General features: G+C 41.0%; 58 protein-coding genes, 1 tRNA gene and 1 pseudogene (1 of these 60 cut by a window edge). 13 read left to right on the top strand and 47 right to left on the bottom strand.

Annotation, left to right across the window (positions count from 1 at the left end):
* Nucleotides 1-37: 37 nt before the first annotated feature.
* From EHS13_RS10965 to EHS13_RS10940, 6 genes are all read right to left on the bottom strand, one after another.
* Nucleotides 38-1,081, bottom strand: a complete 1,044-nt coding sequence (locus EHS13_RS10965) for an oxidoreductase (RefSeq protein WP_155700374.1) — start codon at nucleotides 1,079-1,081, stop codon at nucleotides 38-40.
* Between the two features lie 67 nt (nucleotides 1,082-1,148).
* The gene (ispG, locus tag EHS13_RS10960; RefSeq protein WP_155700373.1) at nucleotides 1,149-2,246 is read right to left on the bottom strand and encodes a flavodoxin-dependent (E)-4-hydroxy-3-methylbut-2-enyl-diphosphate synthase; all 1,098 of its coding nucleotides are present in this window, start codon (nucleotides 2,244-2,246) and stop codon (nucleotides 1,149-1,151) included.
* An 84-nt stretch (nucleotides 2,247-2,330) separates the two neighbouring features.
* Nucleotides 2,331-3,623, bottom strand: a complete 1,293-nt coding sequence (gene clpX, locus EHS13_RS10955; RefSeq protein ID WP_155700372.1) for an ATP-dependent protease ATP-binding subunit ClpX — start codon at nucleotides 3,621-3,623, stop codon at nucleotides 2,331-2,333.
* Between the two features lie 4 nt (nucleotides 3,624-3,627).
* A complete protein-coding gene (gene clpP / locus EHS13_RS10950) occupies nucleotides 3,628-4,227 on the bottom strand; it encodes an ATP-dependent Clp endopeptidase proteolytic subunit ClpP (protein ID WP_155700370.1) in 600 nt (199 codons plus the stop codon).
* Between the two features lie 135 nt (nucleotides 4,228-4,362).
* Entirely contained in the window at nucleotides 4,363-5,664 is a 1,302-nt protein-coding gene (gene tig, locus EHS13_RS10945; protein ID WP_155700369.1) for a trigger factor, read from the bottom strand.
* Between the two features lie 81 nt (nucleotides 5,665-5,745).
* A complete protein-coding gene (locus tag EHS13_RS10940; RefSeq protein ID WP_155700368.1) occupies nucleotides 5,746-6,681 on the bottom strand; it encodes a hypothetical protein in 936 nt (311 codons plus the stop codon).
* Nucleotides 6,682-6,869: 188 nt separating this feature from the next.
* Here EHS13_RS10940 and EHS13_RS10935 point away from each other — a divergent pair.
* Together EHS13_RS10935 and EHS13_RS10930 are read left to right on the top strand one after the other, a co-directional pair.
* Nucleotides 6,870-6,946: transfer RNA gene (locus EHS13_RS10935), tRNA-Arg, on the top strand.
* A gap of 136 nt (nucleotides 6,947-7,082) precedes the next feature.
* The gene (locus EHS13_RS10930) at nucleotides 7,083-7,559 is read left to right on the top strand and encodes a DL-endopeptidase inhibitor IseA family protein (protein ID WP_162463063.1); all 477 of its coding nucleotides are present in this window, start codon (nucleotides 7,083-7,085) and stop codon (nucleotides 7,557-7,559) included.
* A 100-nt stretch (nucleotides 7,560-7,659) separates the two neighbouring features.
* Here the strand turns inward: EHS13_RS10930 and EHS13_RS10925 are convergent, their stop codons facing one another.
* The 3 genes from EHS13_RS10925 to EHS13_RS10915 all read right to left on the bottom strand — a co-directional run bounded on the left by EHS13_RS10925 (nucleotide 7,660) and on the right by EHS13_RS10915 (nucleotide 10,058).
* Nucleotides 7,660-9,234, bottom strand: a complete 1,575-nt coding sequence (locus EHS13_RS10925; protein ID WP_155700366.1) for a copper amine oxidase N-terminal domain-containing protein — start codon at nucleotides 9,232-9,234, stop codon at nucleotides 7,660-7,662.
* A gap of 99 nt (nucleotides 9,235-9,333) precedes the next feature.
* Nucleotides 9,334-9,636 (bottom strand): response regulator transcription factor, encoded by a 303-nt coding sequence (locus EHS13_RS10920; RefSeq protein WP_162463062.1) that lies wholly within the window; start codon nucleotides 9,634-9,636, stop codon nucleotides 9,334-9,336.
* Nucleotides 9,637-9,824: 188 nt separating this feature from the next.
* A complete protein-coding gene (locus EHS13_RS10915; RefSeq protein ID WP_227013887.1) occupies nucleotides 9,825-10,058 on the bottom strand; it encodes a hypothetical protein in 234 nt (77 codons plus the stop codon).
* A 155-nt stretch (nucleotides 10,059-10,213) separates the two neighbouring features.
* Between EHS13_RS10915 and EHS13_RS10910 the strand changes: the two genes are divergently transcribed.
* Nucleotides 10,214-10,594 (top strand): helix-turn-helix domain-containing protein, encoded by a 381-nt coding sequence (locus tag EHS13_RS10910; RefSeq protein ID WP_162463061.1) that lies wholly within the window; start codon nucleotides 10,214-10,216, stop codon nucleotides 10,592-10,594.
* Nucleotides 10,595-10,750: 156 nt separating this feature from the next.
* Here the strand turns inward: EHS13_RS10910 and EHS13_RS10905 are convergent, their stop codons facing one another.
* A complete protein-coding gene (locus tag EHS13_RS10905) occupies nucleotides 10,751-11,671 on the bottom strand; it encodes an aldo/keto reductase (protein ID WP_155700363.1) in 921 nt (306 codons plus the stop codon).
* A gap of 136 nt (nucleotides 11,672-11,807) precedes the next feature.
* On the opposite strand from EHS13_RS10905, the gene EHS13_RS10900 reads away from it, so the two are divergent.
* From EHS13_RS10900 to EHS13_RS10890, 3 genes are all read left to right on the top strand, one after another.
* Nucleotides 11,808-13,052, top strand: coding sequence for a glycosyltransferase family 2 protein (locus EHS13_RS10900; protein ID WP_155700362.1), 1,245 nt, complete (start codon nucleotides 11,808-11,810; stop codon nucleotides 13,050-13,052).
* A 105-nt stretch (nucleotides 13,053-13,157) separates the two neighbouring features.
* Nucleotides 13,158-13,586 (top strand): GNAT family N-acetyltransferase, encoded by a 429-nt coding sequence (locus EHS13_RS10895; protein WP_155700361.1) that lies wholly within the window; start codon nucleotides 13,158-13,160, stop codon nucleotides 13,584-13,586.
* Between the two features lie 7 nt (nucleotides 13,587-13,593).
* A complete protein-coding gene (locus EHS13_RS10890; RefSeq protein WP_155700360.1) occupies nucleotides 13,594-14,121 on the top strand; it encodes a YfiT family bacillithiol transferase in 528 nt (175 codons plus the stop codon).
* 6 nt (nucleotides 14,122-14,127) lie between these two features.
* On the opposite strand, the gene EHS13_RS10885 is transcribed toward EHS13_RS10890, so the two are convergent.
* The 7 genes from EHS13_RS10885 to EHS13_RS10855 all read right to left on the bottom strand — a co-directional run bounded on the left by EHS13_RS10885 (nucleotide 14,128) and on the right by EHS13_RS10855 (nucleotide 20,255).
* Nucleotides 14,128-14,787, bottom strand: coding sequence for an HAD family hydrolase (locus EHS13_RS10885; RefSeq protein ID WP_155700359.1), 660 nt, complete (start codon nucleotides 14,785-14,787; stop codon nucleotides 14,128-14,130).
* Nucleotides 14,788-14,794: 7 nt separating this feature from the next.
* Complete coding sequence (locus EHS13_RS10880; RefSeq protein ID WP_155700358.1) at nucleotides 14,795-15,604, bottom strand: N-acetylmuramoyl-L-alanine amidase family protein; 810 nt, start codon at nucleotides 15,602-15,604, stop codon at nucleotides 14,795-14,797.
* Nucleotides 15,601-16,590, bottom strand: coding sequence for a glycosyltransferase family 2 protein (locus EHS13_RS10875; protein ID WP_155700357.1), 990 nt, complete (start codon nucleotides 16,588-16,590; stop codon nucleotides 15,601-15,603). Before EHS13_RS10875 ends, EHS13_RS10880 begins: the two co-directional genes overlap by 4 nt.
* A gap of 208 nt (nucleotides 16,591-16,798) precedes the next feature.
* Nucleotides 16,799-17,371, bottom strand: a complete 573-nt coding sequence (locus EHS13_RS10870) for a nucleotidyltransferase domain-containing protein (RefSeq protein WP_162463060.1) — start codon at nucleotides 17,369-17,371, stop codon at nucleotides 16,799-16,801.
* A gap of 13 nt (nucleotides 17,372-17,384) precedes the next feature.
* Nucleotides 17,385-18,320 carry a phosphatase PAP2 family protein gene (locus EHS13_RS10865; RefSeq protein ID WP_155700355.1) on the bottom strand — a complete coding sequence of 312 codons (936 nt, stop codon included), beginning with the start codon at nucleotides 18,318-18,320 and terminating at the stop codon, nucleotides 17,385-17,387.
* Entirely contained in the window at nucleotides 18,310-19,821 is a 1,512-nt protein-coding gene (locus tag EHS13_RS10860; RefSeq protein WP_155700354.1) for a DUF4153 domain-containing protein, read from the bottom strand. The genes EHS13_RS10865 and EHS13_RS10860 overlap by 11 nt, the downstream gene beginning before the upstream one ends.
* 5 nt (nucleotides 19,822-19,826) lie before the next feature.
* Nucleotides 19,827-20,255 (bottom strand): NUDIX hydrolase, encoded by a 429-nt coding sequence (locus EHS13_RS10855; protein WP_162463059.1) that lies wholly within the window; start codon nucleotides 20,253-20,255, stop codon nucleotides 19,827-19,829.
* A gap of 163 nt (nucleotides 20,256-20,418) precedes the next feature.
* Here EHS13_RS10855 and EHS13_RS10850 point away from each other — a divergent pair, with 163 nt between their 5' ends.
* A complete protein-coding gene (locus EHS13_RS10850; protein ID WP_155700352.1) occupies nucleotides 20,419-22,212 on the top strand; it encodes an ABC transporter substrate-binding protein in 1,794 nt (597 codons plus the stop codon).
* Here EHS13_RS10850 and EHS13_RS10845 read toward each other — a convergent pair.
* On the bottom strand, nucleotides 22,154-22,540 hold the full coding sequence (locus EHS13_RS10845) for a GtrA family protein (protein WP_155700351.1): 387 nt from the start codon (nucleotides 22,538-22,540) through the stop codon (nucleotides 22,154-22,156). The two genes, EHS13_RS10850 and EHS13_RS10845, sit on opposite strands and share 59 nt — an antisense overlap.
* 21 nt (nucleotides 22,541-22,561) lie before the next feature.
* The gene (locus EHS13_RS10840) at nucleotides 22,562-25,528 is read right to left on the bottom strand and encodes a glycosyltransferase family 39 protein (RefSeq protein ID WP_155700350.1); all 2,967 of its coding nucleotides are present in this window, start codon (nucleotides 25,526-25,528) and stop codon (nucleotides 22,562-22,564) included.
* 133 nt (nucleotides 25,529-25,661) lie between these two features.
* Here EHS13_RS10840 and EHS13_RS10835 point away from each other — a divergent pair, with 133 nt between their 5' ends.
* Nucleotides 25,662-26,666 (top strand): M15 family metallopeptidase, encoded by a 1,005-nt coding sequence (locus EHS13_RS10835; RefSeq protein WP_155700349.1) that lies wholly within the window; start codon nucleotides 25,662-25,664, stop codon nucleotides 26,664-26,666.
* Here EHS13_RS10835 and EHS13_RS10830 read toward each other — a convergent pair.
* Entirely contained in the window at nucleotides 26,661-27,377 is a 717-nt protein-coding gene (locus EHS13_RS10830; protein WP_155700348.1) for a response regulator transcription factor, read from the bottom strand. The two genes, EHS13_RS10835 and EHS13_RS10830, sit on opposite strands and share 6 nt — an antisense overlap.
* A gap of 368 nt (nucleotides 27,378-27,745) precedes the next feature.
* On the bottom strand, nucleotides 27,746-28,678 hold the full coding sequence (locus EHS13_RS10825) for a manganese-dependent inorganic pyrophosphatase (protein ID WP_155700347.1): 933 nt from the start codon (nucleotides 28,676-28,678) through the stop codon (nucleotides 27,746-27,748).
* Nucleotides 28,679-28,808: 130 nt separating this feature from the next.
* Here EHS13_RS10825 and EHS13_RS10820 point away from each other — a divergent pair, with 130 nt between their 5' ends.
* Nucleotides 28,809-29,882 (top strand): hypothetical protein, encoded by a 1,074-nt coding sequence (locus EHS13_RS10820; RefSeq protein WP_155700346.1) that lies wholly within the window; start codon nucleotides 28,809-28,811, stop codon nucleotides 29,880-29,882.
* Between the two features lie 58 nt (nucleotides 29,883-29,940).
* On the opposite strand, the gene EHS13_RS10815 is transcribed toward EHS13_RS10820, so the two are convergent.
* Complete coding sequence (locus EHS13_RS10815; protein ID WP_155700345.1) at nucleotides 29,941-30,540, bottom strand: nitroreductase family protein; 600 nt, start codon at nucleotides 30,538-30,540, stop codon at nucleotides 29,941-29,943.
* A 187-nt stretch (nucleotides 30,541-30,727) separates the two neighbouring features.
* Between EHS13_RS10815 and EHS13_RS10810 the strand changes: the two genes are divergently transcribed.
* On the top strand, nucleotides 30,728-31,459 hold the full coding sequence (locus EHS13_RS10810) for a hypothetical protein (RefSeq protein WP_155700344.1): 732 nt from the start codon (nucleotides 30,728-30,730) through the stop codon (nucleotides 31,457-31,459).
* Nucleotides 31,460-31,525: 66 nt separating this feature from the next.
* Here the strand turns inward: EHS13_RS10810 and EHS13_RS36385 are convergent, their stop codons facing one another.
* The 6 genes from EHS13_RS36385 to EHS13_RS10785 form a co-directional block, all read right to left on the bottom strand.
* Nucleotides 31,526-31,699, bottom strand: a complete 174-nt coding sequence (locus EHS13_RS36385) for a hypothetical protein (protein WP_193571492.1) — start codon at nucleotides 31,697-31,699, stop codon at nucleotides 31,526-31,528.
* Nucleotides 31,700-31,775: 76 nt separating this feature from the next.
* On the bottom strand, nucleotides 31,776-32,513 hold the full coding sequence (locus tag EHS13_RS10805; protein ID WP_155700343.1) for a sugar phosphate nucleotidyltransferase: 738 nt from the start codon (nucleotides 32,511-32,513) through the stop codon (nucleotides 31,776-31,778).
* Nucleotides 32,513-32,971 (bottom strand): hypothetical protein, encoded by a 459-nt coding sequence (locus EHS13_RS10800; protein WP_155700342.1) that lies wholly within the window; start codon nucleotides 32,969-32,971, stop codon nucleotides 32,513-32,515. The genes EHS13_RS10805 and EHS13_RS10800 overlap by 1 nt, the downstream gene beginning before the upstream one ends.
* A complete protein-coding gene (locus EHS13_RS10795) occupies nucleotides 32,946-33,131 on the bottom strand; it encodes a hypothetical protein (protein WP_155700341.1) in 186 nt (61 codons plus the stop codon). Before EHS13_RS10795 ends, EHS13_RS10800 begins: the two co-directional genes overlap by 26 nt.
* Before the next feature lie 22 nt (nucleotides 33,132-33,153).
* Nucleotides 33,154-34,212 (bottom strand): undecaprenyldiphospho-muramoylpentapeptide beta-N-acetylglucosaminyltransferase, encoded by a 1,059-nt coding sequence (locus tag EHS13_RS10790; protein ID WP_155705302.1) that lies wholly within the window; start codon nucleotides 34,210-34,212, stop codon nucleotides 33,154-33,156.
* A gap of 46 nt (nucleotides 34,213-34,258) precedes the next feature.
* Nucleotides 34,259-35,401, bottom strand: coding sequence for a GntR family transcriptional regulator (locus EHS13_RS10785; protein ID WP_155700340.1), 1,143 nt, complete (start codon nucleotides 35,399-35,401; stop codon nucleotides 34,259-34,261).
* A 163-nt stretch (nucleotides 35,402-35,564) separates the two neighbouring features.
* On the opposite strand from EHS13_RS10785, the gene EHS13_RS10780 reads away from it, so the two are divergent.
* Nucleotides 35,565-36,383 carry a GNAT family N-acetyltransferase gene (locus EHS13_RS10780; protein ID WP_155700339.1) on the top strand — a complete coding sequence of 273 codons (819 nt, stop codon included), beginning with the start codon at nucleotides 35,565-35,567 and terminating at the stop codon, nucleotides 36,381-36,383.
* Here the strand turns inward: EHS13_RS10780 and EHS13_RS10775 are convergent.
* From EHS13_RS10775 to kduI, 5 genes are all read right to left on the bottom strand, one after another.
* Complete coding sequence (locus tag EHS13_RS10775; RefSeq protein WP_155700338.1) at nucleotides 36,378-37,100, bottom strand: metallophosphoesterase family protein; 723 nt, start codon at nucleotides 37,098-37,100, stop codon at nucleotides 36,378-36,380. The genes EHS13_RS10780 and EHS13_RS10775 overlap by 6 nt on opposite strands.
* Before the next feature lie 18 nt (nucleotides 37,101-37,118).
* The gene (locus EHS13_RS10770) at nucleotides 37,119-37,790 is read right to left on the bottom strand and encodes a bifunctional 2-keto-4-hydroxyglutarate aldolase/2-keto-3-deoxy-6-phosphogluconate aldolase (protein WP_155700337.1); all 672 of its coding nucleotides are present in this window, start codon (nucleotides 37,788-37,790) and stop codon (nucleotides 37,119-37,121) included.
* Between the two features lie 32 nt (nucleotides 37,791-37,822).
* Complete coding sequence (gene kduD, locus EHS13_RS10765; protein ID WP_155700336.1) at nucleotides 37,823-38,575, bottom strand: 2-dehydro-3-deoxy-D-gluconate 5-dehydrogenase KduD; 753 nt, start codon at nucleotides 38,573-38,575, stop codon at nucleotides 37,823-37,825.
* Nucleotides 38,572-39,345 (bottom strand): DeoR/GlpR family DNA-binding transcription regulator, encoded by a 774-nt coding sequence (locus EHS13_RS10760; RefSeq protein ID WP_155700335.1) that lies wholly within the window; start codon nucleotides 39,343-39,345, stop codon nucleotides 38,572-38,574. Before EHS13_RS10760 ends, kduD begins: the two co-directional genes overlap by 4 nt.
* A gap of 77 nt (nucleotides 39,346-39,422) precedes the next feature.
* A complete protein-coding gene (kduI, locus tag EHS13_RS10755; RefSeq protein WP_155700334.1) occupies nucleotides 39,423-40,256 on the bottom strand; it encodes a 5-dehydro-4-deoxy-D-glucuronate isomerase in 834 nt (277 codons plus the stop codon).
* A gap of 180 nt (nucleotides 40,257-40,436) precedes the next feature.
* Here kduI and EHS13_RS10750 point away from each other — a divergent pair, with 180 nt between their 5' ends.
* Nucleotides 40,437-40,859 (top strand): VOC family protein, encoded by a 423-nt coding sequence (locus tag EHS13_RS10750; RefSeq protein ID WP_155700333.1) that lies wholly within the window; start codon nucleotides 40,437-40,439, stop codon nucleotides 40,857-40,859.
* 137 nt (nucleotides 40,860-40,996) lie between these two features.
* The gene (locus EHS13_RS10745; protein WP_155700332.1) at nucleotides 40,997-41,578 is read left to right on the top strand and encodes a thioredoxin family protein; all 582 of its coding nucleotides are present in this window, start codon (nucleotides 40,997-40,999) and stop codon (nucleotides 41,576-41,578) included.
* A gap of 91 nt (nucleotides 41,579-41,669) precedes the next feature.
* Here EHS13_RS10745 and EHS13_RS10740 read toward each other — a convergent pair whose 3' ends face one another.
* The 14 genes and pseudogenes from EHS13_RS10740 to EHS13_RS10675 all read right to left on the bottom strand — a co-directional run.
* Complete coding sequence (locus EHS13_RS10740; protein WP_155705301.1) at nucleotides 41,670-42,218, bottom strand: GNAT family N-acetyltransferase; 549 nt, start codon at nucleotides 42,216-42,218, stop codon at nucleotides 41,670-41,672.
* Between the two features lie 510 nt (nucleotides 42,219-42,728).
* Nucleotides 42,729-43,658: a peptidoglycan-binding domain-containing protein gene (locus tag EHS13_RS10735; protein ID WP_227013886.1), complete on the bottom strand. Its 930-nt coding sequence runs from the start codon at nucleotides 43,656-43,658 to the stop codon at nucleotides 42,729-42,731.
* A gap of 621 nt (nucleotides 43,659-44,279) precedes the next feature.
* Nucleotides 44,280-44,918, bottom strand: coding sequence for an HD domain-containing protein (locus EHS13_RS10730; protein WP_155700331.1), 639 nt, complete (start codon nucleotides 44,916-44,918; stop codon nucleotides 44,280-44,282).
* A gap of 100 nt (nucleotides 44,919-45,018) precedes the next feature.
* Nucleotides 45,019-45,660, bottom strand: a complete 642-nt coding sequence (locus EHS13_RS10725) for an FMN-dependent NADH-azoreductase (protein WP_155700330.1) — start codon at nucleotides 45,658-45,660, stop codon at nucleotides 45,019-45,021.
* 162 nt (nucleotides 45,661-45,822) lie between these two features.
* A pseudogene (locus EHS13_RS10720) lies at nucleotides 45,823-46,161 on the bottom strand (winged helix-turn-helix transcriptional regulator).
* Nucleotides 46,162-46,272: 111 nt separating this feature from the next.
* A complete protein-coding gene (locus tag EHS13_RS10715) occupies nucleotides 46,273-46,563 on the bottom strand; it encodes an ArsR/SmtB family transcription factor (protein ID WP_155700329.1) in 291 nt (96 codons plus the stop codon).
* A 94-nt stretch (nucleotides 46,564-46,657) separates the two neighbouring features.
* Nucleotides 46,658-47,113 (bottom strand): SRPBCC family protein, encoded by a 456-nt coding sequence (locus EHS13_RS10710; RefSeq protein ID WP_155700328.1) that lies wholly within the window; start codon nucleotides 47,111-47,113, stop codon nucleotides 46,658-46,660.
* Between the two features lie 66 nt (nucleotides 47,114-47,179).
* On the bottom strand, nucleotides 47,180-47,641 hold the full coding sequence (locus EHS13_RS10705; protein WP_227013884.1) for a putative immunity protein: 462 nt from the start codon (nucleotides 47,639-47,641) through the stop codon (nucleotides 47,180-47,182).
* Between the two features lie 278 nt (nucleotides 47,642-47,919).
* Nucleotides 47,920-50,103, bottom strand: coding sequence for a hypothetical protein (locus tag EHS13_RS10700; RefSeq protein WP_155700327.1), 2,184 nt, complete (start codon nucleotides 50,101-50,103; stop codon nucleotides 47,920-47,922).
* A 14-nt stretch (nucleotides 50,104-50,117) separates the two neighbouring features.
* A complete protein-coding gene (locus EHS13_RS10695) occupies nucleotides 50,118-51,812 on the bottom strand; it encodes an extracellular solute-binding protein (protein WP_155700326.1) in 1,695 nt (564 codons plus the stop codon).
* A 61-nt stretch (nucleotides 51,813-51,873) separates the two neighbouring features.
* Complete coding sequence (locus EHS13_RS10690) at nucleotides 51,874-52,767, bottom strand: carbohydrate ABC transporter permease (RefSeq protein WP_155700325.1); 894 nt, start codon at nucleotides 52,765-52,767, stop codon at nucleotides 51,874-51,876.
* Nucleotides 52,768-52,780: 13 nt separating this feature from the next.
* The gene (locus EHS13_RS10685; RefSeq protein ID WP_227013883.1) at nucleotides 52,781-53,695 is read right to left on the bottom strand and encodes an ABC transporter permease; all 915 of its coding nucleotides are present in this window, start codon (nucleotides 53,693-53,695) and stop codon (nucleotides 52,781-52,783) included.
* Between the two features lie 582 nt (nucleotides 53,696-54,277).
* The gene (locus tag EHS13_RS10680) at nucleotides 54,278-57,283 is read right to left on the bottom strand and encodes an alpha-mannosidase (protein WP_155700323.1); all 3,006 of its coding nucleotides are present in this window, start codon (nucleotides 57,281-57,283) and stop codon (nucleotides 54,278-54,280) included.
* Nucleotides 57,284-57,500: 217 nt separating this feature from the next.
* Nucleotides 57,501-57,671 carry the 3' portion of a GntR family transcriptional regulator gene (locus tag EHS13_RS10675; protein WP_155700322.1) on the bottom strand. It continues 1,014 nt past the right edge of the window, so 171 of the gene's 1,185 nt are visible here — the last part of the coding sequence; its start codon lies beyond the right edge, outside the window; it ends in the stop codon at nucleotides 57,501-57,503.

Below are 57,671 nucleotides of genomic sequence, written 5' to 3'. Positions count from 1 at the left end.
CATAAAAGTAATGTTATCTCGAGAGGATTGGTTTATTTTAAGTAAATAGTAATGTTCTTTTCTCCAAACTGCTTGCCTTCACAGCTTCAATCACTTTTATTGTATTCATCGCATCCACAGCATCAACAGGCACAGCTCCAGCATCAACTATGCTATGATAAAGCTCTTGATAAAACGATTGATACGATCCCGGAATCGTCTCAACCTTACTTAACACATCTATCTCATCCTTGCGGATATTAAGCGCCCCATAGCTATCTTCGCTATCCCAGCCCCATTCTAACGTTCCTGGAATTTTTCCGGTTTTTAAGGCTGCTTCTTGCGAATCCATGCCATATTTAACAAAGCTGCCCTTATTCCCATGCACCTGAAAGCGTGGTCCCACACTCATAACTATACAGCTTGAATGCAGAATCACACGTAATTTCCCATACCCCAAAACAATATGAAAATAATCGTCTACCAGTCCATCATTTCTTTGAACCTGTACATCGCCTTGTATCGTTTCCGGCAATCCAAATAACTGAAGCGCTTGATCAATTAAATGCGCACCTAAATCATAGAGAATACCTGAGCCTTCAAGATCCTGTTCTCTCCAGCGCTCCGTAACCTGAGGTCGAAAACGATCAAAGTGAGATTCAAATGTAAAAATTTCACCCAATGCTCCCGATTCTATACATTGCTTGACTGTTAAAAAATCGTTATCCCAACGTCTGTTTTGAAAAACAGTTATGATTTTCTGCGAGTTTGCAGCTAGCTCAATTAACTCTTCTGCATCCTTAGCTTGATTAACAAAAGGCTTTTCCACAACAACATGCTTTCCAGCTAACAATGCCTTTTTGGCGATAGAATGATGGGTAGTGTTAGGTGTAGTAATGATGACAAGATCAATAAGCTCATCAGCCAAAAGCTCATCGACGCTCTCGATCACCTCCACCTCTGGAAAATGATTATGCACTTTAGTGGGATTCGATGAAACTACTTTACTTAGTTCGTAGCCTTCCAAAGCTTTTATAAAAGGTGCATGAAAAATTTCCCCAGAGAAACCATAGCCAATTAAGCCCGCTCTTAAAATTTTCAAATGAAGACCTCCTATATTTTAGATGAAAAAACCGCCAAACCAGATCAGTCAGCGGCCATAAATTATATTAGTGCTTTCTCCCAGGTATCGTTCCGGTCAGCTCATAATGCTTGACAATAATATCGATTTCTTTTTTCAATTCACTTAGAAGCTCCGCTTCAGGGACCTTGCGAATCATTTCCCCATATCGGAACAACATGCCTTCGCCTCTTGCTCCAGCGATACCAATATCCGCTTCACGCGCTTCCCCTGGGCCATTAACAGCACAGCCTAAAACGGAAACTTTAATGGGCACTTTAATTTTGGCAATATAGTCTTCTACTTCGTTAGCAATCGTAAAAAGGTCAATATCCAAACGACCGCAGGTTGGGCATGAAATCAAAGTAGCTGCATTAGAAATAAGTCCAAATACTTTCAAGAGCTCGCGAGCGGCTTTCACTTCTTCCACAGGGTCGGCGCTTAATGAAATGCGCACTGTAGAGCCAATCCCTTGAGCTAGAAGTGCACCTAAGCCTGCAGAGCTTTTAATCGTTCCCGAATAAAGCGTCCCGGATTCTGTAATCCCTAAATGCAAAGGGTACTTAAAGCTTGCAGCAGCTTTCGTATAAGCTTGAATCGCCATTGGCACATCTGATGCTTTTAACGAAACTATGATATCTCTAAAATCCAGCTCTTCCAAAATGCCAATATGAAAAAGTGCGCTTTCTACCATTGCTTCTGGAGTAGGATACCCATATTTGTCCAAAAGATGTTTTTCTAATGAACCCGCATTAACCCCAATACGAATCGGAATGCCGCGTTCTTTACAAGCTCTTACAACAGCTTCCACTTTATCGCGTTTTCCAATATTGCCGGGATTAATTCTTACTTTATCTATACCGTTCTTGATAGCGGTCAGAGCAAGTCGATGATCAAAGTGAATATCCGCAACAAGCGGAATTGAAATCTGTCTTTTAATTTCTTTAATTGCATCCGCTGCTTCATTATTATTCACCGTAACACGAACCAGCTGGCAGCCCGCTTCTTCTAGTCTAAGAATCTCAGCAACCGTTGCTTTCACATCTGCTGTTTTGGTTGTGCACATGCTTTGAATCAGCACTTCATTATTACCGCCAATGGTTAAATCGCCAACTCTAACCGGCACTGTATCCGTACGAAGGAACATATAATTCTCTCTCCCATGACACCAAACATCCTCCGCTCCGGAGATAAACCGAATTGGAGGAGTCGTTTGGAAAGTATAGTGTAATTAGGCGCTTTCTTCTTTCTTCTTAGCGCTTTCCTTAGGTTCTTTAGCTTCTTTAATATCCTTGCCTTCTTTAAGCGTAAGTGTAGGATGAACTTTGTCCAAGACAACTTCTTTAGTTACGAGGCAGCTAGTGACATCGGTACGTGAAGGAATATCAAACATCACATCCAGCATAATAGCTTCGATGATCGCTCTAAGTCCACGCGCTCCTGTATTACGTTTAATCGCTTCTTTGGCAATGGCTTCAAGTGATTCTTGGTTGAACTCCAAAGCTACATTATCCATTTCAAGAAGCTTCTGGTATTGCTTCACTAAAGCATTCTTTGGCTCTGTCAGAATACGCATTAACGCATTCTCATCCAAAGGCTCTAGGGATGAAATAACCGGCAGACGACCAACAAACTCTGGAATCAAGCCGAATTTCAATAAATCCTCTGGTAAAACCATGGATAGATATTCGCCTGGCTTAAGATCAATTTTGTGCCCTTCGTTGCTAAAGCCGATAACTTTTTTACCAATCCGACGTTTGATGATGGATTCTAAGCCGTCAAAAGCTCCGCCACAAAGAAACAAAATGTTCGTGGTATCAATTTGAATGAATTCCTGATGTGGATGCTTACGCCCGCCTTGGGGTGGTACAGAAGCAACTGTGCCTTCAAGAATTTTTAATAATGCTTGTTGTACGCCTTCGCCTGAAACATCACGTGTAATCGATGGATTCTCCGATTTACGGGCAACCTTATCGATTTCATCAATATAGATAATGCCGCGTTCTGCTTTCTCCACGTCATAATCGGCAGCTTGAATCAATTTAAGCAGAATGTTCTCGACATCCTCACCTACATAACCCGCTTCGGTCAATGAAGTTGCATCTGCTATAGCAAATGGAACATTCAAAATCTTGGCTAAGGTTTGAGCAAGCAAGGTTTTACCGCTACCTGTTGGACCCAACAGCAAAATATTACTCTTTTGCAATTCTACGTCCTCAAGCTTATTCTGTGAATTGATCCGTTTATAATGGTTGTATACAGCAACAGCTAGAGATTTCTTAGCTTGATCCTGTCCAATTACATATTGATCTAGAATGGAATTGATTTCTTTAGGCTTAGGAACATCCTTAAGATCTAAATCTTCCTCATGCCCTAGTTCTTCTTCCACTATCTCCGTACAAAGCTCAATACATTCATCACAAATATAAACACCTGGACCTGCAACTAGCTTGCGAACTTGATCCTGTGATTTACCGCAAAAGGAACATTTCAATTGGCCTTTTTCTTCATTAAATTTAAACATCGGATCACTCCTTTTTATTCGAATCGATGCGAGTGATAACCTGATCAATCAAACCGTAGTCTTTCGCTTCCTCGGCGCTCATGAAATTATCTCTGTCCGTATCGCGTTCGATCTTTTCAATCGGTTGGCCAGTACGTTCAACATAAATCAAATTCAGTTTATGCTTAGTCTTCTGGATCCAATCGGCATGAATTTTAATATCTGTTGCTTGACCACTTATACCACCAAGCGGCTGGTGAATCATCACTTCACTATTGGGTAGTGAGAAACGTTTCCCTTTCGCTCCTGCAGTTAGCAGAATCGAACCCATACTAGCTGCCATACCTACACAAATCGTAGATACATCTGGCTTAATAAATTGCATCGTATCATAAATCCCCATACCAGCCGTAACAGAACCACCTGGAGAATTAATGTACAAGTGAATATCTTTCTCGGCATCTTGAGCTGAAAGAAACAGAAGCTGTGCGATGACCAGATTGGCTACATCGTCGTCAATCGCACTCCCGATAAAGATGATGCGGTCCTTGAGCAATCGCGAGTAAATGTCGTAAGACCTTTCTCCGCGCGCCTCTTGTTCCACAACCATAGGTATTAGATTCATATAGCCAACCCCTTTACCTCTAAATTTTAAAGCTTCTTAATTTTATCATGTTTACGAAGCAATGTCATTTTTCAGGGATCCTGATATTTTCCGTAGACGAAAGGCACGTTTAATAACGTGCCTCCCTATCTTGTCTTATGCTGAAGCTGGAACAACTTTACTGTTAGCAAGCAAGAAATCAATGGTTTTTTTGACAACCAGCTCTAACTTCATGCTCTCTAGATTGCCGTTAGCCTCTAATATAGAACGGATATCTTCAATCGTTCTTTTGTAGGTTTGCGCCATTTTATCTAATTCTTCCGTTAATTCTTCATCGGTAACTTCGATGCCTTCTGCTTTAGCAACTGCTTCAAGCACGAGGTTATTGCGTACACGTTTTTCAGCATCGCCAGACATTTGAGCTTTAAGAACGGACTCATCTTGACCAGAGAATTGGAAATACATTTCTAAAGTCATTCCTTGTGACTTAAGACGATTAGCGAAATCATTCAGCATCAATTCAACTTCCGCGTCCACCATAACCTGTGGAATCGCAACATCTGCTGATGCAGCAACTAGTTCAACGAGTTGATTTTCTTGATCGCGTTTAGCTGTTTGGTCATTCTTCTCTGCTAAGCGTTTAGACAAATCTACTTTGAATTCCTCCAAAGTATCGAATTCACTAACATCCTTAGCAAACTCATCGTCTAGAGCCGGCAAATTTTTGCGTTTAATTTCATGAAGCTTTACCTTAAAGACTACTGCTTTACCTTTAAGCTCTTCAGCTTGATAGTCCTCAGGGAAAGTAACTTCAATATCCTTATCATCGCCAATACCCATTCCAACAACTTGATCTTCGAATCCAGGAATGAAGCTGTTTGATCCTAGCTCTAGGGCATGTCTTTCACCTTTGCCGCCTTCGAAAGCAACTCCATCCAAGTAGCCATCAAAATCAATGATTGTGGAATCGCCGTTTTCAGCTTGTCCTTCTTCAACAACAATAAGCTCGGCGTGTCTTTGTTGAAGCTTAGTCAATTCAGCTTCTAACTCTTCTGTAGTAACTTCTTTAGCTGTATCCGCGATTTCTAATCCTTTATATTCACCTAACTGCACTTCCGGTTTAACTTCAACCTTAGCAGTGAATTTAAGCGGTTGGCCTTTTTCCATTTGCTGTACATCTACTTCTGGACGGTCAATCGGATTAATACCCGTTTCTTTAACCGCTTGCGAATATGCTTCAGGAAGTAAAATATCCAATGCATCCTGGTATAAGCTTTCAACGCCAAACTTAGCTTCAAAAATGGAGCGTGGCACTTTCCCTTTACGGAATCCAGGGATGTTGGCTTTCGCCGATACTTTCTTAAATGCTTTGTCCAATCCTACAGATACTTGATCTGCTTCAACCTCAATCGTAAGAACCCCATGGTTCTTCTCTATTTTTTCCCAGCTTGCTTTCATTTTATGCCTTCCCCTCCAAAAATGTACCGAGCTATTTTCACGGTTCTAATTATAACCATTCTATTATATCACATCAAATTATCATTTCAAGGTGATCGGAAATTGTGCAGCAAAGTTATTTAAAGTTTGAAAGGCTCGTTTCCATAAAAGCTGAGATTCTTCCGGTATTTCATACAACCTTTGAATCTCCAACTCCCTGAAAGTTCCCGTCATTAGCTCGCCAATTAAACTATGTAAAGCGGATGCCCATACGCCAATGGATTGCTCATCTCCATGCACTAACTGTTCATATGCTGGTGTAGCATAAATATATGCTAAGAATTGCTCCCATATTTCCTCTGCAAAATAAGATAACGATGGCTCATCCATTTCTGCAACCTTTTGAAGTCTACTTAAAACCATGCCGATTTTCTCAGGATACCCCTCTAGCTCCAATGGAACCTCACTAATATCCAATGTTATCGGGATTCCCCCTTTCGATATTTGAATTTCTCCCTGAAAGCTGCGGATCTTCAATACCTGTAAAGCTTTGAATTGGATCCATGGTGAAATGGTGTTTGCTTCTAACCAGGATATTAAGGCTTGCGTAATGCTGGTCTTGGCGCTTGCAGCCTCTTCCATGTAGGCAAGCTGATCCAAGGCAAGTATTTGTTTGCCAGCGGCGATATGTGGCTGCAGCATCTCTATAAGCTCATTTATATAGTTGGGATCTTGCTCTGTCTTCAATTGCAAATGCTGACGCAGTAAATCCTTTTCCGTTTCTTCCGGCTCCTCATCCAACTCATCATCCTGAGCCTCACTCAAGCTCATAGATTCGAGCCAATCCAACAAAGATAACCACTCTTCATTCGTACGTGGATCTCCACTATCACATTTCCCCAAAAAACGCAGCAACGTTATCGCTTCTTCATATCGCTCTGTTTCCAACATACGCGTAATTTCGATTTGATAGAAATCGATGGTTTTTGGCAAAAGCACCACATTGTCCTTCGACTGATTTGTTATATTAATCTCCACCTTTAAAGTAGGATAAACCTTACCGTTCTTTCCGATGGTATCTCTTTAAGCATTAAATTGCAAAATACATGTTAAAAACAATCTTAAAAATAAGCGGTTGATTTTCTGTTTTCCCTGTGATATTATTACTCAGGCGGTTATGACACAATGCTAAAATGATTACTTGGTAAGCTTAAATCTTATACTGTGTCTCAGTAGCTCAGCTGGATAGAGCAGCGCTCTTCTAAGGCGCTTGTCGGGAGTTCGAATCTCTCCTGGGACGCCATTACTTAAAATCAAATTATGTTTAATAGATCAATAAAAACCCCTCAATCCCTGTTCAATCAAGGATTGAGGGGTTTTTATTTTAATTGAACCTTTTCAATCAAATTCCATACCTTATATTCAGGAGGTGGTATTTGTTGCTAAAAGAAAAATTAGTCTCAAGGTTGCCTAATATAGCTTTATTTATCGATCAAGCGGAGCTTGCATGGGGTAATATTGTGAATTCCGCCGAGGGTGGAAGGGAAATTAAAATTGGCGGTTTTATCTATAGAAAATTACCAATTAGATTTAACACAAGGCTAAAGATTTTTGATTATTTCAGACGTTTTTGGAGTATTGAATTCAGTAGACGTATGCTTTGCAACCTAAAAACAATTTTTTTCAAGGGACATCTTTATGTCCGCGTTGGTGATATAGGCGCAGTCCCAATCAAAGTAGTATCCTTTCGTATTTTGACGCGAACCGATAGACTTCTGCGAATTAGGGCTATTTTATCTGGATCCGATAAAGGAAACACTGTCATTTTTTATTCCATCAAACGCAGCCCGAATAACTTAACAATCATTTTACGATCCAAGAGCCTAACTGACGTTAGGTATCGGCCTTGTAGATGAAATTTAAGGTGTTGATCACTTTGTTCAACACCTTTTTTCGCTATACCAAGATACAACTAAAAGAAACGACAAGAGAAATCTCCTGTCGCCTCTTCCATATTTACATCATCATTTTGGTTAAAGTAATCGTGGAATCATCGTTCCATTTAACATCCCAGCCAAGTAATTCAGCAATGAAACGAAGTGGGGCCTGAGTACGATCCTGAGTAATAAAGACTTTTGCGCCAATTGGTTTGGACATGCCGTTTAGTTCCATTGTCGATTTGCCAATCCAAAACTTAGCTACGTCTTTCCCTACCGTTACTGTTACCATTCGAGCAGCAGCATCCCATTCAACATCAGCGCCCACAGCTTCTGCTAATGCACGTAAGGAGATGTATGTGTTGCCTTCAGATAACATTGGGGCTACATCAAGCATTGTTTTGGTGTCATTGATCCACAAATCCTTGCTGCCAATTTTCAAGGTTACAGTAGTCATCATGTTAGATCCACCATTGCCTGTATCAGGATTGCCTAGATCTACAATCGCACTGGCAAGCAAATCGCCTGTCATTCCCATATGGCTATATGCTTCACGCAAGCTAGTATAAGTTGTCGGATAATCCTTAGCTACATAGCTGTCAAAAGCAGAAACCAATTGATTGACATGCATTTGTAAACCAGATGCAAGATCGCCTTCAGGAAGCTTAGTAGCACCTGCCAAGAACTTCGCAAAATCCATTTTATAATTGCTTAGTTTATCTAACGCTGCTTTACGGCCCTCTTCATTTTTGCCTGCAGTTGCTTTCACATAATCAACGAAGAATCCAATATGTGCGGTCCATAGGCCATTAAATGCTTTTCCGGCATCGGCACCAAATACGGAAGTAATCGATGCTGTTAAATCGTCTGTGTTTTTACCAAGTGCTCCTGCCACATCACCGAAATCCGCTGCGCCCATTACACCTTTTTGCATGGCATAAGCCGCTAAGAAAGCATGCTCGGAAAGCTGGCTATTCAAGGTAATGCGTAAGTTAGCTGCGTCGGAATTAGGATCACCTGTGAATTTATCCGGCATATTCTTCGCAATAGCACCTGCTAATAATGTACCTGTCATCGACATATGCATATAGGCTTCGCGGAAGCTCGCATATGTAGTCTTGTAATCCTTAGCTACATAGCTGTCAAAGGCGGAAACCAATTGATTGACATGCATTTGCAAGCCTGAAGCAAGATCACCTTCGGGGATTTTGGTAGCGCCTGATAAGAATTTAGCAAAATCATTTTTATAATTTGCTAATTTGTCTAAAGCGGTTTTACGGCCCGCCTCATCCTTTTTGGCTGTAGCTGTTACATAATCAACGAAGAATCCAATGTGCGCTGTCCATAAACCGTTAAATGCTTTCCCGGCATCTGCGCCAAATACGGACGTGATGGCTGCTGTTAAATCATCTGTGTTTTTGCCAAGTGCGCCTGCGGCATCACCGAAATCTGCTGCGCCGTCATACCCTTTTTGCATTGCCACCATTGCCAGTACGGCATGCTCTGATAATAAACTGCTTAGTGCTGCACGAAGATTTGCTGCTGGTGTAGCCGTTGGAGATGTTGCTGCACTTGCAGCCAATGCCGGTAGAATAAGTGCAATACACATAACACCAATAATCAACTTCTTCATAAATGATGAGCTTCTTTTCATGGTCATTTCTCCTCTTAATTGTTTTTTCACTTCTCATACCTATCAACGGATGATTGAAAGATATGGATCACAATTAAGCAGAAAAATTAATTATACGGCTTAAACAGTCTCACTGCTTGGAAGCGTGAGCAAATCTAGAATCAGGTTAGAAAGCACTTTGCGAATCGATCTGGAGCCTACCTTATTCATAATTTTCACAATATGATTCTTCACTGTTTTATCACTGATTACACAGTAATCGGCAATTTGCATATTAGTGTATCCCTTTAGAGCAATTAAACAAAAAATCTCACTTTCACGACTGGTTAGTTTATGCCTATGAATAAATTCAGATAATTTATCATGTCTTTGAATCGTAGCTAATATAGAATTTCCCTCATTTCTTGGAGAGCCGAAGCTCAAATCTCCACTATAAATAATGGACTCTAAATAAAATTGATTAATTTTCTTGAAAATGCTTTATATAACCATATAATGAGTGAATTAACAGAATAATAAAGAATTTGTTAATCCAATGCTTTACCTTATACGAATTAAAATATATTTATGGTTATTTAGTAAAAAACTAATGAATTTAGTGTCTCATTGGATTAAACTGGAAATGTATATGGATTGCCAAGCCTTGTTTCTTCCATTAATCCAAGGGCTTGTGTAATGATTCTTCGATACCGTCTTCCAGGCCTTATGCCATATAGCATTTCAGTAAATCTATTCTCAGGAATTTCTACTGAATAACAGAATTCTTTCTGCAGCATACCCCGATCCAATAAAGCTTTCTTCACTGAAACGCCAAAATCCGTTAATGAGTTGTTTGTTTTATTCATTATTCTAACCTCCGTTAGACCATACTCGATTGAGCATTTAATTGGGTGTAATAAATTCCCATATGCCTATACTATATCTGTTATCAGATATAGTCAACATTTTAATAACTTTATCAGATATTGTCGTTTTTACTTTATGTTGGAAGGTGATAGATATGGAAACTATCGGATCAAGGTTCAAACATCTGCGTAAAATAGCTGGATTAAGCCAATTGGATTTCGCTAAGACAATTGGACTTTCTCAAGGCAGGCTTAGCGATATTGAGACCAACCAGAACAAACCATCAGCAGATACACTTATAGCAGTTAACGGGTGTTTTGGAACTAGCACAGATTGGCTTCTTCAAGGAATAGGTTCAATACCAGGATTTGAAACATACGAAGCAGTAAAAACAAAAGTTGAATTATCGGACATGCCCTTCCTTAAACTCCTACATCAATTGAATGATTTAGAGAAACATCATATATATAATTTCATCAATTTCACTATTAAGAATCGTTCCGCTCCTTTTAAATCGAATCAGCAGGAAGACTAATTTTTTTGTAGCTTTTGTGGAATTTTTTCCACAAAAAGCTGCAGAGTTAGCTTTTTGTAAAGAAAAAACACCTTCTCTAAAATTAAGAGAAGGCGCCTCACTTATCGTCTTAGTTTATCTAGCTATATTCTGAAAATAGATAGTAATCGAACTCCCTTATTGTTTCCAAGCTTGCTTATGCTGATCACTTGCATACTCTGCTGCTTTAGCGTTGGATTCAACCTGAGCCTCGTTCTTACAGCCTGGGATAACGGACGTGACTGCCTCGTGCTTCAAGCACCAAGCTAACGCCCAAGTCGCCATATCCATTCCTTCAGGCACTTCATTTAACTTAATGGACTCGACTTCACGAAGCAAAGACGCGGTATGCTCCTGATTATGGCGATTACGAACATCAGAAGCTTCAAAAACAGCTCCTGGCTTATATTTACCACTTAAGTAACCGCTCGCTAATGGAACTCTAGCCAAAACTCCCAAATCCTGAAGCTCACTTGAAGGAAATACTCGTTCCTCTGGCTTTCTGTCCAGTCGATTGTATACAACTTGGATCACTTGCGAATTGACTTTACTGGATGCATCCGTTTGCAGCAGGTTATCATTACTGCCAATTGAAGTGCCTAGATGCCGTATTTTGCCTGCCTGAATTTGTTTATCTAAAGCTGTCCACAGCTCATCATTATTAAATTGTTCATCTCCGCCGGAATGGAATTGGTAGAGATCCACATAATCCGTTTGCAAGGCATGAAGGGAATCATCTAGCTGCTTCACAACTTCTTGAGCTGACCATAATTGATCACGTTCAAATGGTACTTTGAAATGGTGCCCAAACTTGGTTGCAACTACCCAATCCTCGCGCCTCTGATTGCGCAAATAACCGCCAATTAAAGACTCCGATAAATGATCTCCATAACATTCTGCTGTATCGATCAAATTGATTCCAAGCTCCTTGGCTTTATCGAATAGTCGATCAACCTCAGCTTGAGTGAAGTCCATGCCCCATTCCCCGCCAAATTGCCATGTGCCAATCCCAATCACGGATACCTTCAGCTCCGTTTTTCCTAATCTGCGATATTTCATTCTAATTCCTCCTGAGAGTTTTCTTTAGAAAACTTACTACGTAAGCATAATCTGTGCTATCCTTCAAAACATTCGACATTATGTTCAGTAAATCCTTTCCACATTGTATAATAGTGTTAAAGTTGAGGAGGTGGTTATGATTCCCTATTACAGCTTAATTATTCTGTCCTATAATAACTGGGCATTCACCAAACAATGCCTAATTTCGATACTTGAGAGCCTAGAGGAAGCCCAAATTCATCAGGGCATCGAGCTCGTTGTAGTCGACAATGGTTCCAATAGAGAAACGGTCAAGCAATTGAATGCCTTTAATAAAAAATATAAAAATCATCCCGTTCAGCTCGAACTCGTCTTGTTAAATGAGAATTTGGGTTATCCAACAGGGATCAATATAGGGATTGGCCATTGTAGAGGAACAATAATTGCCGTACTGAATAATGATTTGCTGTTTCCTCCTAATTGGCTAGCACCGTTAGTGCAAGCTCTCGAAGCTGATCCTAAACTTGGTTTTGCCGCTCCTTTCTTGAGCTATGGAGGCGGAAGTGTCCAACATGTCGGAAAGACCTTTGAGACAATCGAGGAAATGGAAGCATTCGCGAGCTATTTTACAGATTTGAATAAAGCTCATGTAATCTATGCAGATAAACTAGTTGGAGCCTGCCTAGTTTTCCGCCGTGATTTATTAGTTGCTATCGGAGGAAATGACTTCTGGTATGGGATCGGTAATTTTGATGATGTGGATTGGTGCTTACGTGCAAGATTAGCAGGCTATACAATAGCCGTAGTTGGGGGTTCATTCGTCCATCACATTGGACATGCTTCGTTTGCACAAGTCCCAGACCAATTCACGTCCAGCCTGCAAAACAATCACACTAAATTCGAACGAAAATGGAGAGTTAGGGAGCATCAGACTGCTCAGCAGAACGATCAAAATTTTATAAAATTTGAACATAGCAAGCATTACATTCCAACTCAAATTTCGGAGTTCATTTCCACTGATAACATTTGGTTTCCAAAGTCTGCCCTCACCAAAAGCTTGCTAATGTGCGCAGATTGGAGCCATCCAGAAAGTCAGTGGCCTGTAGTATTGGCTGCTCTTTTATCCGAACCTAATTATGATTATGCTGTGATCTATTGCTGGATCCCATCTGCTCTATATGAAGTGGCAGACATTGAAGCTCAGTTCATTAGGTTGATCGCTGCCGCGGCAAGTGAACCGCCATCTTCCACAAAGGCTATAAAAATAATTTCAGATGAAGTCCCTTACTCCGCTGTTTTAAGTCTAATTCAGTCGGCAGATGAAATTGTTAAAGTCCCCCAGGATTTTGTAAATCGTTATATTGTGTATCTTGCAGAGCAAATTGGAGTGAGAATTATTTGATTTCAATGGCATTATACATATAATACTTTTAGGGGGCTATTCCATTCATGGTGGATACTCCGATTGCTGCACTTACTTTAAACAGAAAAGGGAGTTTTGATCATCATGCTAATTCCAATTAAACAACGAATCTCTGAGGATTCTATACAAGAGCTGCTTTCCTATGCCATTTTCCCAGACCCGGAGAGAATCGAGCAAGAAATCGTGCGTTACCATTCCGAAGCAGCATTAGAGCTGTACGGTCATGAAGAAGATGACGAGATTATCGGAATCGTTGGTTTTATTGTGCATCCGAATAATAAGCTTGAGCTAAGGCATATTGCGGTAAAACCGGAGGAACGCAGTAAAGGTTATGGAAGAGGGTTGATTCTGCAGCTGCTTGAGGCTAAACAGCCTGCAATTATTGAAGCAGAAACGGACGAGGATAGCGTAGATTTCTATCGTAATGTTGGCTTTTCTGTTATAAGCTTAGGTGAGAAGTTCCCTGGAGTAGAACGATTCAAATGTATCTTTGAGGTTGAGCTGGAGGAGTAGATGAGGAATGGAAAAGCTGAAATATCCGATTGGGAAATTTGACCATGAAGGTACCATTACAACTGAGCAGCTTCATAAATGGATCGAGGAGATTGCAGCAGCACCGCAGAAGCTGCGGTCTGCAGTACATGGATTATCAGAAAGCCAGCTGGATACTCCCTATCGCCCAGATGGTTGGACAGTAAGGCAGGTCGTTCATCATGTAGCAGATAGCCATGTGAACAGCTATATCCGCTTCAAGCTTGCTCTTACTGAAGAGCTTCCAACTATTAAACCTTATGATGAAGCAAGCTGGGCTGAGCTAAGCGACTCTGTTAAGCTGCCTGTTGAAATTTCCTTGCAGCTTCTGGACTCACTCCATCTGCGTTGGGTCGATGTGCTGAGATCTACGAGTGCAGAAGCCTTCAACCGCAGCTTCATTCATCCAGAATCGGGTGAAACGCCATTAGCTAAAAACGTAGGCATTTATGCTTGGCATGGTAATCATCATATCGCTCATATTACCAGCCTGAGAGAAAGAATGAATTGGAGTTAATTTAAGCTAATTAAAACGCACAATAACTTCGGATAAGCTCATTTGTTCCATAGAGTCCAGTCGGAGATCGGTTTCACCGAAAACAAGACTTCCTGTAATTGAATTAGGAACAATTACGCAATACATTCCTGCCCTTTTGGCAGCAAGTGAACCATTAGGTGAATCCTCGAAAGCGATAGCTTCCGACGGTAGAACGCCAAGATCCTCTAAAGCTTTCTGATAAAGCTCGGGACTTGGCTTTACTTTTACTACATCTTCTCTAGTACGGATTGTTTCAAAGTAATGGGCAAGCTTGTGAATCTCCAAATATCCGGATACCCAGGCGAAAGATGAGCTTGAAGCTAATCCAATCCGCAGGTCTAAAGCTTGTGCGCTTTGCAAATACTCGCGAACGCCTGGACGAACTCCCTCCAGGCTCATTCGTTTGGTAAACAAATCATGTCTATTCTTTTTTAGCGTCTCACGATCAACAGGTTTTCCAACAAGCTCTTCGAGATAAGCATATACATCAAAGGCGGATGCATCCGTACCAATGCATTTGCCCCACTCCGCGATCGGAAGCTCTACGCCAAGTTGTTTGAATATCTCGGAATGAGCATGATATTCGTTACTCTCCGTATCCAAGATAAGTCCATCAAAATCAAAAATAACGGCTTTAATTGCCATAATCTCATCACCCCTCAGCTAGCCATTGTTCGATCCCAATCAACATCCCTTTTGCTAACTTTTCCTGATAGCTTTTGGTAGCCATTAGATTATCTTCCTTTTTGTTCGTCATAAATCCCATCTCTATCAGAACAGACGGTACCTCAGACCAATTAAATCCAGCCAAGTCGCCCCTAGGAACAATCCCTCTTGATTTAGCTCCTGTTTCCTTAATTACCGCCTTTAACATCGCTTCTGCTGCAAGCTTGCTTGGTTTAGCTTTTATTGTTTTAGTCGAGCTATTTTCAATTGGATATTGAATAGAAATGCCATTAACTGTTGATTTATCATTTCCATCTGCATGCACTCTTACGAAGAGATCTGCTTTTGCTTTGTTTGCCATGAGCGCCCGCTCTTTATTACTTAAATTCACTTCATTCTTATCACGTGTCATCTGCACGCGGTAGCCTTTAGCAACCAGTATATCTCTTAGAAGCAAAGAGACGTCCAAATTGAGCTGAAACTCGGTTTTTTTTGTAGAAATCCCTCTTGTTCCTGAGGTAACCTTAGGCTTCTTTACTTTTGAATTTGGACCGAGGTATTCCAGCTCGTTATTACCTTTAAGCTGATGGCCGGGATCTAGAAAAATCAACGGCATTAAAGGTTTAGGAGCTGGGGTTACTGTTGCAGCAAGCGGTGTGAGCGTTTGTGCGGTAATCATTACTTGTTGTTTAACAGAATCCTTTTCTAAAGTTACCTTATGATCAGCCCTTGCACATGAGGTAAGTATCAAACCCAAACAAAAGATAGTTAAAACCAAACTCAGCTTATATTTCATGATTGTCCCATTTCTTTTGAAGCAGCCGTTAGCTCTTTTTCAATAATATATAAGGGCCGATGCTTAACCTCTTTATAAATTTTCCCTATGTATTCGCCTATCAAACCCAAGCTTACTAGCTGAATCCCGCCAATAAACCAGACGGATGCCATTAAGGATGACCATCCGCTTACGGTAGTACCTGATACTTTACTTATGATAATATAAACCCCGACTAATAAACTAACTATGAAGAATAAAAAGCCAGCCAAGGTTACAATTCGGATTGGTGTGACACTTAACGAGGTAATCCCATCTAGGGCAAAACCAATCATTTTTTTCAAAGGATATTTGGATTCACCTGCAAAACGCTCATGCCGATCATACTGAACCTTTACTGTTTTAAAACCAATTAGAGGCACAATGCCGCGCAGAAATAAATTAACCTCCTTAAATTTCTCAAGCTGCATCAAAGCACGTTTGCTCATTAAACGGAAATCGGCGTGATTATATTCAATTTTGGCACCCATTCTCGCCATTAATCGATAAAAGCCAAGTGCCGTATTTCGCTTGAAGAAGGTATCACTCTCACGACTTTGGCGAATACCATATACAATTTCGGCGCCTTTATGAAACTCGACAACAAATTTTTCAATTGTGCCAAGGTCATCCTGTAAATCTGCGTCAATCGAAATCACACAATCTGCCTGCTCTTTTGCTGCCATTAAGCCTGCCAATAAAGCATTTTGGTGTCCCACATTTCGAGCGAGCTTAAGCCCTGTTACATACTGATTTATTAGATGGTGATGCTCGATAAGCTCCCATGTACGGTCACGACTGCCATCATCCACAAACATTATTAAGCTAGATGGTGAGACCAGCTTGGATTGGATTAAATTAACCATTACAACGCTCAACTGTTTAATTGTCTCTCCGATGACTTCTTCTTCATTATAGCAAGGTACAACTATGTTCAATATCGGGGGGGTACTGGCGCTCCAATCCATAACAACTGTGTCTCCTCTATGTAACGACTATTAGACCCAAATTAGCACGTTTGGTTGGATTTGACAAGCTATGGGTAATTTAAGAACCTATTACAACCTGTTGCTCTCGCTAATAATATAATTTATATAGGCCAATGTGTCGTTTCTGCGTTTAATGCGAGAAGAATAATAGGATTTAGCGATGCCTTTGCGCAATCTCATAGCCTCGTTAATGATCTTGTGCCATCTTTCCGGAACAGAATAATCCTATGTAAGATACAGTGAGAAACCTTTCGCATTTATTCCGCCAATTCACCCAGTAGTAGTTAAGATTCCCCTTCATGTCATGAAGTAAGATATCCCAATCAATTGTATAATCAAGCTTGTTCGATTCCTGCCCTTTGACAGCAATTCCATGGACCTTTAGCTGATAAGCATCTATCGAATTCTTATTAAACTGCCTAACTCCTCGATACTTTCCTTCATTAAAATAACAATAAGATTGCTCACCGTGGTTAACCTGCTGCATATCCGCCGAAGTGATGTATTTTCCATCTAAAATCCTTTTCGGAAATCGCTGCTGAATTTCCAGATGAATCTCTTTGAGCAAGGCTAACTTGTCTGCAGTAATTTCCTGTTTAACTATGGCAACGAAATCGATATCGCTGTAGTTTTTAGTGAAGGCTCCCAATGAAATGGAGCCATAGATGTAATAAGCCTCGAGAAAATTCAGCAGCTTTGAATCAAGCAATTGAAAATAAGCATCCAAAACCGCTTGGACTCTATCAGGAATAGGCAGCATTTTCAGCTTCCTTTCATGAGTTCTTTCTGATTTTTCTAATCGTACCAGTGAATTTGCGAGAAATATACGGGAAAACTCCGGCATTAACGATCCAATCTGCAAGCTTTACACAGCCATAGGCGAATAACATACCCGCAAACACATCAAGAACCCAGTGGATTTTCAAATATAAGGTGGCGACAAGAATGGAGATGCTATAGATCCCAACCCACCATCGGAACCATTTGCTTTTCTCACGCATGGCTAGCAGAAAGCCAGAAAAAGCAATCGATGTATGTAAGCTTGGGAAGCAATTTAATGTGGTACTGAATTGCTGGGCAGGAGTCAACACACGATGCAGTAGATCAGGAACACCTTGCACATACCAAACCTCTTGCAGCAGCACAGTATTGTAGAACACCAGAACAAAGGGGACCTGCAGCAAATAACCAGCTAAGGCAAAAGTCGCTATTTTTTTGACATCCTTAGTGAAAAAAGAGCGGATAATGCAAATCCAATAAGATAAAGCAAATCCATTATTATAAACCCAAGTAAAATACCAGTTTAGCGCTTTGGGCTGCCACACACGGAATATCGCCCCATCATTTAACGGGATCGCATTAAAAATCTGGTTCCATTGAAAGATATGGTGAATCGATTCCGTTTGCCAGACAACAACCGAGTTCCAAAGGCCTCCTGAATATTTATAAATCAAAAACAAAATACCTAAAACTAGAAAACCAGTCGGCAAGAACTTTTCCCAGGAAATATTCTTGGCATCCTGCGCTGTCCCGATTAAAGCAACAACCAGCACGAATAAACAGAGCCAATCCCAATTCTGAACTTTAGTTATGAAAAAAAGCACTACCGCGGTTGCTGCCCCTAATACTAGAATAAGCCACTTTTTACTACCATTTGTTGCTTTTGGTGCAGTTGATTCGTTTAATACGGTTGACTCATTACTTGACATGCTTCAATGCCTCCATAGCGCGATGTTCTGCTAAATTAAATCCTTTCCAATCTGTTTGTTTACCAGCTAGTCTATTCTTCATATTCAATAGAAGCTTATTTAATCCATCCGGTTTGTTGAGCTCCTTCTCGTTATGTCGAATCAAATAAGGGACTACGTCATAAGAAAGCTCATTAAAATAACTGAGATCAATTTTCCCTGACAAAGTATACCGCTGCAAATTATTTTTCGCAATAATTAGATCAATGTTAATGTAGTTAATCAATAAACAAGCTACCAGTGTCACACATATAAACGGCTTTAACAAAGGCATTCTATCCATCCAAACACGTATCAGCGACAGCACTAATAATACAGCAAGAAACAGCATAAATGCATGGACCAGAATTCGTGTGATCGTATAGCCATAGGCTTCTTCATATAAGGATAGCCTTAAATGTGCCGAAATAAGCATCACTATCGTACTAACTACCAATATCGATAACATCACCTTCAAAAATAACTTAAGGTTGAGGGTACCCTCTGTCTTCACCCAATGAATACTTCCTAAAAGCAAGCTGAAATTGATCATCGTGACCACAACCAGCTCAGCAAAGCCTCTTCTAGCATACTCTGCGTAATTCGTTCCATCTGGCAGAATCCCATCACCTGCGGCGAAAAAATAAGAGAACTGCACGATGGTAAATAATAAATAGACGGCATTTACAACAAATAATATGGTTAGCGCTACTGTAGTGTCTAAGGTTAAAGGTCTGGGAGCTTCAACAGTCCGTATCCCCCAATCTACGTCAGGGATCTCTTTATTAGGTTTTACTGGAGGATGCAGCAATGCCCATAAATAACCGAATACATAGCTCGATACAATAACAATCCAGATTATTCGGAACAAAAATTTCGCTATATTAACCTTCATAAAAATGTCCTGCCATCCAGCTATTTGCTCTTGAAACACGGAATCAGCTGAAGCTAACAAGGGTACTATTACAATTAGCAAGGGCAAGGTTAATAGGAGACCTAAGCCTATCTTAAGCAAGCTTTTGTTTCTACTGCCTGTTCGATTAAGCAGCAAAGTGATAAGTAATTTTATAGGTTTCGGGAAGTATGTAAAGCTGCTAACTATACTCTGTTTGAATATATCGCCCACATAATGAAAAGGTTGTCCGATATGACGTTTAAGCTCGCCCATACGCATCGTTTGCACGATAATAAGCAACGGGATGGCAAGAAAATTAAGCACATGCAGCACCGGGTTTGAAAAAATAAAGAAGGTTAATGATAGTAAGGCTATAGGCACGATCAGCATATATTCGAGATCTACACCATGATGCAGTTTATTTCTCAGTCCCCAGAACAGATAAGCATATAACACAACTACAAAAAGCGGATAGGAAATGCCTATTCCATTACTATTAAACAAAATATATTGGATAATTCCGACGAATAAAGCCAGGATCATTGTTCTAATCATTTCATTACGTTTAACTAGCTCACTCTGCTCCATCCCTATTAACCCCCTATCCAAAAATGATCGGCTGCATAAGCATCTACAATAAGCTTGGAGGTTTCTTGAAAATGCAGCGGCAAATCATACAAGGAGAAAAACCTGAGCTTATGAGATCCCATATTCATGCTTCGTAGATACCCAAAATATGACTTTGCCATATAAATCGCCATATCATGGAATACTTCATCCCCATCCGTGTAATAAGAACTGAAATCCGTTCGAGAAAACATTCGATATAAAGTAAGCTGAGCCAGATGCAGCCCTGGTTCCTTGAGTAACTCTTGGATCCCCCCTGGCAATTCCCATTCCTCTGTTCCCGAACGCTTTTGGAGTAAAATCTCTCCACGCTCATTCTCCACAATTATAAAATCATCCGTATATTTATGTGTTTTCAAATGCTGTGATCTACTAAATTCCATGATTTGTCCCATACTTCATTTCCCCATTTCACAGTTTACTTTAACCGGTTAGCCTACATGCTTAGTTTACGCGATTAAATAGGAATAAAAAGTGTAAGTTTGTTTTTGGGAATTTCATATTTTAGCGGTACGTGGTAAACTGAGGCAAAAGAACCTATTCGGGGAGTGAAAATGCATGAAAATGGCCAATCACTATATCCGTTTGCGTGAGCATTTATCTCTTCCTGAAGGCGTACAAGAAGCTATCGTTACCCTAGATGAATTGGCTGCTATTCTCGACTGTACTCACCGCAACGTCGTCTTAATCTTAAAAAGATTGGCGGATAAACAATGGCTGATATGGTCGCCTAAACGAGGCAGAGGCAATAAATCAACTTTAACCTTTCTTGTGAAAAGTGAAGAGCTTGTCCTGCAAATCGCCCGTAACTTCGTTGAAAAAAAGGACTTACGCAGTGCCATGGACTATATAAACCGCCCCTCCTTACCCCAGCTAAGCCGCGAGCATTTTAACGAATGGCTGTTTAGTTATTTTGGCTATCGCGCTGAGTTGAAGGATCACAAGAAAATTGATCTGCTGCGCTTCCCTTTAAGCCAAGCCTTCTATACCTTAGATCCTGCTTTCATCAATTACTCGAGTGAATCTCACTTGGTTAATCAAATCTTCGATAGTTTAGTGAGATATAATCCGCAAAATCAAATGATCGAAGCTCATATCGCCCATGCCTGGGAAATCGATACCTCACGAACAGTTTGGACCTTTTTCTTACGCAAGGGTGTTTTGTTTCATAATGGCAAGGAGCTGCATGCAGAGGATGTTCGATTCACGCTGAACCGGTTGCGCCATGTCAATCCACGCTCGCTTTATCGTTGGGCACACCTCTACATAAGGCAGATTAATGTGCTGGATGCGAATACTTTGCAAATCGTGCTCAATGAGCCGAATGAGCTATTCGCGCATTTCCTCAGTACAAATCGTGCTGCCATTATCCCAATTGACTACGGTGGAGAAACCAAAGAGCGGTTTGCTAAAGCTCCGATTGGCACAGGGCCATTTAAGCTTGTGAAAAATGACGGGTCCATCTGTGTTCTCGAGGCGTTTCAGCCTTATTTTCAGGGACGGGCTCATCTGGATCAGCTCGAGATTTGGAATATTCCCGACCTCTACGAGCATAAACAAAGCAAAAGCTTTGAAGGCTTTCAAATACTGCATAATTTTCGCTTGCCGGATCATGCGGAAGAGACCTCATGGAACCAAGTGCACCGTGGGGAAATATGTAAATTTATCACCTTGAATTTATTAAAGGAAGGTCCATTAAAGGAAGTAGAAACAAGACGAATTGTGACCGAGATGATTCGACAGCATCTGCATTTGGATACTGCAAAAGAGGGGATTTCTCCGACCGATGGCTTTTTGGACAAGGAACTAAGCGAGTTAAATACAGAGGAATTATTTGCAAATGAATCGGCTTCACTTACTGACACATTGGTTTTATGCACGATTCCTCAATATGAGGCTGATGCGATAATGCTGCAGAAAGTTTGTCAATTGGCAGGAATAAAGCTGCAGATAAAACTGCTGCCTTTAGCGCAATTTCAAGGGGAACAGCGGCTGGAAGCAGATTTTATCTTGTTTGCGGTTATGCTGGATAATGATAAGGAGCTGCGCTTAATTGATTTGTACAAAAGCATGCAGCAGCACGTTGGGCAGGCGGTTAAGCTGCAGATGGAGTTTTATTTGGAAACCATTATTCATGAGATCGATCCACTTATCAGGACTAAGCAATTTATCGCTTTAGAACGTATGCTAAAGGATATACATGCGATTCATTTTCTGTATCGCAAGCAGCTGAAAACGGTCTATCATCCCTCGGTTAAAGGGATTTCTATGGACTCCTTAGGCTGGATGGAATTTAAGAATATTTGGTTCCGTTCGTCCGAAACACCCACAGCTTACTTCCCACAAAGTTAACTAAAGTTGTGGCAATCGTCGTCAATAATTTAGCAGTTAACACCTTAAGCTCCCAATGATCCTTAAACAGCGCCAACAACCCCAATGAGAGCAGTAACGAGCCTAAATTAAGCACGGTAAACCTTATGGCTTGCTTAGGCTCTAACCGCCCCTTCTGGGCGAATGTCCAATATTTATTCAAGGTGTAGCTATTAATCATCCCAACCCCGTAGGAAATACACTGTGCCACGATATAAAAGACACCTAACCATGCCAATAAAGCAAACACAGCGAAATCAAGCGCCGTATTCAGTAATCCAACCAAATTGAATTTCACAAATTGACGCATGAGGGTCTCCTTAAAGTTTATTTAGAATGTCCAAGAATCAAACCAACGCAGCACGTAATTCACATAGCCTTTATCAACGACCATGCCTGAGAGTACGGGATAGAACATAACGAACAGACCCAACACTAAGGTTAAATAGGCGGCAACATAGATCCGATAATCAGGTTTTTTCTCGAGAATGACTTTAATCATATAAACGATACAAAGAATCAGAAAAGGCACCATCGCAAAATAATGATAAATGAAGGTTAAGCGACTGACGAGCATCCAAGGTACATATTGCGAAAAGTAAGCAATTAAGACGACAAACATGCCTTTATCCTTGCGTTGTCGACTAACGAATATGGCAGCGATAACAGCTAATAACCCTACCCACCAAATGGCTGGATTACCAAACGAAGCTATACTGGAGACATTACCGTCGGAAACCTCTTTCCCATTGTAATACCAGATTGGGCGCATAATTAAAGGCCATTCCCACCAAGCCGATGAGAAAGGATGAGTCGCAACAAGCTTGCTATGATAGTCAAACATATCTGTTTGATATTTAATTAATTGCTTTACCGTATGATCTTGTCCAGGAACAGCCATGATCGGGAAAAAAGATAAGCTATAAATAATCACTGGCACAATAATGAAGAATAACGAGCACCACGCCACCGTTTTTACCGCAAGCTTCGAAAAGGTACCTACAATTTGTTCCGCTTTGATTTTCTTGGAGAAATCCTCAACTGCCATTGTTTCCTCGACTTCTTCAAGATCATTCCCATATCTTTCCTCCAGCATCGAAGAATTGGCTTGATTGAGTAGTTTTTTAGCTGCCTCATATTCCCGATATCGATCATAAAGCGTCAATAGGAAAATAAGCGCTAAACCGGCCCCACCGTAAATGACAATCCATTTGCTCGCTGCACCAATTCCAAAAAATAAGCCTGACAAAAACAAGGGACGCAGAGTTTGGCTCAACGTAGCTTTATAAAAACTAAGCTGATAAAACCGCAGCATGAAATAGTACATCAGAATAATGAAGAATACACCATATACATCAATGGTACCTATTCGCGTTTGAGCAAAATGCATAAAATCACAAGCAATTAGAAATGTCGCCATCCAAGCATAACTTGTTCTGCCGAATAAACGTTTTGCAAACACATACATCATCGGAAGCATGCCGATACCGAATAAAGTACCTATAACACGCCAGCCAAATGGATTCATCCCGAATATTTTGATACCTACAGCAATCAATAGCTTGCCTAATGGAGGATGTGTCGTCTCATATGGCTTTATTAGATGCAAATGCTCATAAGCGGTTCTTGGATGATAAATTTCATCAAAATAAGATTCGTTCATAAACGTTGGTTTATAAACCACTTCATTCTGCTCATCAAACACATTTTTAATTTCCTGCCGGTCTAGGGGAAGCAAGCCTTCAGAATGGATCTCTTCGATCTTCATCGGCAGCTTCTTGTCCGTATATTTCCCATAAATCGCCAGCTCATTTAAAGTAAAGCCAGGCTTATCTACCGTTACCTTCACATAACGTGCAGAGTAGTTGACGGGCTGGACAATCCACTTGAACACGGTCGTATATTTAGTCTCTATGATTAATGGATTTTTCCATGTATCCGGTGTGTCTTCACCAAACTCAAGCTTAAGCTTACCCTCACCAATTCCAACAAACGCATTAACGCGTTCAATTGTTTGGGATTTGCCTAAATCCACATAAAAAGTCAGCGAGCTTACAGGCTTCCAGAAGGTTTCCGGTTCCTTCAGCGAACCTAGATTATAGAAAGCAACTAGTGTATAAATCAGTGTAATTGTACTCATCCAAATCCAATCTTTACGGGTGAGCAGCTTATTAGATGTCTCCTGTAAGTTCGGTTCAGGTTGATTAAATTCTACTATTTCCATTTTTAGAATGCGCTGTTTGATAAAGATATCGTAGCCGCTGTAAATCAGATAAATCAATAAAACCACGTTGGTCAGCGACACAACCATCAGAATACCTTCGACATGTGGAATCAGCGGGTGTGCCGTTTTACTATAAGCATGCGCAAAGCTGGAATTAATAAAATGAGTTACGCTAAAGCCAAACAATAATTGCAAAAGTCTGCGATCCTGGGTAAGGATGTAGCTGAATATAGCAAGCGGAATAGCCGGATATAAATAGGAAATACGCATATGTGGTGCAAGCACAAACACGGAAACAACAAAGAGCAATAGGATGAAAATTACTTTAGAGAGGTTCAATGGCTGTTTAATACGTTTTATGAAAAACCCTAGATAAATAAACGCTCCGGCTAAGAGAATCAAGCCCCAAATGTTGTACGACAGCAGCATTCGTTCATTACTAGCTGCAAAGCCGTTCCCGCCAGTTAGCGCAAATAAATTGAAGACATTTAAAGTCGCATAAGTATCCGTAACGAAAACATGCTTCACAACCTGGGCTATCCAGAGCCACGGTTTAAAGGTAGAAAATTGGAACATTCCTGTGAGAAGAGCCGCGGTCAAAACGAATATGCTGCCTAAAATGCTGAGGATAAATCTTCGTAACGAGCTTATTGCAAAAATCACAACAACTATACACATAATAAAATAGCTGGTAGCTTGAAACGATACAGACGCATGGAACATTACAGCAGGATTCATTGCAAACAATAGGCAAACTCCCAAAGCGATTCCTTTACCTAAGGGTTTAACCGCGAAACAATAAATCAGCCATGCCGCTATAATATCTGCAGCAATTGGCAGGATGTCTATTCTATAGATATGGCCTGAATACTTATAGACAATCAATCCTCGAATTAAGCCTGCAAATAAAAGCACGAAGACCAACAAACCATTTAAACGACCTTTGGATAAGGTGCCGAGCTTATTCTGTCTAATAATTGCGATATATATAAGAGCAAATACGATAAAAAATAATAAAGAAAGCAATAAATCAGGAAACGCTGAGATTGTGGCTTCAACTGTCTTGGATTGCAATTATTATTCACCTGCTTGTCGGATTGTGTTTTTTCACTTTACCCATTATCCCAAAAACAAGCTTTTTATGGAAGGACTATTTTGTGGTACTATAAAAACTTAGTTATTTTACATAGACAGGGGAAATCACAGCATGCTTAAACATCGCCTTTATAGTCTCTCCATCCCTCTAAGCCTTAGCCTAGTTATTATAGTCTCGGGGTGCCAGCATAATACAGTTCCATTGGCATCTGAATCTACAAATTCGTCTGAAGCTGCCGGCTTAATATCGTTTGGCTCCAGTCATTATAGCCTTTCACCCGGTGCCTCAAATCATATCGTCAAAACCGACATCTCAAAGCTTAAAAAGGTAAGCTTCAGCTCTAGTCAACCTGAAATTATTACTGTCGATGATAAAGGAATCGTTCATGTTTCATCTAATGCTTCTATTGGTTCCAAAGCCATTATCTCTTCTAATTACAAAGGTGAATCCACGGAATGCACAATTACCGTCAAATATTCCTTGTTAGATACTCTTACCACAACCGCAAATGGAAAAAAAGTCGTAACTGATGCTGAAGATGTAGCCGTTGTAGTCAACAAACAAAGATCTCTGCCAGATAATTATATTCCTGCTGATTTAGTAGTGCCTGAGATACCTTTTATATTTAAAGAAATCATTGAAAAACGGATGCTGCGCAGCGTTGCGGCTAAAGCGTTGGAGCAGCTCGTTGCACAAGCAGAAACCGAGAATATTCACTTGTTTGGAGTGTCTGGTTATCGTTCCTATGTCACTCAAAAATCCGTTTATAATGGGAACGTGCAAGATAAAGGCTCTGTTGAAGCCAATAAAATCAGTGCTATTCCTGGCCAAAGCGAGCATCAAACAGGCCTCGCAATCGACTTAACGAATAATGTACCTGAGGACCAATTGGTTGAGTCCTTTGGAGATAGCAAAGAAGGCAAATGGCTTGCCGCTCATGCCGCCGATTATGGTTTTATTATTCGTTACTTAAACGGCAAAGAGTCTCTAACCGGTTATGCCTACGAGCCCTGGCATATTCGTTATGTAGGGAAAGATATTGCTGAGGAAATTTATGCTGATCAACTGACCTTAGAGCAATATTTTGATGATGCCATTGCTGTTCAAGGCTCATGATGATGATGTTTCTTCCTGGATACTATAACCGACTCCTCGAATCGTTTGGATTAATGAAGTTTTAAAGCTGTAATCGACTTTTTTGCGTAAATAACGAATGTACACATCCACAATATTAGTGTCACCGACGAAATCATAGCCCCAGACCTGTTGAATAATTTGCTCTCTGCTTACAACATTCGGTTTATTCTCAATTAAGTAAACAAGCAAGTCAAACTCTTTCATCGTCAATTCAATCGGTCTGCAGTCGCGAACGACTTCACGCGTTTTGCGGTTTAGAGATAAGCCAGCTACGATTAGTCTATCATCCGTAAGATTCATTGTGGAATCGATCATCAGTTCAATAAGCATCCTATTCCGCAAAGATGCCCGAATTCTAGCAAACAGCTCATCCGTATTATATGGCTTTGTGACGTAATCATTCGCTCCATTATCCAGCCCAGAAATGATATCCGAGGTTTCATTGCGGGTTGTAACAATGATCACAGGCATAACTGGAGCTGCCTTTTTTACCCGTCGCAATACTTCCATCCCATTTAACTCAGATAGAATAATTTCGAGCAATATTATATCCCACTTTTCTTGTAAAGCTCGCTCCAAGCCGGCTCTGCCATTCGTAGCAACTTCTACTATGTATCCTTCACGAGTTAGTTCTTGTTTGAGATATTCGGCAGCTTTCTCTTCGCCGTCGATAATCAATATCGTATGCATGGCGTCCCTCCATGACAGAAGTATGCCCTATATGATGGAACATAATTAATATAACTAACCTGCGCGATATAAATTTATAACCGATCCTTACGAGTTCCTTTTGACCGTTATCCCTTTGACTCAGCGATTAGTTTGAAATTTTTGCTGAGTCGATGGGATAACGGTGCAAAGAAAGACATTATCTATTTGTCCTTTATCGCCGCTTTATCAGCAGCAGCCCATTGAGCCCAAAGCTGCTCATCAGATTCCAAGAATCCAGATTTCATGCATAGTTACACCTCGTTTATCTGAGTTAGCTATAAGTGCAAAAAACAACAAGAGAAGTTTTCTCTTGTTGTTTTCAGATCATTGATTATGAAGCAACTAACTTAAAGCTTGTTAAGAATATCTGTTAACACAGGTACAATTTGCAATTTACGTGAGACAACACCTTTAAGAACGGCTGTATTGTTCTCCAATTTAACATCATACGCTTGTTCAACGGAAGCACTTAAGCGACCTAGGGAAATAGCTACAGAATCATTATTGAGAATATCAGTCACGACGAATACGAATAAGTCCAGTCCTTTATCAGCAATAATTGTATTAAGCGCAGCTTCCAATTCTGCTTGACGAGAAAGTACATCGTTGACATCAACTGCATTAACTTGAGCAATTTCAACTTTATAGCTGCCCATTTGAAATTCTTTAGCATCTAGTGAAATTAAGTCTTTAATTGTTTTTTGGCTTAAATCTGCACCCGCTTTTAGCATTGCTAAACCGTAGCTTTCACCATTAACCTCAGCGATATGAGCTAATTCACGAGCAGCTGCTACGTCTTGCTCTGTGCAGGTTGGTGATTTGAAAAGCAATGAATCCGAAATAATTGCCGATAACATCAAACCAGCAATCTCTCTAGTGATAGCGATATTATTTTCTTTATACATTTTATTAAGAATCGTCGCTGTACAGCCAACTGGCTCAGCACGGTAATACAAAGGATGGCTTGTTTCAAAATTCGCAATCCGATGGTGATCAATAACCTCTAAAACACGGACTTGATCAATGTCGCTTACACTTTGCTGACGTTCATTATGGTCTACAAGAATGACGTCCTTAACTTCATTAGCAACCGTTTCCACTAAACGCGGAGCAGGTACTTGGAAATGATCAAGGGCAAATTGTGTTTCTCCATTAACGTTACCTAAACGAACCGCTTCAACCTTAAAACCTAATTTCGTTTTTAAATCAGCGTAGGCAATTGCAGAACAGATCGTGTCCGTATCCGGATTCTTATGCCCGAAAATAAGTGCTTTTTTCATGTGAGGACTCCTTATTATTTTATTGGGTAAACGTTCCTTTAACGATTATAGCGTTAAATCAACTGGATTTCCAATGAGAGAAACATTATCTTATCTTCGGCGTCTAATATAGTAGAAAGGTAGTGTGATAATGCGAAAATATATCATCGGTTTCATGATTGGAATTGCGCTTTCTATATCTACAGTTGTTTTTGCTGCTAATACGATTCAAGCTTACCTTTTTCCAAGTCGTGTACTTTTTCATATCAACGATACGGTCAAAGAAATTGACGGCTCAGGAGATAACGCGGTTATTAATTACAATAACAAAGCTTATATCCCGCTCCGTGCTTTTACAGATGCTATGGGAGCGACCGTAACCTTCTCGCCATCATCCAGTATAACTAGCTATTTGAATAAAATTGATATCTATGAAGGTCCTGCTGCACCAATTAATACAGGTCTTACGCTTAAAGACAGTGAGGGCTATGTGACTATTAGCAATCTAAAGGTAGTCAAAGATAAAAACGGTAATGAATTTCTTACTTCCGGCACCATTCAAATTAATAAAGATCTAACCGGAAAGACGATTGAATTGAACTACTCAGCTATCAAGGAAAATAATACTGCCGCCTCGTTGTTCATGTACATTCTTAATGAAGATATTGACAAACCAGAGCCTGGGGACATCCGTCCTTTTAAAACCTCTGTTGGTATGAATGACCGTAAGCTGGAATCTTTAAGTGTTATTGTTCATGATACTGTGAAGCAATATCCGTATACTGAGTTGGATACTAATTGGGGTGATCCTGTTGCGATTTATTTTGCTCCTAGATCTAATTTTGTGAATAATGGGCAAATGTCGCTAACAGAAATCTCATCATTTTCAATCGCTGTAGCCAATTCAAGTGCAAATAATATCATTATTCAGCCCTATGATCTCACCTTCGAGGTATATAAAGCGGATGCTAATTATCAACAGCAGGAGCTGGTTTACAGCTATAAATTGCCAAGAGCAACTGGTACTCTAGGCAAAAGTGCAGGGTATAGCGTGATCGTTCCATGGAATCAAAGAGGCACGAATGGCAAATTTATTACTGCTGGCAAATATGCTATACGATTAAAGGCTCCTGCAAGCTTGCAATATTTTAAAGAAGGCAGCAATGATATTATCAACTATCCCTTATATTTGCGTACATCTGGCTTTGGCGTTGAGTTTAAATAAGCTTTGACCAAGAAAAGCGGCTAGTCTCTTATTAGAAGACTAGCCGCTTTTCGTTTATTTACTTGAATATTTTCACTCGTTCCTCTAATGGCTGGAATTCTTTGTTGCCTGGCTGAGCTGTTGGTTTCCCAAAAGGCATTTGTGTGATTAACTGCCAGGATTCCGGAATTTTCCATTCTGCTTTCACTTTCTCATCAATTAAAGGGTTGTAATGCTGGACTGAAGCTCCGAACCCTTCAATTTCAAGTGAGGTCCAAATTACATATTGCAGCATCCCAGAGGATTGCTCGGACCAATGAGGAAAGCGATCCTGATAGGCTGCAAATTGAGCTTGCATTCCTTCAATCACCTTGTAATCCTCAAAAAACAATACCGTACCATAACCGTTTTTAAAGCCGTTTATTCGTTGGTCCGTAGCCTCAAACTGATCTGCAGGAACAATTGCTCTTAAGACCTCCTTGGTGAAATCCCATAATTTATCATGATGTTGGCCTAATAATAACACCACCCGTGCACTTTGAGAATTAAAAGCAGATGGTGTGTGCTTGACCGCATCCTGAATAATTTCTAAGATACGCTCATCTGAGACTGTAGATTCTTTGCTTATCGCATAGTACGTGCGTCTCTCTTTAACTGCTGTTAGGAAATCCTTGGACATATGCTCACACTCCTTCTATCACTGTTAATTGGCCATAAGTTGCCGATTATCAGTATTTTAATAGTATGTATTAAACACACTACACTTATTACCCGATAATTTTATTTTTAAAACAATCGTTAACTCTTTTTCCATTTCACAATAAAAATGTTAAAATAGTTTTAGGTCAACAAAAGGAGGAACATACATGCCACATTGGGTTAAACCGGAACAATATACCGCATTCCAGAATGAAGATGAAGCTATGGCTTTTTGCAAGGATTGGGGACTGTTGCCACAAAAAGCAACTAAACAGAAGGAATACCGTTACAAAGGTCAGAATATGGATGTAGCGTGTGAGATAGTCGGTTATGCGGATCTTGTTTTTGCAGTGATTCAAATTGGTGATCAACTACATAATATTCATCCCTCTTACTTAAGAGAAATGCAAACAGGCCAATTCGGTAAAGGGAAACCGGAAGATGACGGTGAGCTGCTAGAGCCCGAATTAGAAGAGCTAGCCCTAGATGGTGAGGCAGAAATTAAACCAGCGAAAAAAACAGCGGAAAAGAAAGAGAAAAAGCCTGTTGAAAAAGCTGAGAAAGCTGAGAAAGCAGCGAAGGAAGCTCCGATTACTTTACCGGAGGGCAAGCTGAATTTCGACGCAACCGTTTCTCAATTTGCATCAGTGCCTAATCCATTCAGTGATACAGATGATGAAGTTATTATTTTCGAGCCTGCTTCTTTTTCATTCGAGAATGAGGTAGTTGTGCTTGAATCAGCTTGGACAAGCCATGGTACCGGCATGAAGAAATTAGAGCTGGAAATCGGGGACAAGCTAACCTTCGAAGCCAAGATAGTAGCTAAAAAGCTCAACAAACATGCAGTGAAATACAAGCTAAATAATGCGGGTAAGATTGTTAAACTCGATCCGGCATAAGCTAATTACAACTCAAAAAGAAGCTCAGGTCACTGTGACCTAAGCTTCTTTTTTAGCATTACGAGATTATATGGAGTCTACATTTTGTAAGGCGTGCTCCCAGCTTGGGAAGTAAAACAAAGCATTCTGAATGAGCTCTGGATGGGATTGCTTTAGTTTTTTCTTGTTTAGGGACTGCCCACTATTCTTAAGCTCCTGAATATTGGTAAGCACATCTACTACACTCATACTAGCGTCCATTTAATCCCTCCTTTTCAGATGTTACTATTATTCCCATGTATATTTAGATTATCCATTAAAAATCTAGGCTAAATAGTTAATCAATTAAACCTAATCTTACATTGGTTTCGATCCAGCCTTCTTTGGTCCCAATGTCCCAGCGCTTTCCTTCAAAGAAAAGCCCATAAGCAGCATTATCCTTCAATAGCAGATTAAAGGCTTCGGTTAAATATAATTCTCTTGTTTCTTCAAGCTTCAGCGATTTAATTATGTTGAAAATTTCAGGAGCAATGATGTAACGGCCAATCGAAGTAAACAAAGAAGGAGATGAGCCTTGCGGCTTTTCTATAATGGAACTTATTTTCGCTATATTACCTTGCTTTTCAGTCATATTTACGGAATTATAGCTATGTATTTTCACCGCAGTCGTCTCTTCAATTGCCGTTACCATGGAAGCATTATTCCGGGTATATACATCCATCAGCTGTTTAGTACAAGGCACAATAGACTCCACAATCTCATCAGATAGACATAATGCAAAGGCTTCCCCATTAACAAAATCTTCTGCAAGAAGCACGGCTGGCGCTGTCCCATTTAAGTTATTCTGGATGACAAATTCAATTTCCACACGATCTCGATAATACTCTTCTATCATTTCTTTGCGATGACCCACCACAATTAATATCTGTTCAATACCTGAATCGATTAATTCCTTAATGATAAAGTCGAGCGTAGGTTTATTGCCGATAGGCAGCATTGGTTTCGGTATGACTCGTGTGATAGGCTGGAATCTCTTCCCCATGCCTGCAGCGAGGATTACGGCTTTTTTAATCATTAGATCATCTCCGTTAAGTGAATCATTTCATCATGCATTCCTAATTCCTCAAGTAGATCCTTGCACAATTGCTGTAGTCTTTTATCATTCGGGATATGCTTCAAAAACTGTAAATTACGGATAAGTGCCAGCTTGGACTCTGCGCTTGATTCGCGAAGTAAATCATTGAGCTGTTGCGAATTGCCCAATGCAGCTTGGAGTAGATTAACATGAGACTGATTTTTCGTATTGAAAATAGACGTAACACCGATGTTGTCGAGTGTTTGAGCTACAACCACTCGCTCGCGATCGATCCGTATATTACGTAAATGGTCGGACATGTTATCAATTTCAGCTATTTGAAAGGTTGCTTTTAGTTTTTTCCATGGCATCCGCTTGATCTGGGTTTTTCTTAGCTGTTCCTTTTTTACGAGCATGATTCTCATAAGCTGCTCAATTGTTGGAGGTAACCTTCTCAAGCGTATCCAACTCCAGCTCGTTCCAGCTATTCAATTCTGTTAATGAATCTGGGAAAACTTTAGCATTATAACACAATATGGCATGATCAAACATACTCTTATCCTTCTTATCTAATTGATTGTAGGCATGTATGATTTCATTGATCCTAGCTTGCCTCATATAAACTAACCCCCTAACCCCATTATCCTTTTTTAGAAGTCTTTTTAATAAATTTAAAAAGTAAGGATAGAGCATCCCGCTCAGGTGCTTTCCCCATCTTCTCTTTGTAGGTTTGGCGTTGCTCATAGACTCTATGTACATCAGTTACCAAAGCTTCTGCACTTAGCGCTTCTTCATTAAGTACTTCACAATAACCGGCAGCTGCAAAAGACTGTGCATTTAAAATTTGATCGCCACGGCTCTGGGCTTTGGAAAGCGGAATTAGCAGCATGGGTATTCGTAAAGCCAGAAATTCAAAAATTGAATTCGCCCCTGCTCGCGAAATAACCACATCTGTCATCGCTAGAACATCAGGAAGCTCATGATTGATATACTCATATTGCCTATAATAAGGTGATTGCAAGATGGGGTCAACCTGCCCTTTTCCGCAAAGATGAATAATCTGAAAAGTGTCCGTAAGTTTATTTAAAGCGCTTCGCACCGTTTGATTAATCCGTTTGGCACCGAGACTGCCACCCATAATAAGTAATACGGGTTTGCTAGAGTTAAGCTGACAGAAAGCTCTGCCTCGCGCTTTATTGCCTTGCTTTAGCTCATCCCGGATAATGGCCCCGACAAAGTGTGTTTTTGCAGATTTCAAATGCTGGGCTGTCTCAGGAAATGTGGTGCAAACACCTGTTGCAAAAGGAATCGCGATTCGATTAGCCAAGCCAGGCGTAATATCCGATTCATGGATAATAACTGGAACTTTATTCAGCCATGCAGCAAGTACAACCGGAACAGACACAAAACCACCCTTGGAGAAAAGAATAGTGGGCTTCTGTTTCTTGATTATGCGGTAGGCTTGAAATACCCCCTTTACAACTTTAAAAGGGTCCTTCACATTGTTCCAATCCAAATATCGCCTTAGCTTTCCTGTAGCAATACTGAAATATTTCACCTGCTTAAGCGGGAGGATTAGCTCCTTCTCGATCCCATTCTCTGAACCTATATACTCCACTGCCCAGCCGTCCTGCTGAAAGTGAGGAATTAACGCTAAATTGACTGAAACATGTCCAGATGATCCGCCACCTGTGAACATTATTTTTCTCAAAGCACTTAACCACCTTTAGTTTCGAACGATTGCGTTATTGTCTTGCAGCTGCAGTAGATACACCAATAACAAGCTTAGCATCCAATGTCACTCGATTCGGTACCTTTTCACCATGCTTTAATTTCAGTACATTTTCAACTGCAAGCTTACCAATTTCCTCTTCCGCTTGCATTAAATGAGTAAACTGATATCCGCTGCCTAGCGTAGTGGAAGGACTATCAAAGCAAATAATCGAGATATCCTCTGGGATTCGTTTGTTTAACGACTCTACCGCGGCTTTGGCGAGCAAGGCAATATTATATTCAATGGCAAATAGAGCAGTAATGTGTGGATTTTGCTGTAGATGCGCTTTAATCATCTGGATATCCTTGTCCATATTAACGGTATGGAAGGAGTTCGGAAGTGTCGAGGTAATTTTATCAAGCCAAAGCGTTCGATCTACCATCACGCCACGTTCTGCGTGCGATTGAATAAAGCCTTCAATTCTATCCTCAATGGCTGTTGTATCCATAGGCGGTGGGGTCAGCAAACAAATATGTTTATGTTTAAGCTCCAATAAATGATCCGTGCCTAATCTCGCAGCCTTCACATTATCTGTACAGATAGATGCAGCAGCCACCCCTTTTAAATGGCGATCTACTAAAACCAAAGGGAACTGCTGAATGACCAGCTTGAGGATTTCTGAATTATAGAATTCACCTTGAGCCGGGAACACGATAATTCCGTCTACACCTAGATTGAGAAAATCACGAATCGCTTTTTCTTCATTTTCCGGGATACCGAAAGACCTGCGCAGCAAAAGAAAGCTGTCATGCTCTGCCGAGCTGCTTTCCATACCATAGATCATTCCTGTGCCAAAGGTATTGCCAAAATCTGTGATTACAAGCCCAATTAATAATGGCTTCACACATTCATCCGGTACATTCTCCACTCTCTCTGCAGTGCCAGCTTCAATTACAAACGAGCCTCGTCCAGGCATTCTGACAATCAAGCCTTCTTTAGCCAGCAACTCAAGCGCCTTCTTGCTAGTAATTCGGCTCACATTAAAAGCATCAGCCAATTCCTTCTCCGAAGGCACGCGATCACCTATATTGTAAACTTTCCCCACAATCTCACCACGTAACGAATCAAATATCCGCTCATAAATCGGCTTGGATTCTAGCGCCAACTCATTCATCCCCCTATAGAATCACAAATGCTATGCAAACGATATAAGTAAATATATCATGTTATACTACCTTTGAAAAGAGTCTCTCCCACAATAAGGGAAATCGCTCCTTCAGCAGCAGTTACAGACCACCCTTTTACATGTTATATTAGAAGAAAAAAAGGAGGCTACTATGTCAACCATCCAGGAATTACAAGATATTGCACAGCTGCAAAAAGAATGCGAAGCCTATGATCACATCCAATTAAAGCTTAACTGGGAGATGCTAAGAAACCGTGAAAACAATGAAATGGATTTTTTTATATATGAGAATGGAGAGCTTCAAGCATTTTTAGCCCTGTATGCTTTTGGTTCAACTGTCGAGATATGTGGAATGGTTAAACCAAGTGAACGTCGCAAAGGTCATTTCAAGCGCTTATTCCAACAAGGTATTGAAACCGCAAAACACAACGAATACAAGAAAATTTTGTTGAACGCACCTGCTGGGTCTGATGCTGCAAAAGCTTTTTTGAATCATACAGCTGCTGATTATGCTTTCTCTGAACATCAAATGGAATGGCAAGAAGGTATTGTTGAGGAAGTTGATGGCATCCAATTGCGTATTACCATAGAAGATGATTTAGAAATGCGCGTACGTTTGTCTATGGAGGCGTTCGGTGAAAGCGAAGAAGATGCTAGAGCCATGGAAGGCAGAACCAGCGGGGATAAGGACAATATGTATATGATTGAAGTGAACGAAGAAACCGTGGGGAAAATTCGCGTGAGCTTAGATGCTGAACAAGCGTGGTTATATGGATTCTCGATTTTGCCTGAGTATCAAGGTAGGGGTATTGGCAGGAAAGTCTTGCGTCGAATCATTAGAGAACAAAGCTTAGCTGGCCATTCCATCCATTTAGAGGTTGAAACTAAGAATGACCATGCTTTGGGATTATATGAATCCGTTGGTTTCAAAGTGGTACACGCACAGGATTATTATAAATATCGTTTATAAGCTGCCATTTCGTAAAATTTTTATCATCATTTCTGCGTTCGGGTAATTCAGTGCTTTGTATTGTTCAGCTACTTTTTCAACATCATAGCTTACACGTTCAATAGAGGTACTAATATTCCCCTCAACAATTTCTACTATTGCATAGGAAGCCAAAGCTAGCCCATCAAAAGGCAGGCCTACGCTTCCTGTATTAATCACAATTTTCCCTCGAAGATAGCGAATATAAGATCTGTGTATATGGCCATATATGTAAATTTGCGCATCCTCATTAGCTGACATCAGCTTGGAATGCAAGGTTTCGTCATCCACGCCAGGAAGAATAAATTCAAATAAACTATCCGGAGTAGCATGGAATAGGTGAATATTAATCCCTTCCATACAGAAGTTAATTTCTGTCGGCAGCTGCTCTAAATAATCAAGATCGGGTTGCTCTAATTGTGATTTGACCCAATCTCGCTCAAGGTTCATCATCTCTAGAGCTTTATCTGGAACTTCACCTAAACGAACAGCACGAATAACCCATTCATCTGCATTTCCTTTTATGACATCGGTATTCAATGCTCTTATTAAATCGAGTGCTCTTTTCGGCTCCGGACAGCGGTAGCACAAATCCCCTAAAACGTAAATTTTATCTATATTCTTCTTAGCGATATCTGTTAATACTTCTTCCAAGGCGACTGCATTACCATGAATATCCGATATAAACGCTACTCTCATAGAACCTGCCCCCTTTCCTTATTTCAAATCCTTTTTAGCTTGTAAAAAAGCGTTTCTATACTCATTCGCTTTTTTGGCAATCAAGCTAAAGTCTTTATTCTTTACAGCCTCTTTAGTCAAATCGGAGCCAATCCCCACAGCAAATGCTCCAGCCTTGATCCAATCCTTGAGGTTGTTCAAGTTCACGCCTCCCGTAGGCATTAGGTTAGCTTGCGGCAATGGGCCACGAATCGTTGGAATAATCGACGGCTCATAAAGATTGCCGGGAAACAGCTTCATTACATCTACACCAAGCTCTAGCGCAGTTTGCACCTCTTGAATTGTCATGACACCCGGCATAATCGGAACTCTATATCGATTGCATAATTGCACTGTTGCTTTATTCAAGCATGGTGCGACAATAAACTCCGCTCCCGCCAGCATAGCCGCCCGAGCTGATTCTGGATCAAGAATCGTCCCCGCTCCAATTAAAGCATAATTAGCCGCAATCACATCTTTACTGGAGTAACGCTTGGCTAATTGGGTTATAGCTTCTAGTGCAAAAGGAACCGTTAACGTAATTTCGATTACTTTAACTCCCCCTGCGATAGCTTGCTCCGACATGGCTACAACTTCCTCAGGTGAATCACCGCGAAGCACAGCCACTACGCCTGCATCAGCAATTTGCTGTAGGTAATTAAATTTTTTCAATTAAAGCACCTCATTTAGATTATTTAAAACAATTATCTCGCCATCCAACCGCCATCCACACTAAGCACATGACCATTCATATAATCTGAAGCAGCCGAAGCTAGGAACACAGTTGGCCCTTTCATATCCTCAGGCTTGCCCCATCTAGCTGCCGGAATCCGCTCCAGAATCGAGTTATATCTTTTCTCATCTGCTTGAATCGCTGCTGTATTGTTCGTTTCCATATAACCTGGAGCAATCGCATTCACTTGAATGCCTTTAGACGCCCATTCATTGGCCAGCGCTTTGGTCACACCGGCTACTGCATGCTTGCTTGCTGTATAACCAGGTACATTTATCCCGCCTTGATAAGTTAACATGGAGGCTATGTTAATAATTTTACCACTGCCTCGTTCAATCATATGATTACCAACAAGCTGGCTTAGGAAAAATAAACTATTGAGATTCAAATCCAGCACATCATGCCAATCCTGTCTTAAGTGCTCCGCAGCTGGCTTGCGCCGAATGATTCCCGCATTGTTCACGAGTATATCAATTCGACCATATAAACCTAAAGCTTGAGCAAAAACTCCATCCAATAATGCTTCATCACTTAGATCGACTGCGATCAATTCTGCTTTTCTGCCCAATGCTCTAATCAGCTTTACGGTTTCATGGCTTTCTGAATGCGATAAAGCAATAATGTCAGCCCCTGCTTCTGCAAGTCCAATAGCCATGGCTTGACCTAATCCACCAGATGCCCCTGTTACTAAAGCAATCTTTCCGCTTAAATCAAATGAGCTCATTGCGCACTCCCTTTTCTTTTGTAATCAATCACCGTTCCAGCTTGTTTATAAGCTTCGGCCGTTTCAACAGATAATCCCTCATCGGTAATAATCACATCAATATCTGATAGTTTCGCAAAAGTGTGCAAGGCGCTTTGACCAAATTTATAATGATCGATGACCGCATAAGTGGTTTGAGCAGACTCAACCAAAGCTCGCTTAAAAGCAAGCAATTCCCCCGTATAAATCGATAAGCCATACTCCAAATGTAAGGCAGTTGCTGAAACAAATGCTTTTTTCACATTTAAACGACGAATAGAGGCGACTGCCTCATCTCCAGCAAGAATATTGCGAACACGGTAACCGCCCGGTACAACGAGTCGAATTTGATCCTTCGCGATCAGTTCGCTAATTACGTATAAATCATTGGTGATGACGGTAAGAGGCTGATTATCCAACCTCCGGGCAATCTCAAGAATCGTGCTTCCACCATCCAGAGCAATCACATCACCAGGCTGAATATACTGAAGCGCTCTTGCTGCTATCTCTATCTTCTCAGCTTTATGTTTGATATTGGCCTCGCGAGTAGAAAGAATTCCCAGCTGGTCACTTTGGGCTAGCATCGCACCTCCATGCACCCTCATGAGCAGCTTTTGCTCCTCCAGCTTGCCTAGATCCTCACGAATTGTTTTTCCTGAGACCTGCAGCTGTTCACTTAATTCGAGCACCGTCACTTCTTTTTTCGCCAAAAGCACTTCCATAATCTTCTCATAGCGCCGAATTGCATTCATACGAAAACCGCCATTTCAATTATCCTGTTAAAAGGCAACTTGTAACCTTCCCCTTAACCAGTAACAAGTATTTAAATTTATTTTAACGTTTGCATAGCTACTGCGTCCATATCATCAAAAATCTGGTTTTCTCCAGCCATCCCCCAAATGAACGTATAATTGCTTGTACCCACACCACTATGAATCGACCAGCTTGGCGAGATAATCGCTTGCTCATTGCGCACAACTAGATGACGCGTTTCTTCAGGTTCACCCATAAGGTGAAATACAACTCCGTCCGCAGGCATGTCAAAGTAAAAGTATACCTCAGATCTCCGATTATGCGTATGGCAAGGCATCGTGTTCCACATGTTATTGGGCTTTAGTATTGTTAAACCCAGGACCAATTGACAGCTTTTCACACCAGCCGTATGGATATATTTATAAATCGTGCGTTCATTCGAGCTTGCAGGACTGCCTAGATGAACCGGAGTCGCATTCTCAATCTCAACTTTAACAGTAGGATAAGCGTGATGAGCTGGGGTCGAGTTGAAATAAAACCGAGCAGGTGCTGCAGCATCTACACTCGCAAAAATTACCTCTTGCACACCAAGTCCGATATATAAACAGTCTTTTGGCTTCATTTCATGCAGTATCCCATCCACAGTAATAGAACCAACAGCCCCGACATTAATAATTCCGATCTCTCTACGCTCTAGAAAATAAGCTGCTCCCATCTCCTTAGGGTCTGCTTCAAGCTTAATAGCATTAGCTAAAGGGATAACTCCACCTGTGATAAAGCGATCGACATGAGAGTAAACTAGCTGAAGCTCATCTGGAACGAATAAGGTTTCAATGAGAAACTCTTCACGCAATCGGGTGGTTTCAAATTTCTTAACTTCATTTGGATGTGAGGCATAACGGATTTCCATATAGACAGCTCCCTTAGCAATTTAGGTTCATATTATTATATATTAGTTCATTTAGGTTCATTTGTGTACACTTTTCTTTTGAAAATTTAAATAACAGCTCACTTACCTCAAGGTAACTAATACCATTTTTGTTGGATTTCATGTATTCTAAAAGAGAAAAAACCTAAGGAGGCTATTCAATTGGGAACTAATAATAAAATCGGTGGCGGAGGCTTTCACCATATTGCGATAAAGGTGCGTGATTTTGAAGCTTCGGTAAAATTTTATAGTGAAGGCTTTGGCTTTGAGGAACGTTTGAGCTGGGGCGAAGGCGACGGTCGCGGAGTTCTCTTGGATACTGGAGACGGCAATTATCTTGAGATTTTTGCAGGCGGCTCTAAGGAAATTAAACCGGAAAGCTCTATGATCCACATGGCTTTTCGCACGGATGATGTCTCAATCGCGATTGAAGCCGCTCGGGCTGCAGGTGCAGAAATAACCGTTGAACCGAAGGCTATAGTTATCAGCAACAACCCGCCAACACCGGTCATTATTGCTTTTTGCAAAGGCTTAGATGGCGAAATCATCGAATTCTTCCAAAGCACAGGCGATAATCAGCTTTAATTATACTGATAACGGGCAACAATTAAGGATTCCATTCCACCAAAACGCGAGGTTTCTCGCGGATTTCATTTGAATGGAAAAGAAACAAGTTGCCCGTTAACAGTATGAATCAAATGTAACTCGAGAGGAGATTTTTAATGTCATTTACATTAGCTTTAGGGGATCATGCGCTTGATTTTTCATTGCCAGCAACGGATGGTAAGACCTATAGTTTGAATGATTTTGCAGACGCTAAGGTACTCGTCATCTCGTTTACTTGCAATCACTGTCCTTATGTTATTGGATCAAATGAATTAACTAGGAAAACAGCGAATCGTTTTAAAGAGCAAGGTGTGCAATTTGTTGGAATTAACTCAAATAGCGTTAATACATACGCCGAGGATTCCTTCGAACATATGGTAACTATCATGGAGAAGGAACAATTCCCTTGGGTATATTTAAGAGACGAATCGCAGGAAGTCGCTCTCGCATACGGTGCGTTGAGAACGCCACATTACTATGTGTTCGATCAAGATCGCAACCTGGTTTACTCAGGTCGAGCAGTCGATAATCCCAAGGATTCCAGCAAAGTTACGATCAATGATTTAGACAATGCACTAGAAGAACACTTAGCAGGCAAGCCAATCAGCAAACCATTGACTAATCCACTTGGCTGCAATGTTAAATGGGATGGAAAAGATGCTCATTGGATGCCAGCCGATGCTTGCGATTTAGTTTAGACGGTATTGTAAAAGAGGCTCAGATGGATTTTCATCTGTGCCTCTTTTCTTGGCTTATTAGTAAAACAAAAAGGATGGCCATCCGTTTTATTTATAAGTTCATATTGTCATAATCATCTTTGGTCATTCCGTAATAAATTACATCCTCAAACTCGTTCCACTTTAAAATATGCTTTTTAAATTCTCCTTCAAATTTCATCCCAAGCTTTTTCATAACATTGGTAGAGGCGGGATTTTTAGTCATCGCAGCTGCCCATATTTTATTTAATTCCAATTCCTTAAACCCAAAAGCAACTAAACACATTGCTGCCTCAGTAGCGTAACCATTCCCCCAAAAAGGTCTTCCCAACCAATAGGCAAGTTCACCTCTTTTGTGTGGTATGGATACATTTATACTCATACAGCCTATCAATAAATGCTTGTCTTTATCAACCAAAGCAAAAGGGAATCCGCTACCATCTTTTGATCTCTCATTACAACCTCTAATCCAAGATTCAGCCGCCCCATCAGGGTATGGATATGGAATTGATAATGTTGTTTTAGCTACTTCTTTATCCCCAGCGAGTTCCTGTACTTTGCTTGCATCTGTTAATTCAAATGGCCTTAGAACTAACCTTTCTGTTTCAAATATAGGTTGTATTGGAAACACCTCTCAGTACATGCTTTTCAATAAAGTATAATACGATGCTTGGAAATTACAATGATAACATAAAATAAATAATATCTATTATAGTAAATTGCTTATCCGCTATTATTGATAGTCTAATGTCAAAATAGCTAAAAAATTACTATACTTCCTATCATATAATGAAAAAATGACATAAAAACTGTTGTTTTAGGTGTTTTGTTAAAAGAAGGGGAACACAGATACCTTATTTGTGTAATTCTATGCCATTTCACCGAGTTGGGGAACGTCAGTGCGCTATTTTCTTTAATTTGATGCTTTTCAGTTGAATTATGTTCATTTTCACCAAAATAAGACACTGACGTTCCCTTAAACCACTAATTTAGCTCTTTTCTCATTAATAAGATACCTACGTTCCCCTCAAATTTCAAATGAATGAGGAGTGAGCATCTACGAAAAAGGGGATTATCCATCGGCCACTTCCATGGTTTCAGGACATCCCCGTTCTTCTAGCGAAAGTTTGCTTTATTCAGAGCTGCCTGGGGCATTCTCATTGCCCTTACTTTTACCTGGTGCGTTGCTGTTACCATTGCCATTGCCCGTTTCAGGAACATTGCTTCCATTTTTCCCTTGACCTCCGTTTTGGCCCTGGCCTCCACCGCTTTTGCCTTGGTTTCCGCCTTGGTCTTGTCCTTGGTCTCCACTTTTGCCTTGTCCTTGACCTTCACCCTGACCTTGGCCTCCACTTTTGCCTTGGCCTTGTCCTTGACCTTGATCTATGCCTCCGCCTTGACCTTGACCTTGACCTTGGCCTCCACTTTTGCCATGGCCTTGTCCTTGACCTTGATCTATGCCTCCGCCTTGACCTTGACCTTGACCTTGGCCTTGGCCTCCACCTTGGCCTCCACCTTGGCCTTGGCCTCCGCCTTGACCTCCGCCCTGGCCTTGTCCTCTACCTTGGCCTTGGCCTCCACCTTGGCCTTGGCCTCCGCCTTGGCCTCCGCCTTGACCTCCGCCCTGGCCTTGACCTCCGCCTTGGCCTTGGCCTCCACCTTGGCCTTGGCCTCCGCCTTGGCCTTGGCCCCCGCCTTGTCTTCGGAGCTTAGTTGGCATCTTTAGATGATCATAAGAATATAGGATCGACTTTAACGTACGGTTATCTACCGCACCAGTAACTGGCAGCCCATGAGTTTTCTGAAAATGTTTAACCCCCTGAACTGTCAAGTTATCGTAGTAGCCATTAATTTCTCCTGAGTAACTACCGAGCGATTTAAGCATTCCCTGAATAATAAATACATCTGGTCCATGAGCGTCTTTACCAACTGCCAAACTGGTATTCGGCAAGCTCAGCATTAAAGTGACGGTCAGCAGCAATATACCAATGAGCCTGCCTGAAAACCAACCTGACTTAGCTCTTCTACCACGGGAACCAATACCCCAATTCCAAAACATCATTAAACTTACACCATCCTCTTAGTTATAATTGTTTTGTCACAAGTTTTACTATTCCCAATTTTTCATTTAAACTCCATTTTGTTTTTACTAACCGTGTTTTGTTGTATTTAATGTCCATTATTGTACGAATTTTCTGCCTTCTGATCTTCCACTTGTTTCAACTGTTTCATCTTTTGATCCACCTTCAATGCAAATCATTTCTAGCTAACTCCATGTACTCCTAATCATATCCCCAATGGGCTTTAGATCTAAAGGCAATATCGCTAAGTATCGTCGCCTCATCTGAATGAGCCTTTCTAATGTTTGCCCCCATCTAACCCTCCATCTTGTTAGAAGTCATTTCATTAAACAAGCTCCTTTTAATCCATTTCTACTCTATTAATACCTTCAACAATCTATAAGCGCTGCAACTATACCTTTTTCTTCATATTCAGCTTCAGTTCTAATAAACCTGTCGCCTGATAATAAAGTTGTTTAAAAACATAATACCCAAGTCAGAAGAACCCGCCTCTCTAGGTTCTCTAGTAGGCGGGTTCTAAAATAAAGTTGTTTAATATACATATCGTTTGAACTATCGTATCACCGTTAACTTGAACAAAGGCAGCCGTTCATTCAAGTCAATTACTCATCCCATTTGTTATGAAGGACATGATCGCAAAAGTTGAAGCGCTTATATCCCGGAAGAAGCAGTTCGCACACATCGGCGTTAATCGTGCCGTATGTCGTTTCCGGTTTGTGTTTGAAGCCTTCCAAAAATGCATCCAAGATATTGTGTTTGAACTGGTTGCGCGGAAAAGCCTCGACGACTTGCTGCCGCACTTCTGCTGAGATGAGATCGAAGTTCTTCCCGACCACATCATAACCGACGCCAAAATTCATGAGCGCCACTTCAGTTTCCTTATATTCGGCGATTCCGATGGATGTATGCAGGGCAACAGCATCCCATACAAGCCGAATGGAATCTTCCGGAACTCCGCGACTTTTAAGAAAATCGCGGGCAGCATTAGCCCCATCGACCTCAAAGCGTTTGTCCGTGCTTCGGAATGCGGGAGTAAGACCGATATCATGGAAAAGCGAACTGATATAAAGTAATTCAGAATCGTATTTCATTTGATTCAGGTTACCCTTCATAGCCGCAAACAAAAATACCCGGTTCGAGTGGTTCCACAGAAGGTCGTCGCAATACTCACGCAATAATTCAGCAGCTTCAACAGCTAATTTACTATCTGGAATCTTTATATCAGCAATTAAATTCATCATCAACAACTTCCCCTTTATCCATTCTTTTACCTACTATAGGAATTGATCGTTGCGAGATACATGCTTGGCATGCCGCTTAATCAACTTAAATTTAATTTTGTCATTTTAATGCAAATTTTGAAGCTACTTCTTCGGCCTCTCTATATGCTTTCTGTAAGACTTCATCTTTATCTAATATAGAGGTTCCTTGAACCCGAAGTATTTCATAATCCTCAATACCAAGAAAATTAAACATCGACTTCAAATACTTTTGTGAGTATTCAACTTCGGTATACCAGTCATTATTGGTATAAATTGCTCCACTACCTTGTATTACAACCATACTGCGTCCATCCTTAAGAAGACCAACTGATCCACTTTCAGTGTACTTGAATGTTTCCCTTGCAATGATAATATTATCCATATAATCTTTCAATTTAGACGGAATATTAAAGTTATGCATTGGATATACGATTACATATTTATTGGCGCTTTTAAATTGTTGTAATACCTCGTTCATACGCCCGGTTACTTCTTGCTCCTCGCTTGTTAATTCTTCTCCATTCCTTTGTTTTCCCCCTGCACTTAAAACAGTTTGGTCTATCATGGGTATAACGTCATTGTATAAGTTAATTTGTTCAATGACCCCGTCATTAGAATGATGCTCTTTATAGATTTTCAAGAAGTAATTTAATACATTTAGACTGAATGATGAAGTAGAGTCCACTTCTGGGTGTGCATTAATGACTAGCAGTTTGCTCATTGGACGGTTCCTTCCTTTGTTTTTAGTTTACATCAAAGATTCGGTTGCTCATCAGTACCATGATGAAACAATTCTCACCCCCTTTCCAGTATTTCAGCCGCATGGCATATCCGTTAGCATACCCTTCCTGATAAGGTGGATTCAGCCTTCTTTCTGCCGAATCTATCTGATCTTCACGCAATCTGGCTTTTGTTTAACCCAGGCTCTGGCCCATATTTCAATTTCTTGAATAAGCGGTTTCAATGCTCTTCCTTTATCCGTTAACTCATATTCTATTCGAACAGGAATTTCCGGTTAAACAAGCCGTTTAATCAATTCTTCCATTTCCAATTCACGAAGTCGCTCTGATAAAATTCTGGAGGTGATGAGTAATGGGCCTTTAATTTCAGAAAAGCGTTGAGGCCCCGCCCCCTCTAACAGTTGCTTAATTAATAAAACTGTCCAACGTTTGGTTAGCACCTGTGCATCATCTACTGTAGGGCAATATTCTTTTACATCCATTGGGTTCACCTCACAGTTAATAATTAATTTACCCATGCTATTTGTCTTTCGCATTTAATATTGTAATTCTAAAACTATTGAACTAAAGAACAAAAAAAAAAGAACTTCTTTCTACAATGTATCCAGAAATCCGGGTAAGTACGTTTCAAAGGTCTCTATATCGATCCTCATATACCTCGTTTGAGCTTCTTTTCGTACCTTGATCAATTTTACTTCCGCTAAAATGCGTAAATGATACGAAGTATTTGATTTTGAAATACTGTGATTTTCGCCCACCTCTCCGCAATTCATCTCCTTCTTAGTGGCGTATAGACTTCGTATGATTTGTAATCTTGTTACATCAGCTAATGCCTTAAATATTTTGACACTGTCCTCATCATTTAATTCCATTATAGTAGTCATAAAACTATTGTACTAAGAAATCGATAGAAGTCAAGTCTTTAGATAAATACTAACATAAGAAGCTACCCAGTGGCAGCCCCTCTTGTAATAGTTATTATTTAACGTTGGCATACGGCGCCTTATCTGCTACGAGATTCAAGCTTAGGCCGTGCTCCAGATATGCTTTTAGTCCACAAAGAACAATTGTAAATCCTTCTGTTGAATCTAAGGCGTGCTTCACGATACCCTCTCCCTGAAATCCAGAGTTTGTAATCGTCACGAACGTTTCGTTTTCTGCTTGAGAAGTAAACACCCATTCAGCCTCGGTATCGCCAAAATCGATGAGGATCCGCTTATTCTGCTCGATTTCTTTTACATTAATGTCTGCAGAAACTCCGTACATCTCCCAGTCCCATTTGACCCTCGTTCCCGCTTCCAATTTACCACTGCCTTTGGTGAACCAAAATTTAGAAGTAATCGCTGGGTCGATAAAAGCCTCAAACACCTCTTCAACCGGTTTTCTAATTAGCATTTCAACTTTTACTATTGGAGCTTGATTTGGGGATGACATGATTATTTCTCCTTTCATCCTACAGGTTTTCTTGTAGTATAGCATAAACAATAATTTGATTTAATGTTAGTGAATGTCGCACAAATTGAGTAAGTGCTGGAATTGCCAATTGCGTTCCTTGACAGCGTTAGCTCCAGCCTCAGCGGGTTCGACAGCATAGTTGGCAGCTTTAGCAGCGTATGTAGCAGCGTGAATGGCATGACCCGCAACGTGTGCTGTTGCTGCTGCGTGTCCAGCAGCACGGGCTGCAAAAGCTGCAGCTTGATCGTTGGCATTTCGAGCAGCCGCATGGGCGGCAAATGCAGCCTTTCTTGCTTCGCTCATCGCTAATTCACCACTTTCCCAAGCACGCCCAGCTTCGATAGCTTTTCGAGGGCGATCGTCATTGTCGCATTTCCCCTCGAAATATGGGAGCACATGCTCCGCACAATCAATAGCCCAGAGCATCAATGTTCTGTGATCCTGCTTGCTTATAAGCTCTGTAATTGATTTGCTTATTTGTGTATCTACAAATTTTGTTTTCCCCATTTTCAGACCTCCATGAAGTAGAATTAAACAGAGAATAAACATTTTCAAGCACAACACTTCTATTTTGTAAGATTATATTCTCTATAATCTTATACTTGGATCAATCTACTTTGTTGTACATTTGCAATTTTTTTAAAAAAAACCAGAAAATGAAAAAGGAGCTTAGGCGCGCAATATCAAAAAAAAAAGCTTTCCACACTGAAGCAGTCAGCTGCATCAGAATGGAAAGCTTTAAATTCACTTAAAGTCAGACTTTTAAAAATGAATGATTCCTACATCTACCATTTCAATATAATTTCGATTCCGTCCGGAATACCCGGATATCGAACCAGCACAGTCCCGGAATCTGGGTCGTGGTGAAATTCAACTTGCTCCCCGCCAGCTGTAATTCGGAGTGGTTTAGCTAAAGTGCGGATAAGTGTACTGACAGTCATGTTAGCAGGAGATTCCGATATGAAACCAAATCGCCCTTCCTCCCATAGTTCATCACGAATACGTGAGGAACTGACAACGATCTCTGAAGTATCTAACTGCTTAGTAAAATTCAAATCGTATAACAAGCAGTCTTCGCCTGGCTTTAGTTCAATAGTCCGTCTAACTGGCAGATCAGCCTCGAATAAATCGACATACAAGCCCTGAAGTACCACAGGCCGCTGTGTATCTATTTCATCCAGTGCATGGACAATCAGATAAGGGCCTCTCTTGATTTTCAAAAGGTTACTTTCCTTGTAATCGTCAGATTCTCCACGGATAACCAGCGCCCGTTGAACGCTTTCTCTCACCTGTTTAGCACCTGCGCTGGATCGTGACAGATCAGTTGGGTTCACCCGTTGTAAGAGTACAGCCCCTTCGCCTACTTGGTGTTCACCTTCTTCCGGATGACGGCCAATTCCCATCGCTTCGAATAGATGTTCCTCTGGTTTGTCATAAATTCTTTTTCCAGACCCGCTGTTCCACCATTCGCTAACGGCATGAAAGGGATCCGAACCATCACCAACGTAGATGAGCACTCCGCCTTCTCGTACCCATTGACTGATGACCTGATGGATACCAGGATGCTCTGGCTTCATAAATTCATAGCTCAGTAGCAGCACACGGTAGTTATCCAAATATCCTGGGAAAGTGAGAATATTATCAAACTGCAAAGGACGAAGCGGAATACCACTCTTCACAAGAGGCAGTGCCAGACCGTAGAACGCGGACCAATCTAGAAGCTCTTGTTGCTCTGCGCTGAGCTCTTCGGAGGTTGCGGTGCCGTCATATTTAAATTCAACACCTTCAGTTTGTCCTTCTGCAATAACATCACCGCGCTGGTACATAGCCGAGTTGGCAAGGCAGAGACCGATCCCGGTTGTATAAGATTCGTCGCTGTTTTCTTCCTCGTGATTATGCAAGTCACGTAATACATTCATAACAGTTAGCAGAACAGTAGCATAATCGCCCGGTATCTTTTCCTTGCCATTCCCATCTTCATTCGGATAACTGCCTTCGAACACTCGTCGTGGCCACGGGCATACTTCATATTGACTGACCTCTGGATGAAGCAACGAGGCGACAACAGTTGCCTTGTAGTTCTTCCGATAATCACTCCAGCTGTAGCCAGGGTTATCTTCAATTGGATCATGTAAGAACCACATTTCTCGTCCAGTGCCGCGTGTGAGTTCCTGCATAATCCCATATTCCAAATAGGCCGTTTCGAATGTTCTTTCTCGGCGAATTCCCTTGTATACATTGGGCGTCCGTGCGGTTCCCGTCCAAATTTGTGCAATAAATCCGTCGCATGCCGGCATCGAGACGAGCAAGGCTTCGGGACTGATGATCCGCCACTGTGTATAGTTGATGAGACTATGCGTTGGAACATAAAAGCGGACTGTCCTCCCATAAGTAACGAGAGAGTATTCCTTCATTTGGCTACAAATCCGATCCAGCGCCCTGTAATACATCATAGCCTTCAGCTTGGATGCCCTGTACTGGGCATCTGGAGAGGAGTGAGGAGGAATCCAATCCTCCCCGTAATAATTGATCCACTCCCGCTTGAATGCATCCGAATAGCCCGTAGCTGCCCAAAATTCCGGTTCCTCCATATGAATGGCTTCCACACCACAATCGATCGCCCGTTTGATGTGGGTTGCTAAATATTCAGCAAATGAAATCGTTGGGACCATATAGGGAATATCCTTACCGTGAAGCATGTGATTGCCTTTGCGGTCGGTCTGAGCTTCATCCCAATGCTCATGACCATCAAACCGACCATATAGATAATCCTGATACTCTCCCCAAGAAACACCTGTCATTAGATGAATCGTATATCCAGCCTGTTTCCAGCCATTGATCCGATCAGGCAAATCCTCTGAAATGCCGTAGACCATGACGAAATCCGTACGAAGATCATATTTCGGTCCATAAGGACGTGATTCCTGAAATCCTGTCCATTCTGGACTCCCTTTTTGTCTCCTGCTCATGGTTTTGAACTCCCTTAGTTTGGCATTTGTAATTTCACAACTTCTTTGCCTTTTAAGTTCTCATTTGTATACTTGATTGCCTCAGGATATCCCGTTTTGTTCATTTGTTCCCGCAGATCAGCAATAACCTTCAATGCAGCTGTATCGGATTTAGCGAAGATAGCTGTTTTCCAAACATCGCCAATTTGGTCCATGGACGGTTTCAATGTCTCCCATTGTGGCGACTTAGTCATAACATCCCCTGCATTGTACGCCGAAATAACACTGATACCATTAGGTCGTAGAATCTTTCTGGCTTTATCCATATTGGCCACTCGAGCTTGATCTGCCCAAATGTCCCCACCACCCACAGAAGTACTGCGTTCTTGACCCGAAATGGATTCAAAGCCAATCGTGATCCCTTCGTTTTTCCTCAACTTTCCAGATGGGTCAGCTGTGAATTTATCGAACCATTCTTTCTTAGCAACAGGTTTTCCGTCTACCTTTTCCCAGTGTGTACCTTCAATACCGTAACGGACTAACAGTGCACCTTCATCGGAAGCCAGATAGTCGAGCAGACGGAGAGCCGCGTCTACGTTTTTAGCTTTTTTTGTAATAACGGTTACGTTGTTTCCTTGAATTCCTAGATCAGCCGGTCGGTTTGCTTCTGCGCCAGCCCGCTCTAGAGGACCGAGTGGGACGTAATCGCTGCCTGGATGCGCTTGCACATATTCCTTGGAAGCATCAAGAATTGCCGGATAATGAGCCGCAAGCACGGCGATTCGACCTTGCGTGATTTTTTCTTTGGCAAGAGGGTCCGTCTGAGTGAACGTTTCAGGATCAAGCAGTCCCTCAGAAAGCAGTTTATGGTAATAGAGTGTGTAGTCCTCATAGGCTTTGTTAAAGAAAACATGTTCGATAGTTCCGTCGCCTTTATCGATATAATCGGAGCCGTAAAACATCGTATTGCCGATGCCTACAGCCCAGCCGTTACTGAATCCGCCTAGGGGAAGGACAGACATTCCGTTCTCCTTCAAATCTGCATCCTTGATCTTTTTCAGAAAATTATAAAGATCGCTTTTTGTGATAACCGATTGTGGGTCAACCCCAATTTTTGTAGCAATATCTTTGCGGACATAGAAACCATACAACCAATCCGTAGCATCTTCAGGTTTTGCGGGTTGATTCTGGTACATTAAATATTTCTTGCCGTCAATTCCACCGAATGCTTTTTCATACAAAGCAGGAGGAACATTCTCTTTAGCAAGTGCCTTAGAAAGGTTCGGATATTTGTCCAGCTTATCCGTCAAATCAACCAATTGCCCTTCCTTCGCAGCTTTAATGATGCCATCTAACTCTCCGCCCCATGCCGGCCCAGTATAAATATCAGGAAGATCTTGTGTTGCAAAGATAGAGTTGACCTTCTCAACTTCACTCCCTACGGTATAGTCCCATTTCACAGTGATGCCTGTCTTCTCTTTGATCACTTCACCGATAGGCGTCATGTCTGTTGCAGCACCAGCTGATCCATTCCAATTATGAAGTATTTTGACTGTTACTTGTTCAAGCGCATTACCATTTGGTGAAGTAGCTGCGCTGCTGTTATCAGCTGCTTTCTCACTAGGTTTAGTACCGCTATCCCCGTTGTTATTGGAACAACCCACGACTAGCCCGGCAATTAATGTAATTGCCAATAATGACTTAAAGCCCCCAAAACGTTTCTTCCTCATACACAACCTCCTAAGTAATTGTTATTCATTATGATAAAGTTCCTAATCGGAACGTCCATCCTTAACCTTTTACAGAACCAATCATGACACCTTTAACGAAATATCGCTGCAGAAACGGATAAATACACAAGATTGGAAAAACCGCGATGACAAGCAGTGCCATTCGTAATGATTCAGGTGTAGCCCCAACAGTAGAGCTAATCGTCTGCCCCCCCTGCTGCTGCGAACGTGCCATTGATGCTGAAAGCGCTTCTGATTCTGTTAGTAATTTTTGGAGCAGCGTCTGCACGGGAAACAGATTTTTATTCGAAACGTAGTAAGCACCCGTGAACCAATCGTTCCAATGAGCGACCCCGATAAACAATGCAACAGTTGCTAGAACAGGCCCGGATAACGGGAGGATAATTTTCATGAATATTTGGAAATCTCCGTATCCGTCGATACGTGCCGACTCGTTCAGCTCCTCTGGAATACCTTGCAAAAATGTACGTAAGATCACGATGTGTAAAAAGTTAAACAGCATTGGAACGATGAAAACCCAGAAAGAATTGATCAGGTGAAGCTTTTGCAGGGTAATGAAATAAGGGATAAACCCAGCACTGAAGATCGTCGGCAGGAAAATATAAAAAGTAAAAAATGTCCGTCCTGGCAGCGACTTTTTTGCAAGGGCATACGCCATCATTGTGCAGAGCGTAACATGCAGTAAAGTACCAAGCAAAGTCCGCGCTATTGTAATCTTGTATGCTTGCCAGATTCGTGGGTTATCGAATACTTGCACGTAATTGTCTATCGTAAAATCACGGGGCCAAAAATAAAGCGCACCCTGCATAGAATCCTTGCCGTCATTCAATGAATAAATAAGAATGTAAATAAACGGATAAACCATCGTTAGTCCGACCAACGCCAGGATAATGTAATTCAATAGGCTAAACAATGAAAACCGGCTTTTTTTCAATTGAAATCACTCCTTAGAAAAGAGATACATCGCTGTATTTGCGAGCAATCTGGTTTACGGATACAACTAAGATCAATGCTATAAAGCTTTGGAATAAACCGACCGCAGCGGCATAGCTCAAACGCCCTTGAGAAATACCCGAATTAATGACATGTACATCAAGAACGCTACCAATTGCAGTCGTAGCTGGTCCGTTCAGCAAAAGAAGCTGCTCGTAACCTGCACTCATCAAAGTTCCGGTGGCTAGAATAAAAAGGATAATAGCAATATTACGGATACCTGGGAGAGTGATATGCCACATCTGACGGAAACGGCCCGCACCGTCGATCTTGACTGCTTCGTAAAGCTGTTGATCGATACCTGCAATTGCAGCCATGTAAATAATAGAGCTCCAACCAATATTCTTCCAAATATCCGAGCTGACGACAATCTGGTAGAACCAAGTTGTGTTGTTCAAGAACTTGATAGGCTCCATCCCAAAGATCAACGAAATTGCATCATTAATCGGGCCACCAGCAGGAGTTAATAACCGCTGCATTAGCGTGATAACGACGATCCAAGAAACAAAATAAGGCAAATATGAGACTGTTTGCACGATTTTCTTGAATCTTCGGTTCCTAACTTCATTCAGTAGAATTGCCAGAATGACTGGCATCGGAAATCCAATCAGCAGCTTCATCAAGCTAATAATGATCGTATTGCGAATAATATCTCCGGATTGATAGAAATCAAAGAATTGTTTAAAGTATTTAAATCCCGCCCAAGGGCTTCCGGTAAATCCTCCCATGTAATTGAAATCACGGAACGCAACTTGGATGCCATAAAGCGGCATATAAGAGAAGAGAAAAAACCAGACAAGACCAGGCAACATGAACAGGTAAAACAATTTGTGCTTCCAAATCTTTTTCCACAGCAATGATGCTGCCATATACATTACCTCCTACTGGGAACATAAGAACGAATCGGATGGGTTTTAATTTATTGTGTAAGACAATTTGAATAACCTTGCTTGGTATAACCTCCTCCTTTTAAGACGTATTTTTTGAAGTCTTAGAAATGTTGCAAAAATTTGGATGCGTTTTCATTTAGATTTCTATTTATTTTGTTACATATTACCCATGATACTTTTTGGAATAATGCCCTAAAAATAATATACTATATATTCAATATATATGCAATATTATATTATAGAGAATTACCGTGGAAACGGTCTAAACCAGCTCAGTTTTAAAGGTGTCTTCTTTACAAGCTATTTAAAATTATTAATAAACACTATTTTTGTATATTGAAACATGGGATTTTAAGGAATAATAATCAATAAGCATATTGAAAATTAATCCCTTCAGACCTTCGACTCCTAATTATTATACCGATAGCTCATGCAAATAAGACCTTTTCCACATGGAAAAGGTCTTATTTGCATTAATTGTTTATTTAAATGGCAATTGAAGAAGGAACCCCTGTTATATGCCAGTTGACAAGCTCAGTACGATCGATCCACTCGAACGCATCACTCAGGTCTTGTCAACTGAATGGTTTTGATTTCAAAAGGTGTAAAACTGAGTTTTATACGCTGCTCATCTTGCGTTATTGGTTGTAGCTCTTGTTCCATCAGATCTACCAATGCCGCACTGCCAAAGGGAATTTTCACTTGAAGATTTGTCTCAACATTTCTTCCTGATGTTTCATAAAGACGTATAATGATTGAATTGCTGTCTTCTGCTTTTTTCACAGCTTCGATCATCACATAAGGCGAATCCAGCTCATAAAACGAATCACTTGGCGCCTGCTCTCCAACATTTGAATCTATTCTAGTAACTCTAAGCGGAACATTCAACACATAACCTTCTTTGTATATTTGTGCCTGTACGAAATCCCCTTCATGCGGCAGCAAGGAATATACAAATTGATGCTGCGCACGATCACAGACTGGATCTGGATGCGAAGGACTTCGCAATAAATTAATATCAAGCACATTGCCATCAGCTTTAAAGCCATATTTACTATCATTCAACAAGGCAACTCCATAGTCATGCTGCGACAAATCAATCCATTGGTGAGCACAAATTTCATCTTTAGCACTATCCCATGATGTATTGCGATGCGTTTGACGCTTGATATGACCGAATTGGATGTCACAATTGACACTGTTTGTATATACTTGAACCGGGAATGCAGCACGCAGCATTTTATCATTCTCCTGCCAATCGACAAATGTATCAAAGTCCACTCTTTTAGTCTGTGATGTCAAAATAATTTTTTGAACTAGTGTTGATTGACCATAATGATAGGTCTGTTCTAGAATAGCTTGTGGCCCATCAATATAAGCTTTCACATTGATTATTTTCATTTCTACAGCTTTAGTTTGCGCATAGTCTGTTGGGAAGTCCCATGCATCCCCATTATCATGATAGATAGACAGAACATTTGCCCGTTGACCGCCAGCAATTACTTCACGCGCTAATTTTTTATCATAAATCGAACCGATACTGCCATCTTCAAGGAAGCTAACTCTTAGATATTCATTTTCCATTAGGTTAGATTCAACTGTAAGTTCAACTTCTACAGATACTTCTCCCCCTGCTGCCTCTACTACTTGATAGCCCATTGAAGGAACAGTTACATATTTCCAGTTGTCTTGAATATGCACCCACTCGTTTCGTTCCCATGGCAAGGAATTAAAAATCACAGCTGGTTGTCTGAATGATTCTGTGCTAATTCTACTGGCTAATTGCTCATAATGTTGACTGATAAGGGTCTCCACTTGAGATAACAGTACTTCATATCTCACCAGCGATTCATCATAAACACGCGTTATCGAAGAGCCTGGCAGAATATCATGAAATTGATACAACAGCACTTCTTTCCAAATCAGCTCCAACTCATCTGCAGGGTAGGCTCCACCTTGCGATAAATCGAGTGAAGCCGCGAACTCCAGCTCCCTCAAGGCTTTTTCCATTTTACGGTTGTATCTCTTATTCCTCGCTTGACTCGTTAAAGTCCCTTGATGTTTCTCCAGATAAAGCTCACCACGCCAGGTTTTATACCAATCCGCTTGTGAATTTAGTTTTTCAAAAAAATTCAATGCCGGCTCTTGCGTTACTGGGAGCAGCCCTTGTAGATTCTTTTCGCGCTGCAGCCGTTCCAGATGTTCCTCGCCTGGACCACCGCCGCCATCTCCGATGCCAAATACCATTAAACAATGATCGGAGATATTTTTATCCATATAGTCCTTTTCTGCTTTAATGATCGATCTTGGCGCCGCAGGACTATTGTAAGTATCCTCAGGCGGCAAATGCGTCAGTACCCGACTGCCATCTAAGCCTTCCCACATAAAGGTATGGTGCGGATGATCGTTATATACATTCCACGAAAGCTTTTGTGTCATCATGTATGGAACACCCGATAGCTTTAACAATTGGGGCAAACATGCACTATAACCGAATATATCTGGCACCCAGAGTATTTTCATTTCTTGGTTGAATTCTTGCTGAAAGAATCTTTTCCCATACAAAATTTGCCTAACTAACGCTTCGCCACCTGCTATGTTGGAATCCGGCTCTACCCACATAGCCCCTTGTACTTCCCAGCGACCTTCTGCAATGCGGACTTTAATCTGTTCATACAGCTTCGGATAATACTCCTTCATCCATAGATATAGTTGAGGCTGGCTTGCCCCAAAAACATAATCCGGATATTGCTCCATCATCCGTAAAGCCGTGGAGAAAGTCCGCGCACCTTTACGGATTGTTTCACGAATCGGCCATAACCAAGCAAGATCCATATGAGCATGGCCTACAGCACTAATCGAAAGCGACGGATCCCCTCCTCGCTTCTCTAATTCAGGCGCAAGAATCTGTCTTGCCGCCAGAATATTCTCATCTGACATTTCCACAAGTAAAAGCATGACATCATAAAGCTTTTGCTGCACTCGGATTCGCCTTGCAGATTGCTCAGGGAGATGCTCCACCAGCTCAAGCAGCACCTCGTAATCATAATAAAGCTGTCTAGCTTCCTCATTACAAATAGCTATATCCGCTTCCTTCAAAGTCCCACTGCGATAATGGCCGAATAGATCATTACAGCCTGCATCTGCCCATAAATCAATAACTTCGCCACCTAGAGCATTAGGGCTAATATGCACTACTCGCTTACCAGGTAAGCCGAGCACTAAATCAAATTCCGAGTTTATATTCGTTAATCCCTGAACAGGTGTACCCTCTTGATCTACCAAACAAAGCTCACCATTTACATCAATAAGTAGAACAACCTTATTCCCGGCAGCCGATACTGGAACCACACCACTAAAATGAAACCATGCACAATCCCACAGCTCCCCCCATTTATCACCAGGAGTTAGCGCTATTTTCCGGCCACTGCTTCGCTCATTAAATGCAATAGGCTCTCGAGTTACATGAGCCGATACCGCCAATGCTGCCACAGGCACATAAATATGTTTTTGGATCTGACTGAGGCTCTTTTTAAGTCTCTCTAATTTAATTGTTTCGTAAGGCATTAGCTGCACCATCCCTTTTCAAGTTGGAAATTAGTATAAAAGACTAGATTATGTGTTCTTCGTTCTCCAATGGCATAAATATATCATATATATCCGATAATTCAATTATTTTTTTTAGAAATATAGCATTTTATATTTGTTTGTTGCTTCTAAACAAAAAAAAGCGCCTCAGAGTGACCCATAGGCTACAAGGCGGCGCTTTATATTTAAATACACGCTACTTTTTTATCGGTCCTGTCGATTTCCTCACAATCAGCTTAGGCTGCAGAACTATTTTACGATATTTCCCGCTGGCGATTTCATTTTGATTCAATAACTCTAGCAATACCTCTGCTGCTTGTTTGCCAATCTCCACTTCGGATTGAGCGATATGAGTAAAGCTTCCTGA

This window comes from Paenibacillus psychroresistens (assembly GCF_009728935.1).
In the GTDB taxonomy this organism is placed as follows: domain Bacteria; phylum Bacillota; class Bacilli; order Paenibacillales; family NBRC-103111; genus Paenibacillus_AC; species Paenibacillus_AC psychroresistens.
The sequence above is the reverse complement of the archived record's forward strand: the minus strand, read 5'-3'. Positions and strand labels throughout refer to the sequence as shown.

Bases quoted from the DNA above. Each gene is read 5' to 3' on its own strand.
- ispG (WP_155700373.1), bottom strand. From the start codon at position 2,246: ATGTTCCTTCGTACGGATACAGTGCCGGTTAGAGTTGGCGATTTAACC.
- clpX (WP_155700372.1), bottom strand. From the start codon at position 3,623: ATGTTTAAATTTAATGAAGAAAAAGGCCAATTGAAATGTTCCTTTTGC.
- clpP (WP_155700370.1), bottom strand. From the start codon at position 4,227: ATGAATCTAATACCTATGGTTGTGGAACAAGAGGCGCGCGGAGAAAGG.
- tig (WP_155700369.1), bottom strand. From the start codon at position 5,664: ATGAAAGCAAGCTGGGAAAAAATAGAGAAGAACCATGGGGTTCTTACG.
- EHS13_RS10925 (WP_155700366.1), bottom strand. From the start codon at position 9,234: ATGAAAAGAAGCTCATCATTTATGAAGAAGTTGATTATTGGTGTTATG.
- EHS13_RS10915 (WP_227013887.1), bottom strand. From the start codon at position 10,058: ATGAATAAAACAAACAACTCATTAACGGATTTTGGCGTTTCAGTGAAG.
- EHS13_RS10910 (WP_162463061.1), top strand. From the start codon at position 10,214: ATGGAAACTATCGGATCAAGGTTCAAACATCTGCGTAAAATAGCTGGA.
- EHS13_RS10905 (WP_155700363.1), bottom strand. From the start codon at position 11,671: ATGAAATATCGCAGATTAGGAAAAACGGAGCTGAAGGTATCCGTGATT.
- EHS13_RS10900 (WP_155700362.1), top strand. From the start codon at position 11,808: ATGATTCCCTATTACAGCTTAATTATTCTGTCCTATAATAACTGGGCA.
- EHS13_RS10895 (WP_155700361.1), top strand. From the start codon at position 13,158: ATGCTAATTCCAATTAAACAACGAATCTCTGAGGATTCTATACAAGAG.
- EHS13_RS10890 (WP_155700360.1), top strand. From the start codon at position 13,594: ATGGAAAAGCTGAAATATCCGATTGGGAAATTTGACCATGAAGGTACC.
- EHS13_RS10885 (WP_155700359.1), bottom strand. From the start codon at position 14,787: ATGGCAATTAAAGCCGTTATTTTTGATTTTGATGGACTTATCTTGGAT.
- EHS13_RS10880 (WP_155700358.1), bottom strand. From the start codon at position 15,604: ATGAAATATAAGCTGAGTTTGGTTTTAACTATCTTTTGTTTGGGTTTG.
- EHS13_RS10875 (WP_155700357.1), bottom strand. From the start codon at position 16,590: ATGGATTGGAGCGCCAGTACCCCCCCGATATTGAACATAGTTGTACCT.
- EHS13_RS10870 (WP_162463060.1), bottom strand. From the start codon at position 17,371: ATGCTGCCTATTCCTGATAGAGTCCAAGCGGTTTTGGATGCTTATTTT.
- EHS13_RS10865 (WP_155700355.1), bottom strand. From the start codon at position 18,320: ATGTCAAGTAATGAGTCAACCGTATTAAACGAATCAACTGCACCAAAA.
- EHS13_RS10860 (WP_155700354.1), bottom strand. From the start codon at position 19,821: ATGGAGCAGAGTGAGCTAGTTAAACGTAATGAAATGATTAGAACAATG.
- EHS13_RS10855 (WP_162463059.1), bottom strand. From the start codon at position 20,255: ATGGGACAAATCATGGAATTTAGTAGATCACAGCATTTGAAAACACAT.
- EHS13_RS10850 (WP_155700352.1), top strand. From the start codon at position 20,419: ATGAAAATGGCCAATCACTATATCCGTTTGCGTGAGCATTTATCTCTT.
- EHS13_RS10845 (WP_155700351.1), bottom strand. From the start codon at position 22,540: ATGCGTCAATTTGTGAAATTCAATTTGGTTGGATTACTGAATACGGCG.
- EHS13_RS10835 (WP_155700349.1), top strand. From the start codon at position 25,662: ATGCTTAAACATCGCCTTTATAGTCTCTCCATCCCTCTAAGCCTTAGC.
- EHS13_RS10830 (WP_155700348.1), bottom strand. From the start codon at position 27,377: ATGCATACGATATTGATTATCGACGGCGAAGAGAAAGCTGCCGAATAT.
- EHS13_RS10825 (WP_155700347.1), bottom strand. From the start codon at position 28,678: ATGAAAAAAGCACTTATTTTCGGGCATAAGAATCCGGATACGGACACG.
- EHS13_RS10820 (WP_155700346.1), top strand. From the start codon at position 28,809: ATGCGAAAATATATCATCGGTTTCATGATTGGAATTGCGCTTTCTATA.
- EHS13_RS10815 (WP_155700345.1), bottom strand. From the start codon at position 30,540: ATGTCCAAGGATTTCCTAACAGCAGTTAAAGAGAGACGCACGTACTAT.
- EHS13_RS10810 (WP_155700344.1), top strand. From the start codon at position 30,728: ATGCCACATTGGGTTAAACCGGAACAATATACCGCATTCCAGAATGAA.
- EHS13_RS36385 (WP_193571492.1), bottom strand. From the start codon at position 31,699: ATGGACGCTAGTATGAGTGTAGTAGATGTGCTTACCAATATTCAGGAG.
- EHS13_RS10805 (WP_155700343.1), bottom strand. From the start codon at position 32,513: ATGATTAAAAAAGCCGTAATCCTCGCTGCAGGCATGGGGAAGAGATTC.
- EHS13_RS10795 (WP_155700341.1), bottom strand. From the start codon at position 33,131: ATGAGGCAAGCTAGGATCAATGAAATCATACATGCCTACAATCAATTA.
- EHS13_RS10790 (WP_155705302.1), bottom strand. From the start codon at position 34,212: ATGTTCACAGGTGGCGGATCATCTGGACATGTTTCAGTCAATTTAGCG.
- EHS13_RS10785 (WP_155700340.1), bottom strand. From the start codon at position 35,401: ATGAATGAGTTGGCGCTAGAATCCAAGCCGATTTATGAGCGGATATTT.
- EHS13_RS10780 (WP_155700339.1), top strand. From the start codon at position 35,565: ATGTCAACCATCCAGGAATTACAAGATATTGCACAGCTGCAAAAAGAA.
- EHS13_RS10775 (WP_155700338.1), bottom strand. From the start codon at position 37,100: ATGAGAGTAGCGTTTATATCGGATATTCATGGTAATGCAGTCGCCTTG.
- kduD (WP_155700336.1), bottom strand. From the start codon at position 38,575: ATGAGCTCATTTGATTTAAGCGGAAAGATTGCTTTAGTAACAGGGGCA.
- EHS13_RS10760 (WP_155700335.1), bottom strand. From the start codon at position 39,345: ATGAATGCAATTCGGCGCTATGAGAAGATTATGGAAGTGCTTTTGGCG.
- kduI (WP_155700334.1), bottom strand. From the start codon at position 40,256: ATGGAAATCCGTTATGCCTCACATCCAAATGAAGTTAAGAAATTTGAA.
- EHS13_RS10745 (WP_155700332.1), top strand. From the start codon at position 40,997: ATGTCATTTACATTAGCTTTAGGGGATCATGCGCTTGATTTTTCATTG.
- EHS13_RS10735 (WP_227013886.1), bottom strand. From the start codon at position 43,658: ATGATGTTTTGGAATTGGGGTATTGGTTCCCGTGGTAGAAGAGCTAAG.
- EHS13_RS10730 (WP_155700331.1), bottom strand. From the start codon at position 44,918: ATGATGAATTTAATTGCTGATATAAAGATTCCAGATAGTAAATTAGCT.
- EHS13_RS10725 (WP_155700330.1), bottom strand. From the start codon at position 45,660: ATGAGCAAACTGCTAGTCATTAATGCACACCCAGAAGTGGACTCTACT.
- EHS13_RS10715 (WP_155700329.1), bottom strand. From the start codon at position 46,563: ATGACTACTATAATGGAATTAAATGATGAGGACAGTGTCAAAATATTT.
- EHS13_RS10710 (WP_155700328.1), bottom strand. From the start codon at position 47,113: ATGTCATCCCCAAATCAAGCTCCAATAGTAAAAGTTGAAATGCTAATT.
- EHS13_RS10705 (WP_227013884.1), bottom strand. From the start codon at position 47,641: ATGGGGAAAACAAAATTTGTAGATACACAAATAAGCAAATCAATTACA.
- EHS13_RS10700 (WP_155700327.1), bottom strand. From the start codon at position 50,103: ATGAGCAGGAGACAAAAAGGGAGTCCAGAATGGACAGGATTTCAGGAA.
- EHS13_RS10695 (WP_155700326.1), bottom strand. From the start codon at position 51,812: ATGAGGAAGAAACGTTTTGGGGGCTTTAAGTCATTATTGGCAATTACA.
- EHS13_RS10685 (WP_227013883.1), bottom strand. From the start codon at position 53,695: ATGGCAGCATCATTGCTGTGGAAAAAGATTTGGAAGCACAAATTGTTT.
- EHS13_RS10680 (WP_155700323.1), bottom strand. From the start codon at position 57,283: ATGCCTTACGAAACAATTAAATTAGAGAGACTTAAAAAGAGCCTCAGT.